The sequence below is a fragment of the Pseudomonas retamae genome (genome assembly GCF_043496865.1).
Taxonomy (GTDB): Bacteria; Pseudomonadota; Gammaproteobacteria; order Pseudomonadales; family Pseudomonadaceae; genus Aquipseudomonas; species Aquipseudomonas retamae.
The window spans coordinates 57339-115009 of sequence record NZ_JBIEIL010000004.1; the positions used below are offsets into that span (position 1 = coordinate 57339).

General features: G+C 61.3%; 47 protein-coding genes (2 of these 47 cut by a window edge). 25 read left to right on the top strand and 22 right to left on the bottom strand.

The genetic code is table 11. The features are described 5' to 3' along the window. The 5 genes from ACGSLL_RS09160 to ACGSLL_RS09180 form a co-directional block, all read right to left on the bottom strand. Positions 1-790: the 5' end (the start) of a pilus assembly protein TadG-related protein gene (locus tag ACGSLL_RS09160; protein ID WP_394505116.1), read on the bottom strand. It extends 1208 nt beyond the left edge of the window; only the first 790 of its 1998 coding nucleotides appear in the window; the start codon lies at positions 788-790; the stop codon falls past the left edge of the window. A gap of 232 nt (positions 791-1022) precedes the next feature. After that, on the bottom strand, positions 1023-1580 hold the full coding sequence (locus ACGSLL_RS09165; RefSeq protein ID WP_394505118.1) for a DUF4136 domain-containing protein: 558 nt from the start codon (positions 1578-1580) through the stop codon (positions 1023-1025). Positions 1581-1633: 53 nt separating this feature from the next. Beyond that, positions 1634-2245: a DUF4136 domain-containing protein gene (locus ACGSLL_RS09170; RefSeq protein ID WP_394505120.1), complete on the bottom strand. Its 612-nt coding sequence runs from the start codon at positions 2243-2245 to the stop codon at positions 1634-1636. 12 nt (positions 2246-2257) lie between these two features. Continuing rightward, positions 2258-3007 carry a methyltransferase gene (locus ACGSLL_RS09175; RefSeq protein WP_394505122.1) on the bottom strand — a complete coding sequence of 250 codons (750 nt, stop codon included), beginning with the start codon at positions 3005-3007 and terminating at the stop codon, positions 2258-2260. Next, positions 3007-3309, bottom strand: a complete 303-nt coding sequence (locus ACGSLL_RS09180) for a MazG-like family protein (RefSeq protein WP_394505124.1) — start codon at positions 3307-3309, stop codon at positions 3007-3009. Before ACGSLL_RS09180 ends, ACGSLL_RS09175 begins: the two co-directional genes overlap by 1 nt. A 241-nt stretch (positions 3310-3550) precedes the next feature. Here ACGSLL_RS09180 and ACGSLL_RS09185 point away from each other — a divergent pair, with 241 nt between their 5' ends. Further along, complete coding sequence (locus ACGSLL_RS09185; protein WP_093105111.1) at positions 3551-3844, top strand: hypothetical protein; 294 nt, start codon at positions 3551-3553, stop codon at positions 3842-3844. A 68-nt stretch (positions 3845-3912) separates the two neighbouring features. Here the strand turns inward: ACGSLL_RS09185 and ACGSLL_RS09190 are convergent, their stop codons facing one another. Further along, complete coding sequence (locus ACGSLL_RS09190; protein WP_394505127.1) at positions 3913-4401, bottom strand: serine protease; 489 nt, start codon at positions 4399-4401, stop codon at positions 3913-3915. Between the two features lie 155 nt (positions 4402-4556). Here ACGSLL_RS09190 and ACGSLL_RS09195 point away from each other — a divergent pair, with 155 nt between their 5' ends. Next, positions 4557-5906: an MATE family efflux transporter gene (locus ACGSLL_RS09195; RefSeq protein ID WP_394505129.1), complete on the top strand. Its 1350-nt coding sequence runs from the start codon at positions 4557-4559 to the stop codon at positions 5904-5906. Here ACGSLL_RS09195 and ACGSLL_RS09200 read toward each other — a convergent pair. The 7 genes from ACGSLL_RS09200 to ACGSLL_RS09230 form a co-directional block, all read right to left on the bottom strand. After that, on the bottom strand, positions 5900-6775 hold the full coding sequence (locus tag ACGSLL_RS09200) for an alpha/beta hydrolase (RefSeq protein ID WP_394505131.1): 876 nt from the start codon (positions 6773-6775) through the stop codon (positions 5900-5902). The genes ACGSLL_RS09195 and ACGSLL_RS09200 overlap by 7 nt on opposite strands. Before the next feature lie 17 nt (positions 6776-6792). Next, positions 6793-7581: a DUF4123 domain-containing protein gene (locus ACGSLL_RS09205; RefSeq protein WP_394505133.1), complete on the bottom strand. Its 789-nt coding sequence runs from the start codon at positions 7579-7581 to the stop codon at positions 6793-6795. After that, entirely contained in the window at positions 7578-8927 is a 1350-nt protein-coding gene (locus ACGSLL_RS09210) for a type VI secretion system Vgr family protein (protein ID WP_394505136.1), read from the bottom strand. Before ACGSLL_RS09210 ends, ACGSLL_RS09205 begins: the two co-directional genes overlap by 4 nt. A 233-nt stretch (positions 8928-9160) precedes the next feature. After that, a complete protein-coding gene (speA, locus tag ACGSLL_RS09215; protein WP_016771856.1) occupies positions 9161-11074 on the bottom strand; it encodes an arginine decarboxylase in 1914 nt (637 codons plus the stop codon). Between the two features lie 219 nt (positions 11075-11293). Then, positions 11294-11665: a translation initiation factor Sui1 gene (locus ACGSLL_RS09220; RefSeq protein WP_007914613.1), complete on the bottom strand. Its 372-nt coding sequence runs from the start codon at positions 11663-11665 to the stop codon at positions 11294-11296. A 187-nt stretch (positions 11666-11852) separates the two neighbouring features. Next, entirely contained in the window at positions 11853-12410 is a 558-nt protein-coding gene (locus ACGSLL_RS09225) for an NUDIX hydrolase (RefSeq protein WP_394505140.1), read from the bottom strand. Between the two features lie 3 nt (positions 12411-12413). After that, positions 12414-13481, bottom strand: coding sequence for a DUF2333 family protein (locus ACGSLL_RS09230; RefSeq protein WP_090281066.1), 1068 nt, complete (start codon positions 13479-13481; stop codon positions 12414-12416). A gap of 424 nt (positions 13482-13905) precedes the next feature. Here ACGSLL_RS09230 and gcbA point away from each other — a divergent pair, with 424 nt between their 5' ends. The 5 genes from gcbA to accC all read left to right on the top strand — a co-directional run bounded on the left by gcbA (position 13906) and on the right by accC (position 20149). Continuing rightward, positions 13906-15576, top strand: coding sequence for a diguanylate cyclase GcbA (gcbA, locus tag ACGSLL_RS09235; protein WP_394505143.1), 1671 nt, complete (start codon positions 13906-13908; stop codon positions 15574-15576). 954 nt (positions 15577-16530) lie between these two features. Further along, on the top strand, positions 16531-17574 hold the full coding sequence (locus ACGSLL_RS09240) for a methyl-accepting chemotaxis protein (protein WP_394505895.1): 1044 nt from the start codon (positions 16531-16533) through the stop codon (positions 17572-17574). A 242-nt stretch (positions 17575-17816) separates the two neighbouring features. Beyond that, positions 17817-18269, top strand: coding sequence for a type II 3-dehydroquinate dehydratase (aroQ, locus tag ACGSLL_RS09245; RefSeq protein ID WP_394505145.1), 453 nt, complete (start codon positions 17817-17819; stop codon positions 18267-18269). A 48-nt stretch (positions 18270-18317) separates the two neighbouring features. Next, positions 18318-18776: an acetyl-CoA carboxylase biotin carboxyl carrier protein gene (accB, locus tag ACGSLL_RS09250; protein ID WP_093105137.1), complete on the top strand. Its 459-nt coding sequence runs from the start codon at positions 18318-18320 to the stop codon at positions 18774-18776. A gap of 17 nt (positions 18777-18793) precedes the next feature. Continuing rightward, positions 18794-20149: an acetyl-CoA carboxylase biotin carboxylase subunit gene (gene accC / locus ACGSLL_RS09255; protein WP_203420579.1), complete on the top strand. Its 1356-nt coding sequence runs from the start codon at positions 18794-18796 to the stop codon at positions 20147-20149. A gap of 63 nt (positions 20150-20212) precedes the next feature. Here accC and ACGSLL_RS09260 read toward each other — a convergent pair whose 3' ends face one another. Then, positions 20213-24169, bottom strand: a complete 3957-nt coding sequence (locus tag ACGSLL_RS09260) for a type III effector 1 (RefSeq protein ID WP_394505149.1) — start codon at positions 24167-24169, stop codon at positions 20213-20215. 192 nt (positions 24170-24361) lie between these two features. Between ACGSLL_RS09260 and prmA the strand changes: the two genes are divergently transcribed. From prmA to ACGSLL_RS09300, 8 genes are all read left to right on the top strand, one after another. Next, on the top strand, positions 24362-25240 hold the full coding sequence (gene prmA, locus ACGSLL_RS09265; RefSeq protein ID WP_394505151.1) for a 50S ribosomal protein L11 methyltransferase: 879 nt from the start codon (positions 24362-24364) through the stop codon (positions 25238-25240). A 30-nt stretch (positions 25241-25270) separates the two neighbouring features. Continuing rightward, positions 25271-26515, top strand: a complete 1245-nt coding sequence (locus tag ACGSLL_RS09270; RefSeq protein WP_394505153.1) for a DUF3426 domain-containing protein — start codon at positions 25271-25273, stop codon at positions 26513-26515. 184 nt (positions 26516-26699) lie between these two features. Then, positions 26700-27710, top strand: coding sequence for a tRNA dihydrouridine synthase DusB (gene dusB / locus ACGSLL_RS09275; RefSeq protein WP_394505155.1), 1011 nt, complete (start codon positions 26700-26702; stop codon positions 27708-27710). After that, complete coding sequence (gene fis, locus ACGSLL_RS09280) at positions 27707-28027, top strand: DNA-binding transcriptional regulator Fis (protein WP_002555375.1); 321 nt, start codon at positions 27707-27709, stop codon at positions 28025-28027. The genes dusB and fis overlap by 4 nt, the downstream gene beginning before the upstream one ends. Before the next feature lie 83 nt (positions 28028-28110). Continuing rightward, positions 28111-29718 carry a bifunctional phosphoribosylaminoimidazolecarboxamide formyltransferase/IMP cyclohydrolase gene (gene purH / locus ACGSLL_RS09285; RefSeq protein WP_208938890.1) on the top strand — a complete coding sequence of 536 codons (1608 nt, stop codon included), beginning with the start codon at positions 28111-28113 and terminating at the stop codon, positions 29716-29718. A 163-nt stretch (positions 29719-29881) separates the two neighbouring features. Next, positions 29882-31177, top strand: coding sequence for a phosphoribosylamine--glycine ligase (gene purD / locus ACGSLL_RS09290; RefSeq protein WP_394505158.1), 1296 nt, complete (start codon positions 29882-29884; stop codon positions 31175-31177). Positions 31178-31276: 99 nt separating this feature from the next. Then, positions 31277-34054, top strand: a complete 2778-nt coding sequence (locus ACGSLL_RS09295; RefSeq protein WP_394505160.1) for a hybrid sensor histidine kinase/response regulator — start codon at positions 31277-31279, stop codon at positions 34052-34054. A gap of 63 nt (positions 34055-34117) precedes the next feature. Further along, entirely contained in the window at positions 34118-34714 is a 597-nt protein-coding gene (locus ACGSLL_RS09300) for a MarC family protein (protein WP_025111770.1), read from the top strand. Positions 34715-34797: 83 nt separating this feature from the next. Here ACGSLL_RS09300 and ACGSLL_RS09305 read toward each other — a convergent pair whose 3' ends face one another. The 8 genes from ACGSLL_RS09305 to ACGSLL_RS09340 form a co-directional block, all read right to left on the bottom strand. Beyond that, on the bottom strand, positions 34798-41961 hold the full coding sequence (locus ACGSLL_RS09305) for a TcdA/TcdB pore-forming domain-containing protein (protein ID WP_394505163.1): 7164 nt from the start codon (positions 41959-41961) through the stop codon (positions 34798-34800). A gap of 292 nt (positions 41962-42253) precedes the next feature. Next, on the bottom strand, positions 42254-43954 hold the full coding sequence (gene cobJ, locus ACGSLL_RS09310) for a precorrin-3B C(17)-methyltransferase (RefSeq protein ID WP_394505166.1): 1701 nt from the start codon (positions 43952-43954) through the stop codon (positions 42254-42256). Next, positions 43954-44688: a precorrin-2 C(20)-methyltransferase gene (locus ACGSLL_RS09315; protein ID WP_394505168.1), complete on the bottom strand. Its 735-nt coding sequence runs from the start codon at positions 44686-44688 to the stop codon at positions 43954-43956. The genes cobJ and ACGSLL_RS09315 overlap by 1 nt, the downstream gene beginning before the upstream one ends. Further along, the gene (locus ACGSLL_RS09320) at positions 44685-45311 is read right to left on the bottom strand and encodes a precorrin-8X methylmutase (RefSeq protein ID WP_332765075.1); all 627 of its coding nucleotides are present in this window, start codon (positions 45309-45311) and stop codon (positions 44685-44687) included. The genes ACGSLL_RS09315 and ACGSLL_RS09320 overlap by 4 nt, the downstream gene beginning before the upstream one ends. After that, a complete protein-coding gene (gene cobG, locus ACGSLL_RS09325) occupies positions 45304-46602 on the bottom strand; it encodes a precorrin-3B synthase (RefSeq protein ID WP_394505897.1) in 1299 nt (432 codons plus the stop codon). The genes ACGSLL_RS09320 and cobG overlap by 8 nt, the downstream gene beginning before the upstream one ends. Before the next feature lie 160 nt (positions 46603-46762). Continuing rightward, positions 46763-47419, bottom strand: a complete 657-nt coding sequence (locus ACGSLL_RS09330) for a hypothetical protein (RefSeq protein ID WP_394505171.1) — start codon at positions 47417-47419, stop codon at positions 46763-46765. Positions 47420-47469: 50 nt separating this feature from the next. Next, positions 47470-48288, bottom strand: coding sequence for a hypothetical protein (locus ACGSLL_RS09335; RefSeq protein WP_394505173.1), 819 nt, complete (start codon positions 48286-48288; stop codon positions 47470-47472). 129 nt (positions 48289-48417) lie between these two features. Then, entirely contained in the window at positions 48418-49074 is a 657-nt protein-coding gene (locus ACGSLL_RS09340; RefSeq protein ID WP_394505175.1) for a hypothetical protein, read from the bottom strand. A gap of 200 nt (positions 49075-49274) precedes the next feature. Between ACGSLL_RS09340 and cbiE the strand changes: the two genes are divergently transcribed. The 10 genes from cbiE to ACGSLL_RS09390 all read left to right on the top strand — a co-directional run. Continuing rightward, positions 49275-50486 carry a precorrin-6y C5,15-methyltransferase (decarboxylating) subunit CbiE gene (gene cbiE, locus ACGSLL_RS09345; protein ID WP_394505177.1) on the top strand — a complete coding sequence of 404 codons (1212 nt, stop codon included), beginning with the start codon at positions 49275-49277 and terminating at the stop codon, positions 50484-50486. Then, a complete protein-coding gene (locus tag ACGSLL_RS09350) occupies positions 50479-51576 on the top strand; it encodes a cobalt-precorrin-5B (C(1))-methyltransferase (protein ID WP_394505179.1) in 1098 nt (365 codons plus the stop codon). Before cbiE ends, ACGSLL_RS09350 begins: the two co-directional genes overlap by 8 nt. Beyond that, positions 51573-52301: a cobalt-precorrin-6A reductase gene (locus ACGSLL_RS09355; RefSeq protein ID WP_394505181.1), complete on the top strand. Its 729-nt coding sequence runs from the start codon at positions 51573-51575 to the stop codon at positions 52299-52301. The genes ACGSLL_RS09350 and ACGSLL_RS09355 overlap by 4 nt, the downstream gene beginning before the upstream one ends. Before the next feature lie 159 nt (positions 52302-52460). After that, complete coding sequence (locus tag ACGSLL_RS09360) at positions 52461-52769, top strand: type II toxin-antitoxin system RelE/ParE family toxin (RefSeq protein WP_332765091.1); 309 nt, start codon at positions 52461-52463, stop codon at positions 52767-52769. Then, positions 52766-53056, top strand: coding sequence for an addiction module antidote protein (locus ACGSLL_RS09365; protein ID WP_077570750.1), 291 nt, complete (start codon positions 52766-52768; stop codon positions 53054-53056). Before ACGSLL_RS09360 ends, ACGSLL_RS09365 begins: the two co-directional genes overlap by 4 nt. 99 nt (positions 53057-53155) lie before the next feature. Then, positions 53156-53554, top strand: a complete 399-nt coding sequence (locus ACGSLL_RS09370) for a DUF2946 domain-containing protein (RefSeq protein WP_394505184.1) — start codon at positions 53156-53158, stop codon at positions 53552-53554. Positions 53555-53601: 47 nt separating this feature from the next. Then, a complete protein-coding gene (locus ACGSLL_RS09375) occupies positions 53602-54081 on the top strand; it encodes a copper chaperone PCu(A)C (protein ID WP_394505186.1) in 480 nt (159 codons plus the stop codon). Positions 54082-54102: 21 nt separating this feature from the next. Then, the gene (locus tag ACGSLL_RS09380) at positions 54103-54549 is read left to right on the top strand and encodes a DUF2946 domain-containing protein (RefSeq protein WP_394505188.1); all 447 of its coding nucleotides are present in this window, start codon (positions 54103-54105) and stop codon (positions 54547-54549) included. A gap of 84 nt (positions 54550-54633) precedes the next feature. Next, positions 54634-56754, top strand: a complete 2121-nt coding sequence (locus tag ACGSLL_RS09385; RefSeq protein WP_394505190.1) for a TonB-dependent copper receptor — start codon at positions 54634-54636, stop codon at positions 56752-56754. Positions 56755-56906: 152 nt separating this feature from the next. Further along, on the top strand, positions 56907-57671 hold the 5' portion of the coding sequence (locus ACGSLL_RS09390; protein WP_394505193.1) for a PepSY-associated TM helix domain-containing protein. Its footprint extends 609 nt past the window's final position; the window shows 765 of its 1374 coding nt (coding positions 1-765); its start codon is at positions 56907-56909; its stop codon lies off the right edge, out of view.

Consider the following 57671-nt stretch of genomic DNA (forward strand, 5'->3'; position numbering starts at 1 on the left):
CAGTGGCCACCTGGGCGGTCGCGCCGCTGGCCTGCACCACCGTCGCCGCCGCCTGAATCAGCTGCGTGACGCTGGTTTGGGTATTGAGTAATTGCGTGTAATTACCAGCGGTGACGTTGAGGTTGATCGCCAATTGATCGAGGTATTTCAGCAGATTGATATCGGTGTTGAGCAAACCCTCCCAACCGAGCGCCGTGAGGTTGACGTTACCGCCCAGCAGGCCGGAAAACAGTGGATTGAGGATGTTCGATTGCGCCGTGTCGATCGTCGCCAGGTTACTGCGGATATTCAACTGGGCCACCGTCGGCTGCGGCTTGGCAGCCACTGCCGAGGCATTCAGCGTGGTGTTGAGGCTGACCGGGTTGGCACTGAACAATGCCTGTACGCCGCCGGCAACACTGCTGGTGACGGTGCGACTGGCGGCGACTTTCACCGCGACCGCTTGGGTGGCATCCACGCTGAAGGTGCGCAGCCCGCCCGCCGTCGTGAGCAGGGTGCCGCAGGTGGTGACAAGGGTGTTGCTGGCGTCGACGAGGTAGCCATTGCGCAGCGCGCTCTGCCGGGCGTAATTGGCGGCGCTCAGGCCCGGCAGGCAAGTGCCGCCACGGCTGACCGCTTCGAGCGCGGCGTTGTCGACCACGCGCTGCAACTTGCGTTGCTCCATGTACAAGCGACCGCTGTCGACCACCAGCAACAGCATGACCACCACCAGACTGAGCGTGGCCGCCGCCATCAACCCGATCGCCCCGCGTTGCCGGGCCGGACCGTTGAATCGCGAACGAGGCGACATGGCGCACTCCTTTGCCGTGACCTCCTGTGGGTGCTGGTGAGTGTAGACGGGGCTGGGGGCTGTGCATCCTCGCAAACAGACAAACAAACCTGTGGGAGCGAGCCTGCTCGCGAAGGGGCCGTGTCAGACATATCAGTGCTGAATGACACACCGCATTCGCCAGCAGGCTCGCTCCCACAGGGAGTGGGTGTGAAGGTAAAAGGGAGCTCGATGGCTCCCTTTTTACAGCAGGTCAACGCGGCGGATAGTTGCTCAGAATCCGCGTCACCGTTTCGCGAATCGCACTGCTGCGGTCTTCCGGGTTCGGCCGGCTGGCGAGCATCTGCTCGTCGCTGCCGCGCCAGACCAGTTTGCCGTCCTTGCCGTCGAGCAGATCGACCTGGATGGTCGCGACCTTGTAGGTGATGTTGCGCGTTTCGTTGTACATCGGCGCGCCCCAATAGCCGTTCCACGGTCCACCCCAACCGCCGCCATAGTTGGTCGTCACTTGTTGCTGGCGATCCTCGACGATCAGGTAGGTCTGTACATTCAAATCAGCCTTGGCGCCCGCAGGCGCCGGGCGCAAACCGCGCTGATCGAGTTGATCGGCCACCGCCTGGCGGATGCGTTGCTCGGTAAGGTCGCTCTTGATCCGCGGATCGTCAGGGCGATATTGCAGGGCGGGGTCTTTCCAGCTCCAGTTGCGATAGGCGGAAAAATCGCGGCTGGCATCAAAATCGTGATTGACCTGGTTAGCCGCGCAAGCACTGAGCAGGGCGGCCATGGCCAGTAAAGCGAGACGGCGGAACATGATATTTCTCCAGTTGAAGACATGAACCTGCAGGAATTGCGAATGCTGCGAAGTCAACCTGGAGGATACGCCGCCAAGGCCTTTTCCACAGCCTCGCGGATCGCATCGCTGCGCTCGATCTGATTGCCGGTGGCAGCGGTTTCGGCGCTGGCACTCCACACCGGCTGACCATTGCCGGCGTCGAACAGATCGACCTGGACCACCACGACCTGCTCTTGATACGTGCGCACGATCGGCACGCTGTTGTACATGCCGTAGCCACGTCCGTAGCGATCGTAGCCGCCGTACCCACCGTAATAACCGTAGTCGTCGCGGACCTGACGCAAGCGGGTTTCCATGCGCAGGCTGGCGCTGACCAGTACATCCGCCGGGCGGTTGTCACGCAACGGGCGCAGACCTCGCTGATCCAGAGCATTGCTGACCGCTTCGGCGACTTGCGCCGAGTCCGCCCACACCGTGCCCGGCGGCAACTGGCCGTTGCGCCAGGCCCAACTGCGGTAGCGCGCGTAATCACGCGGCGCGGCCGGATAGGCGCTGCGGTCGAAGGTGGTGGCGGCTTGTGGCGGTGCCGGCGGCAGCGGCCGCGATTGTGCCACGTAAGGGTTGCTGCCCTGACAGGCGGCCAACCCCAGGCACACCAGTAATAATCCGGATTGAGCTTTCATCACGCGCTCCGATCAGATCGGCCGGCAGATCCAGTGCAGGTAACGCCCAAGCCCGGCGAAGCTTGGGTGACGGCGGTGAGCGAGTTCCATCTCGAGCAAATCCGCAAGGTCGGCGCGGGCCTGAAATTCCACCGGCATGTAATCGTGAAAAACCCGCACGCCACTTTGACTTTCGACCTGCCACAGTCCATCGAGTTGCGTTGCCAATTCCCGCGGATCGAGCGGCTGCTGCGGAGTCAGGCTCTGCTTTTCGCCAGCCATGACGTTATTGCGCATCTTCTTGAAATGGCCTTTGAGCAGGTTGCGGTAAATCAGCGCGTCGCGGTTGTAGAACGCCAGCGACAACCAGCCGCCGGGCCGAGTCAGTTGATGCAGCACCGGCAAGATTGCGTGGGGTTCGGCCAGCCATTCGAGCACGGCGTGGCAGATCACCAGATCATACGGCTCGCTGAGCTGGCCTGGCAGCGCTTGCCACGGCGCCTGAATGAACGTGGCGCTCTGCCCGGCGTCAGCGAAACGCTGGCGGGCGCCTGCGAGCATCGGCTCGGCCGGTTCGGTAAACGTCACGTCGTGCCCACGCTCGGCCAGCCACAACGACATATGCCCAAGCCCGCCACCAATGTCGAGCACACGTAACGGACGCTCCGGCAGCGCTTCGGCCAGATCGGCCTGCAACACCGCGAGACGAATCGCGCCTTTGGCACCGCCATAGATTTTCTCGGCGAAACGCGTCGCCAACTGATCGAAATGCCGGTCGCCCATCAGCTGAACCGCCGTTCGCTGTCGGCGAGCTTGGCGCGCACCACTTCGTTCATGTCCAACCCCAGCTCGCTGCACAGCAACAACAGATACAGGACGATATCGCCGATCTCCTGCCCGGCATGCGCAAGCGTGTCAGCGGGCAACTGGCGTGACTGGTCTTCGGTCAGCCACTGGAAAATTTCCACCAGCTCGGACATCTCGACGCTGGCGGCCATCGCCAGGTTCTTCGGGCTGTGAAATTGCCGCCAGTCATTGCGGTCGCGAATGGCGTGCAGGCGTTCGGTCAGTTCAACAAGGTTCATCGGGCTCTCCTGAAGGCGTATAGCTTCGGGGGGAACCTCGGGGAAGGCAAGGCACAAGTTGAGCCTTTGTGGGAGCGAGCGTGCTCGCGATGACGATATGTCATGCGAAACTCGTTTTACTGACAAGACGCCTTCGCGAGCAGGCTCGCTTCCACCGGGATCGAGTAAACCTTCTATGATGCAGGGAACTCGGCCACCACCGTTGTGGCCCAAGGCTCAGCTCTTTCATCAGGACGCACACATGCAGGTAGAAAGCTTTTTCGAATGGCTCGGGCAGGTGCTCGGTTCGGTAATCCGCTTTATCGTCGATGGGCTCAGCGGCCTGTTCAACCTGCTGAGCAACGCCGGAGGCAACTTCGTCGAGGGGCTCTCCCGCACGCTGGGGATGGATACCTCGATCATCAGCATCATTGCCTTGATCGTCGGTTTGATGCTGTTGTGGTCGGCCATTCGCGCGTTCATGAACGCGTCGATCATTGCCGGGATCATCTGGCTGTTGCTGGGGTTGTGGTTGCTCAGCTGGATAATTCACTGATCGGGTAAAGCCCCCTCGACATCAGGGGGCTGACCGCGATTATCCCGAATGACCAGCGCTCTCGCGACTCAGTCAGCGGTTTCTGCGGGCCTGGCTTCTACCGTGTAATGAATATCGATGTCCTCGTGGGCATGGATAACTATTGCAAGTTTGCTGGAGTAGGCGATCTGGCTATTACGCAATATCAGGTCGTAGCTCTTGGCTACAGGGTCGCATTGGCCTCGTACTTCGATCTGGTGCGGATACGGGAGTCGCTGTGTCTTCAGGTCAAAAGGCATATCGATCTGAAAATAGCCCGCCGCAGATGCCACTAGTTCCTCGATGAATACATTGCCCCCCATTCCGCAGTCCGTAGCAAAACTGCACCCCTGCATAACGGTAATCCTGGCCTGAATGCGCACGACAAGCGCTTGCTCATTGTCGCGTTTCGGCAGCCAGAAAACGTGTTTCCGGCAAGGGGCCATTGCCCGGCTATCTTCCGGACGCTCGTTGTACCCAGCGCCTTGCAAAGCTTCGAGTGTTACGGGTTGGTGAATGATGTCTGGCTCGTTTTGCATTTCGTTTCCTTACAGCCTGGTTATGAGTGGTTATCACTCTGTAAGGCCATTGAACCCGACGGCTGAGAAGGCGGTGCGGTATATAGATATTCGCAGGGCCGCTGCGGCAGATCCGCAACGAGTCGTTACAATGCCGGCTCCCCGAAGGAGCCTGCATGTCCACTCTGATTGCCGACTGGCGCGACCGCGTGACCCACCGCAAGGTCTGGGCGCTCGCTGCGCCGATGATCCTGTCCAATATTTCCGTGCCGCTGGTGGCGCTGGTCGACAGCACCGTCATCGGCCATTTGCCGCACGCCCATCAATTGGGCGCGGTGGCGGTGGGCGCGAGCCTTTACACGTTTCTGGCTTGGGCCATGGGCTTTCTGCGCATGGGCACCACCGGGTTTGCTGCGCAGGCTGCCGGGCGCAGCGATGGTGCGGCGTTGCGGCAGATCCTGCTGCAGGGCTTGCTGCTGGCGATGGGGCTGGCGCTGCTGCTTGGCGCGTTAGGGGTGCCGCTGAGCGGGGTCGCGCTGCACTTCATGCAACCCTCGGCGGAGCTGGATCAGCTCACTCGCGGGTTCTTCCATACACGGCTGTTCGGCCTGCCCGCGGCGCTCGCCAGTTATGCGCTGGTCGGCTGGTTCCTCGGTACCCAGAATGCGCGGGCGCCGCTGGCGATTCTGCTGAGCACCAATTTGATCAACATCGTCCTCAACCTGTGGTTCGTCATGGGCCTGGACTGGGGCGTGGTCGGTTCGGCGCGGGCTTCGGTGATCGCCGAATGGAGCGGCGCCCTGCTCGGCCTGTTGCTGACGCGCAAGGCGCTGCGCGCGTATCCGGGGCACATCATGTGGGCGGCGTTGACGCTATGGCAGAGCTGGCGCCCGCTGCTGGCGGTCAACCGCGACATTTTCATTCGCAGTCTGGCGCTGCAGTCGGTGTTTTTCATGATCACTGTGCAAGGCGCGCGACTGGGCGATGCGACCGTAGCGGCCAATGCGCTGCTGCTCAACGGCTTGCTGCTGACCGCGCATGCGCTCGACGGCCTCGCCCATGCCGTCGAAGCCTTGTGCGGACACGCCATCGGCGCCCGCGACCGGCTCGCCCTGCGGCGTTCGCTGGTGGTCGCCGGGGGCTGGTCGTTGATCGCCAGCCTTGGTTTTGCCGTGCTGTTTCTGCTTGGCGGGCACCTGTTCATCGAGATGCAGACCGACATCCAGAGCGTGCGCGAGACCGCGTTCATCTACCTGCCGTACCTCGCCACGCTGCCGTTGATTGCGGTGTGGAGCTATCTGCTCGACGGCTTGTTCATTGGTGCGACCCGTGCGCGCGAGATGCGCAACGGCATGTTGATCACCGTGGTGTTGCTCGTGCCGTTCGCCTGGGCGTTGCAGGGTCTGGGCAATCACGGGCTGTGGCTGTCTTTTCTGCTGTTCATGGTGCTGCGCAGCCTCACCCTCGGCGCGCAGGGCTGGTGGCTCAAGCGCAACGATGGCTGGTTCAACGGTAGCGCTCACTGAGTCGGCGTGTGCCGGATGAAGCCGACCACCTGATCGAGCACCGGCGCCAGGCGCCGCAACGGCCGTGACAGGCTCGCGACCAACGTGATGTGGCTGGGTCGTGCGTAATACAGATCCTGCACCGGAACGCCGGCGGCGCGCAGCTTGTCGGCGAGACCGGCGGTGTTACGCGTCGGGTTGACGAGGTCATCTTCACTGGCCGCAATCAGCAGTGAAGGCGGCGCACCGTGGCTGACATGGTTGATCGGCTGCGACCGGGGCGGTGAGTCCGGCCAGAAGAACACCGGGCGCACCGCCGGGTTCTCGATCGGCAGAAAATCATACGGCCCGGCCAGTCCGATCCAGCCGCGCAAGTCCTCGGGCGACAGGCCCACCGCCGCCAGCCATTCGCCGTCCAGCGCGAGCATCGCCGCGTTGTAGGCGCCAGAGCTATGGCCCATCAGATAGAGGTTTTGCGGGTTGCCGGAAAATTCACCGATATGCGTGCGGGTCCAAGCTACGGCACGTGCACCGTCTTGCAGAAACGACGGATAACGCACCTGTGGATACAAGCGGTAATCGGCCACCACCGTAACTATTCCTCTGGACGCCAGCGCTTCGCCGACAAAGCCGTAGTCGCGCCGCGAGCCGCTGTTCCAGCTGCCACCGTAGAAAAACACCACCACCGGCGCATCCGGCAACGACGTGTGCGGCACATACACATCGAGCTTCTGCCGCGGATCGTCACCATAAGCGATGTCCGCGGTTTTGCTGTAAGTGCTGTCCGGCGTCAGTGCATTGAGCACTTGCACTGGCGAACACGCGCACAGCGCCAGCAGCCACAGGCTGCCGAGCATCGCGCCGAACCCTTGCCGGAATAAACCTGCCATCTGCGCCGAACCTCGTCTCATGACTGATCGCCGCGCCACTGGCGCCGCACATGGTCAAGCCGTTCTTGCTGGGTCAGCCCCACCGGCGGTGGCACCAGCGCCGCCCGCGGATGCAACAAGCGTAGCCACAACCAGCCATCCAGCACGCTGCGGTCGCTGAATCCCAGCGCCAGGCCTTGCTGGACATGGGAGGCCATCGTGGCGTATTCGGTTCCCAGCGACTGGCACCAGCGCCAGATGTGCTGTTCGAGCAAGCAGGTTTGCAGGCGCTCGCGCTGACGTCGGGTCAGGCTTTCTTCGATGTTCAGCGGCTCGACCGCCAGCCCCGGATTGCGCAGCTGTTGCCAGCCCTGGCTACCGATCGCCCGGTCGGCCCATGTGCCACCGAACCAGCGCAACTGCCGGATCGGCCCAAGCCAACGGCTCAGCTCGGCGGCGTCGCAGGCGTCGAAAAAATAGCTCGCGGTCTGCCGGTTGTAATAGCTGAGCAAGGCGCGATGGCTCAAGCCGAACGACACCGTCAGCATGCGCTGAAGATGGCTGAGCAGTTGTTGTACCGGAGCCTCGCTGACGAGCAACAGCCCGCGCCAGGTATTCGGGTCGTGGTGACACAGCGCGGTCAGGGCCGGGCATTCGCTCAGATCGATCAGCAGCGGCCCATGCGCACTGACCGGTTCGAACTCGGTGCCGTCGAACAGGCTGAACCGGCGTACGTCGCTGAACGCCTGGCGCAACAGCGGCAAGGCCTGCGGTGCATCCAGGCTATCGAGCAACAGCCACTGCGCCTGTGGCTCGGCGCCAGTCATGTTGCGCCGCTCTGTTCAAGCGCGGTGACCAGCCGACAACTGCACACTGCCTGCGCACAATGACTGAAACTGCCGCCGCCGGGCATCAGGCACAGCAACAGCAGTGGCTCAGCGCTCATCAGCAATTGCTGCAGCCCATGACTTTCCAGACTGTCGGGCAATGGCGGCGGATCATCGTCATGCTCCACAGCGGCGAACGAGGGTTGCAGCACCCCGCTGATCATCGGCTGATCCGGGTCGCCCTCGAAGAAGCTCACCACCACTTCGACGCCATCGTCGAGCGCCGCCATGGACGACTGCGCCAGGGAGGGCGCCAGTGGCAGCCAACAATAACTGGGCGCAGCGCCCTCGCCTTGATAGAGCCAGTCGAATTGCACGGCCACCGGTCGCTGATGATCGGGCTGCGGCTCATCGACCGTCACCACCCAGGCGCGTTGCAGGCTGTGCATGCGCAGGCGCGAGGTCGCGCTGGGCGCTGGATTCAACAACTGCACCGCGCCGAACACACGATTGGTGTAGGGCACGTCGAGCGACGGATCGGCGCGATGTTCGATGCGCGTCAGCAACCATTGGCGATTGCATTCGGCAAAGGGGTGACCGGCCAGACGCAGCCAGTGTCCGCAGCGCAACGTTGCCAGGTCACTGCAACCTTCGGCGTGCGGCACGGCTTGCAGGCCTGACGAGCCGGGCTGCAATGTCTTGTGCAAGTGCCATTGGCGCAGCGCCGGTGAATGCGGATGCTCGTCGTCTTTGCACTGGTAGCTCGCCGCACCGGCCAGTGGCATGTGCGCCGGATCGTCGGTGAACACCAGACAATGCCGGTCGCGCTCGTGTTCGAAGTAATAGTGGATTTGCGCCTGCGCACACAACCGCTGCAGCAGTTGCAGATCCGACTCGCGGTATTGCGTGCAGAACATGCGCGCCGGGTAGTCGCCACGCAGTTCGAAGCGGCGCTGGTTGCCGACGATGCCGTGTTCTCTGAGCACTTGTTCGAGGATTTGCGGCACTGAACGGCCACTGAAGATGCGCTGACTCAGGCGCAGCGCCAGACAGGCAAGTTTCGGCCCCAGCCGGACCCGGCTCAAGCGCAAGCCGGGGCCATGCTCATGCTGGACAAGGCTTTGCAGTTGCCCGTGCACGCCCTCCCCTGACGGCCCGAAACAGAGGAAAGCCGAACGGTGCAGCAGGCCGGCGAGGTCCAGGTGCGGATCGTCGATCAATACATCGATCTCGAAGGCAAAGGTTTCGCTGAGGGCTTCGCTACCGGTAAAGGCCAGGACTTCGAAAGGGTCGGACAGGCCCGCTACATCGAGACGAAACGACGACTCGTTGACTGGATCGAACATGGGCGGATCTCTACAGGAGGGGCGGCCGGGGATTCTCGCCGAGAGCCATGGCCGAGTAGAGAGCTGAAGTACAACTTAGGAAATGACCTACGCGAAAAGCAGACCGGATGACTTTGCTGGCCTGGATCGGCAAACATTTCGCGCAGATTTTGAGAGATATCCCACCGGGTCTTCCGAATTTTCCGCAGCTTGCGGAAAAGTTTCGGACAACCCGGCGCGATCGCCACCTGGTCTCAGGAAGACAGGTAGGAGGAGCGGGTCAGGCCCAGACGCAAGGCATCGAGAAATTGTGTGCGTTCGCTGGCGCTGATGCGGGCGCTGGCGCACTTGTCGCGGTAGTGCGTCATCAGCTCTTCCGGCGACAAGTGCACGTATCGCAGCATGTCTTCGATGGTGTCGTGGGTCTCGATGCCGGCGTGGTACACGCTGCCATCGGCGTTCTGGTAGATGTTCACCGAGTCGGTGTCGCCGAACAGGTTGTGCATGTCGCCGAGGATTTCCTGATAGGCGCCGACCAGGAACACGCCCAACAGGTAATCTTCGCCTTCATTCAAGGCGTGCACCGGCAGACTGGTTTCGATGCTCTGCTCGTCGACGTACTGATTGATCTTGCCGTCGGAATCACAGGTCAGGTCCTGCAGTACCGCGCGGCGCAGCGGCTCTTCGTCGAGACGGTGCAGCGGGATGATCGGCAGCACCTGATCGATCGCCCAGGTATCCGGCAGGCTCTGGAATACCGAGAAGTTGCAGATGTACTTGTCGGCCAGTTTGTCATTGAGCTCGTCGAGCACCTGACGGTGCGAACGCTGACGCGCTTTGAGCGAGTTATGCAGGCGACGGCACACGGCGAAGTAGCACTGCTCGGCCAGAGCTTTTTCGGCCAGAGTCAGCTTGCCGTCGGCGTACTGCGCAGCCACGTCGCTCATATAGTGCGTGGCGCGCCAGTAGGTTTCGGTGACCATTTCGATGTCGGTCGGGCCGAGCAGGTCAACCAGCCACTGCACGGTTTCCGGCAGGCTTTCCTTGTTCTCGATCAGCGGGATTTCGTCGTTGTGTTTCTCGACGTCGGTCACCTGCACTACCAGCATCGCGTGGTGCGCGGTCAGCGAGCGGCCGCTTTCGGAGAATATGTGCGGATGCGGCAGGCTCTGCGCGTCGCAGAATTCCTTGAGCATGCCGACCACGACACCGGCGTAATCATCCATGTCGTAGTTGATCGAACTGGCGTTGCGCGAATGAGTACCGTCGTAGTCGACACCCAGACCACCACCGACGTCGATGTGATCGACCGGCAGACCGAGGTTGCGCAATTCGCCGTAGTAACGGATCGCTTCCTTGAAGCCGTGCTGATAATCCGCCAGGTTGGCGATCTGCGAGCCCATGTGGAAGTGCAGCAGGCGAATGCCCTGATCCAGCCCGGCGCCACGGAAACGCTCGACCACCGACAGCAACTGTGCCGCCGACAGGCCGAACTTGGATTTCTCGCCACCGGTGTCCGCCCACTTCGAGGAGGCCAGCGACGACAGACGGACGCGCAAGCCAACCTGCGGCTTGACCTTGAGCGAGGCGGCTTCTTCGATCACCAGGCCGACTTCGGATTCTTTCTCGATGACGATGAAGACGTTGTGGCCGAGCTTCTGGCCCATCAGCGCGAGGCGGATGAACTCACGGTCCTTGTAACCGTTGCAGACGATGGTGCCGCCCTTCGGCGCCAGCGCCAGTACCGCCAGCAGCTCAGGCTTGGAGCCGGCTTCCAGACCGATGGACACATTCTGGGTGGCGATGATGTTCTCGATCACCGCTTCTTGCTGGTTGACCTTGATCGGGTACAGCGCGGTGTACTTGCTCTGGTATTCCAGGCGCTCGATGTTCGAATCGAAAGCGCCGGTCAGCTGACGGACACGGTCTTGCAGGATGTCGGGGAAACGCACCAGCAGCGGCAAGGACAAACCGCTCTTGCGCAGTTGGTCGACTTGCTCGAACAGGTCGATCGGCGAGCTGCTCGGGCCGTTCGGACGTACTTCGACGCGACCGGCTTCATTGATCGCGAAATACCCGGCCCCCCAATGGCGAATCCCGTAAACGCTGCGGCTGTCCGCAACTGTCCATTGGCTGCCATCGTCTTTACGTGTGCGTCGTACGGACATCGAAGTCCCCTATAAAGAAGTCAGAGTGCGTCGCCTGCAGTTCAGGCCGGCGCAGTCTAAAGAATGAAAATGACGGTTCGTCAGTGCGGCGGTAGACCGCACTGACTGCGTGGAGTTTAGAAACCGGTCATGAACAGGCTCTGTGAAAACCATGGCGACGACGCCGGATCTGCAAGCTGCAAAGCCGGATCAAGCCGCCGGAGGGTTTCACAGAGGCTGCTAGCCGCCGGACTTCTTCGCTTTGAAACCGTGCTTGATCAGCTCAGCCAACAGTAGCTCGACATGATCGCCCTGGATTTCGATGATGCCGTCCTTCAACGCCCCGCCGGTGCCACAACGTTTCTTCAACGTTGTCGCCAGCTCCTTGAGCGCGTCTTCGGCCAGCGGCACGCCGGTGATGGTGGTCACCGTCTTGCCGCCACGTCCCTTGCTTTCGCGACGCACGCGAGCAATGCCGTCACCGGCCGGGATCACGGTTTGTTTGCAGATACAGGCGTCCACCGGCTTGCTGCATTCCGGACAGTGACGACCTGCGTCGGTAGAAAATACCAGGCCGCCCAAGGCGGCGAAGGATGCGGCTTTTTTGGCCACCGGCAATCCTCTCGGGAGGACAAAGACTGATCGCGACCTTGGGCAAGGTCAGCGACCGCGAAGCCCCACTCAGGCAGGGGCAGCGCTACTGCACCGAACGTTTATGCAAAAGCGCTCGGCACAGCTTGAAAAGGTCGCGCAGTGTAACGGCAAAAATCGCGATTGCTAAGTGCCAATCGGCGCCAATTCATGTGTTCTTTGCGACGTCGCTTTGTTGCGCCTTGAGATAGCGCTTCAATGCGGCCAGAGAGTCCGGGCAATAAGGCTTCTGCTCGATTTCCTGCATGACCTGTTCGACGGAGATGAAGCGCGCTTCGATGACTTCTTCCGGCTGCAGTTTCAGCGGACCGTCCCAGACAGCGGAAAACGCCGAACACCAGAGCCGGTTGCCGGTGTCTTCGAAGTAGAAGTGGTCGTGAGCGGTGAGTTCGACGCCACTCACACCCAGCTCTTCGGCCAGCTCGCGCGCCGCCGACTCGGCATAGGTCTCGTCCGCCTGAACCATGCCGCCCGCTGCCACATCCCAGTAACCGGGATAGATCGCCTTGCTCAAGGTGCGCCGGTGCACGCACAGCTCACCGGCGGAATTGAACAGCATGATGTAGGTGCCTCGGCCGATCAGCCCGCGCTCGCGCAGGTCGGAGCGCACCAGGGCGCCGAGCAGGTTGTCGTGCTCGTCGACCCAGGCAATCTGTTCAGCATCGGAGGCGGCGCGATGGGCTGCCTCCCTGGCGTTGTGGCTCATTGATCAGCCCTGATTGAGCAGTTGACGCAAATCGATCACCGCGGCGTTGGCGCGGGAAATATAGTTGGCCATGACCAGCGAGTGGTTGGCCAGCACGCCGAAGCCGCTGCCATTGAGAATCATAGGACTCCACACCGGTTCCTGCGAGGCTTCCAGCTCGCGGATGATCTGACGCACGCTGACCGTTGCGTTCTTCTTCGCCAGCACATCGGCAAAATCGACCTCGATGGCGCGCAACAAGTGCGACAGCGCCCAAGCCTGACCGCGTGCTTCGTAGAACACGTTGTCGATCTGCATCCACGGTGTCTCGACGACTTCCTCGTCAACCTGCGGTACTTCGCCGACGGCGGGCACTTCGGTTTTCAACGCGGTATTGAGTTTGACCCGGCCAACGCTGGCCGACAGCCGTTGCGACAGCGAGCCGAGACGGGTACCGACATCGCCCAGCCAGTTATTGAGATTGTCGGCGCGCGCGTAGAACAACGCGTTTTTCTGGTTCGGGTCCGACAGGCGCGACTGGTAACGGCTCAGGGAATTGATGCCTTCCTGATATTCCGACTCGCTGGACGGCAGCACCCAGCTTTTATTGTCGAAGTTGAAACGCGGTTCGGCCTTGGCCAGATCGGCGTCTTCGGCCGACTGCGATTGCGAACGGGCGAAATCCTTGCGCAGCGCTCGGGTCAGGTCACGCACCTGCACCAGCACCCCGTATTCCCAGCTCGGCGTGTTGTCCATCCACAGGCCCGGCGGGAAGCGGTCGTTGGAAATGTAGCCGCCCGGCTTGTCGAGCAAGGTGCCGGCGACGGTCTTCAGGGTTTCCACCGTGGTGTAGCCGACGACCATTTGCTTGCCTTCTTTCTCGGCCGCGACCTGGGCGTTCTGCGCCACCGGAAACAGCGCCGGCTCCTGGCTCCAGTACCAGCCAAGGCCAATGGTCACCAGCAGATAAAGGCCGACCAGCGTGGCCAGCGCGCGGCTGAACAACAGCCCGCTCACGTAGCTGCGGGTGGCCGACTTGGGCTCGGCGGCACGTTCAGGCGCGCTGCCCGCGCGGTTTTTCCAGTCCAGCATGGCGATATCCTTTCAATCACTTGGGTTCAACGGTTCGACCACAACCATACAACAACGTGCCTTGGCCTAGCACTGGCCGGTTGCGATAAGCCGCAAATGATACGGGCGAACGACGCTTCAATCGTGACTAAGGGATTCCCCTAGACCACCACATCCCTGCCGATTGGGGCAGGGTTTTGAACATACTCGCAAACACGCGACACCAGTGCGGGCGAGAATCTGTGAAATCCAGCTTGTTAATCAGCAATGCCCCCGAGGCTCGGGGATTTAAGCCAAGATTGCGGCCGAAACAGAACCGACGGGTCAGAAACTGAATGGTGTCGCACATCAGATTATTGACGTACGACACTCGTCTAAGGGAAAAGAGGTGCTAGCATAGAGCCACCAGTCGACCTCAGCATGCAGCCTAACTAGTAGTCAGGATATGACCGAGCCAGAAGACCCCAGCCGTGAGCGTCTCAAGCACCACTTTGCCCAGCGGGTAATTCATCAGGCGCGGCAGATTCTCGAGATATGGCAGCGCCTGCAGCGCAGCGAATGGTCCACCGTCGACCTCGCTGAACTGAGCGAGGCCAACCTGCGCCTGCTGCGTTTCGCCGAACGTTTCGAACAGCCTGAGCACACACAACTGGCGCGGCATATCAGCCAGTCGCTGGAAGCGGTGGACGCCAATCGCGGGCGCCTCAGCAGCGGGCTGATCACCGACCTCAATCGCTTGATGCAGCGATTGTCACGCACCGGCCTGCGCCATGGCGATCAGTTCGAGCAGACCTTTCTGCCGCCGCTGCGCAAACCGATTTACGTGTTGCTGCAGGATCATGACCGCGCTGAACGACTGGCCAAACAACTGGAATTCTTCGGCCTGAGCGCTCAGGCGCTGGACAGCGTTGCGGCGTTTCGCTCATCGATGATCGAGCGCCTGCCGGCGGCAATCGTCATGGACGTGGACTTCAGCGGTCCCGGCGTCGGCCTGAAGCTTGCCGCTGAGGCCCAGGTCGGTCTCGACGAGCCGTTGCCGCTGCTGTTTTTCAGCCTGCATGAAACCGATACGCCGACCCGCCTCGCCGCCGTGCGCGCCGGCGGCCAGGAATTTCTTACCGGCACCCTCGAAGCGTCGAGCCTGCTGGAAAAAATCGAAGTGCTCACCTGCGTCGCGCAGTACGAGCCTTATAAAGTGCTGATCATCGACGACTCGCGCGCCCAGGCCTTGCATACCGAACGCCTGCTCAACAGCGCCGGGATCGTCACCCGCACCTTGATCGAGCCGATCCAGGCGATGGCCGAACTGGCGGACTTCCAGCCCGACCTGATCATCCTCGACATGTACATGCCGGCCTGCACCGGCACCGAACTGGCCAAGGTGATCCGTCACAATGACCGTTATGTCAGCGTGCCGATCATTTATCTGTCGGCCGAGGACGATCTCGACAAGCAGCTCGACGCCATGAGCGAGGGCGGCGATGACTTCCTGACCAAACCGATCAAGCCACGTCATCTGATTACCACGGTGCGCAACCGTGCCGCGCGCGCGCGCAATCTGAAAGCACGAATGGTGCGCGACAGCCTCACCGGCCTGTACAACCACACGCACATCCTGCAGTTACTTGAGGACTGCTCGTTCCGCGCCCGCCGCGAGAACAAGCCGCTGAGTTTTGCCATGCTCGACATCGACCACTTCAAACGGGTCAACGACAGCCATGGCCACCCGATGGGCGACCGGGTGATCAAGAGCCTGGCGCTGTTTCTCAAGCAGCGCTTGCGCAAGACCGACTTTATCGGCCGTTACGGCGGTGAAGAGTTCGCCATCGTCATGCCCGACACCGACATTGAAGCGGCGCACAACGTGCTTGATGAGATCCGCCAGCGCTTCGCCGAAATCCACTACCCGGCGCAGCCGCAGGATTTGTGGTGCACCTTCAGCGCCGGCGTGGTGGAAATGCACGACGACTGCGACAGCCTGATGATGGCCAGTCAGGCCGATGAAGCGCTTTACCGCGCCAAGGGTGCCGGACGCAATCGGGTGCAGACCGCGCGGCACTCAAAGCAAAGTGCCACTTTTTCATCGGAATCCACTGGTTCGGTCATAACCTTGTAACAGAACCGCAATAAATTCAGGCGCTTACCATTTCTGCCGTTGGTAGCCGTCATGCGCCTGAAGTTGCTCACCAATCTCAATACGCTGCTGCTGGTCGCCGTGTGCCTGGCACTCGGCGCCACGCTGTGGTGGTCGCAAAAAGCCCTGGAGCGCCCCTATCTGCTGATGGAGCGATACCTGGGTCTGTCCCAGCAATTTCAGAACGAGGTCGCGCGCAACGTCGAGGATTACCTCGCCAGCGGCGACGCCTTGCGGTTGAGCAGTGCCAGCCAGGCTATCGACGACTTGCAAACCCAGCTCGCTGAACTACCGCCGACCTTGGCCGAGTCGCTGCGCCCGAGCCTGTCCGGGCTGGCCGAGTTCAGCAAGACTGACCTGCTCGCCGCCGGCAAACTGGCCGGTGATCCGCAGGCCTTGCTGCTACAAGCCGAGCGCGAATTGAGCGCCAGCCTCGAACAATTGAGCACCTACGCCAACGGCAACGCGAGCTACCTGACGCCGCTGCTGGTAGCGTCGCAGCATCTGGGCAAGCTTTCGCTGGCACGGGACAAACTGGTCAGCAGCGGACGCAGCGAACTGGCCGCGGATGTCGAGCGCGAAGTCAGCAACATTCGCGCCCAGGCGCAAGCCATCGACGCCCTGCCCTTGCTCGGCGTGGTCAGTCAGAGCGCCTCCGACAGCGACGACTTCGCCGCCATGATGGGTATCGAGAACAGCGAAAAAACCGTCGCCGAAGACGCTGGCGTCGGCCTCAAACGCGAACTCAACAGCCTGCTCGGTCGTTACCCGGCGGAGCTTGAGCGCACCCGCGAACAAATCCAGAAACGCACCGACTTGAGTGTCGCGACCCGTCAGAAAATCGCTGCGGTGCAACAAGCCATCGCTGCTCTGGAACCGGCGGTGCGCGCCCAGCACGGCCAGATCCAGGGCGAAGTGCGCCTGATGCAAGGGGTGATGATCGGCCTGATTCTACTGATTGCGCTACTGATCGATACCTTGCAGCGGCGCCTGGCGCGCACCCTGACCAACCTCGCACCGGCGCTTTCAATTTGGGCCGAGGGCGATTTCAGCAGCGACATCCGCTTGGGCAAGACCAACCGCGAATTGCATGACATTGAAGCCTCGCTCAACCGCTTGCGTGCCTATCTGGTGGATCTGGTCGGGACCATTCGCGGCAATGCCGAGCAAGTGGCGGGCAGCAGCCGCACCCTGGCCGAGCTGAGCAATGACCTGCACAGCGGTGCCGAACATCAGGCCGGTGATACCGCGCTGATCCGCGATTCGCTGGGCGAACTGGAGGCGACCATCCAGCAGGTTGCCGGCGATGCGCAGCAGGCAGCGGACGCCAGCCGTCACGCCGGGCTGGCCGTCGAGCATGGCCAGACGGTGATCGGCCAGAGCCTCACCGGTCTGCATGCGTTGGTCGGCGAGGTACAGGGCAACGCGCAGATGATCGAGCATCTGGCCGAAGAGTCAGCCACCATCGGCGGTGTGCTGACGGTGATTCGCTCGATCGCCGACCAGACCAACCTGCTCGCCTTGAACGCGGCAATTGAAGCGGCGCGCGCCGGGGAAATGGGTCGCGGGTTTGCCGTGGTGGCCGAAGAAGTGCGCTCACTGGCGCAACGCACCGCCGGCGCCACAGCCGAAATCCAGACGCTGATCGCCGGCCTGCAAACCGCCGCCCGGCAATCGGTCGAAGGCATGCGTGCGCAGGTCGAACATGCCGAGGCCACGGCCAATCAGGCGCAAGCGGCGGACGGTGCGCTGGACAAGATCGTCGGGGCGATCCAGACCATCTCCGACACGGCGATCCGCATCGCCGACGTGACTGCGCAGCAGAGCGGCGCCGTCAGCGAAATCCGCGATCACAGCGAGCGGATTCATCAGTTGGGCGGGGATAATCTGCTGCGTATTGGTCGCGGACGCGAGCAAGGCGAGAACTTGCTGGTATTGGGCGGACAACTGCATACCGCCGTCCAGGCCTTCCGCGTCTGATAAACCGCTTTCGCGAGCAGGCTCGCTCCCACAATGGAAACACAACCCCCTGTGGGAGCGAGCCTGCTCGCGAAGACGTCAGCCCAGGCGCCACAAATGACCGGATCAGAGCACTTGGTCACATACTTCGCGCAAACATCGGCCATCGTGCTGGCTATTGCATAGAACTGGACAGTCACAAAGCCTTTGCGGCATAGTCGCCGGGTTCTGACGATTGCTCATTCATGACAAGGACTCCGCAGATGGCGACCCTACTGGTGCTGCACGGCCCCAACCTGAACCTGCTCGGCACCCGCGAACCCGGCACCTACGGTTCGACGACACTGGCGCAGATCAACCAGGATCTGGAGCGTCGCGCCCGCGAAGCCGGCCATCATCTGCTGCATCTGCAAAGCAACGCCGAGTACGAATTGATCGAGCGTATCCACGCCGCCCGCGGCGAAGGTGTCGACTTCATCCTGATCAATCCAGCGGCTTTTACGCACACAAGTGTCGCATTACGTGACGCGCTGCTGGGAGTGAGCATCCCATTCATCGAAGTGCATTTGTCCAACGTGCACAAACGCGAACCTTTCCGCCATCACTCCTACTTCTCCGACGTAGCGGTGGGAGTGATCTGCGGCCTTGGCGCCAGCGGTTACCGACTGGCCCTGGAGGCCGCGCTAGAACAGCTTGAAACACAGGCAACGACTTGAACAACAAGCGTTAAACGCCCCTGACCGACCCTTGGGAGTTGATGATTCATGGATATCCGTAAAGTTAAGAAACTGATCGAATTGCTGGAAGAGTCCGGCATCGACGAGCTCGAGATCAAGGAAGGCGAAGAGTCCGTACGCATCAGCCGTCACAGCAAGACCCCGGCTCAGCAGTACTACGCGCCGGCCCCGATGCAGGCTCCGGCTGCCGCACCTGCCGCCGCTCCAGTCGCTGCTGCCGCCCCGGTTGCCGCTGCTGCCCCGGCGTTGAATGGCACCGTTGCCCGTTCGCCGATGGTCGGCACCTTCTATCGCAAATCTTCGCCAGCCTCGCCAGCCTTCGTTGAAGTCGGCCAGACCGTGAAGAAAGGCGACACCCTGTGCATCGTCGAAGCCATGAAGATGATGAACCACATCGAAGCTGAAACCAGCGGTGTGATCGAGTCCATCCTCGTCGAAGACGGCCAGCCGGTTGAGTACGACCAACCGCTGTTCACCATCGTTTGAACTGCGGAGAGCCTTTGATGACTGCGAAGTTGGAAAAAGTTCTGATCGCGAACCGCGGTGAGATCGCCCTGCGGATTCTGCGTGCCTGCAAAGAGATGGGCATCAAGACCGTCGCCGTTTACTCCAAGGCCGACAAAGAGCTGATGCACCTGGGTCTGGCAGACGAATCCGTCTGCATCGGCCCGGCGTCTGCCTCTCAGTCTTACCTGCACATCCCGGCCATCATCGCCGCCGCTGAAGTGACTGGCGCTACCGCCATTCACCCAGGCTACGGTTTCCTCGCGGAAAACGCCGATTTTGCCGAGCAGGTCGAGAACTCCGGCTTCGCCTTCATCGGCCCGAAAGCCGAAACCATTCGCCTGATGGGTGACAAGGTCTCGGCCAAGCACGCGATGATCGAAGCAGGCGTTCCTACCGTTCCAGGTTCCGACGGCCCACTGCCGGAAGACGAAGAAACGGCGCTGCGCATCGGTCGCGAAGTCGGCTACCCGGTGATCATCAAGGCCGCTGGCGGCGGCGGTGGTCGCGGCATGCGTGTCGTGCACAAGGAAGAAGACCTGATCGCCTTCGCCAAACTGACCCGCACCGAAGCAGGCGCGGCGTTCGGCAACCCGATGGTCTATCTGGAAAAATTCCTCACTAACCCGCGCCACGTCGAAGTACAGGTACTGTCCGACGGCCAGGGCCACGCCATCCACCTGGGCGACCGCGACTGCTCGCTGCAGCGTCGTCATCAGAAGGTTCTCGAAGAAGCGCCGGCACCGGGCATCGACGAGAAAGCGCGTCAGGAAGTACTGGCTCGCTGCGTCAAGGCGTGCATCGACATCGGTTACCGTGGCGCCGGCACTTTCGAGTTCCTCTACGAAAACGGTCGTTTCTACTTCATCGAAATGAACACCCGTGTTCAGGTGGAGCACCCGGTTTCGGAGATGGTCACCGGTATCGACATCGTCAAGGAGATGCTCAGCATCGCCGCTGGCAACAAGTTGTCGTTCACTCAGGATGACGTGGTGATCCGCGGTCACTCGCTGGAGTGCCGGATCAACGCCGAAGACCCGAAAACCTTCATGCCGAGCCCGGGTACGGTCAAGCATTTCCACGCACCAGGTGGCAACGGCGTACGCGTCGATTCGCATCTGTACAGCGGTTATGCCGTTCCGCCGAACTACGACTCGCTAATCGGCAAGCTGATCACTTACGGCGCGACCCGCGACGAAGCCATGGCGCGCATGCGCAATGCCCTGGACGAAATCGTGGTCGACGGGATCAAGACCAACATCCCGCTGCACCGTGATCTGGTCCGCGACGAAGGCTTCTGCAAAGGCGGTGTGAACATTCACTACCTTGAGCACAAGCTGGCCAAACAGTCGTAAGACTGCACCGGCGTGAAAAACCCGATCCTTGCGATCGGGTTTTTTATGCCTGCAACAAACACATCAGTTCATCAATACCGTCGAGAAAGCCTGCTCCTCGATCATCGCCGCGGTGGCGCGACGGCCGGCCTGATCGACGACGTTGCCCGAGCCATTCTCATACAACGGCTTGCTGCGCACCCGCTGCATAAAGCTCGTCGCGCGCGTCGAGACCGCGTCATTGGCATACCGCGCCCGCTGCAAAACCGGCGTATACAACCGCTCAACCTGACTGGCGGAAGTCTTGAACACGGTGGACACACCATTACGCAAATTCAACGACACGGCATAGTTGTTACCGAGGCAAGAAGAATACGACCAATAATCCCAGGTCGGCCGCAGCCCTTGCTGGCGTAATACGCTCCTGACCGATCCACCGATGTCCGCGCCAGTCAGCCAGTCTCCGCCCACCAGCGTGGCGCGAACATTCTTGGCGGAGCCTCCCAGGCGCGTCATCACATCCCGGACGGCGCGTTCGATCAGCGAGCGAATGTTGTGATCGAAATGGATAACCGCGCCAACCTTCGTCAGCGGGTTGTACAGCGAGGCGATCACACAGGTCTGCGCGTTCAACGAAAACAGATAATTGTCCCCGGACCCGGCAATGAACTTTGCCACCACAGCCTCCCCCTGCATCGCCCCGCGGTTGAGCACCGGTTCGACACGCCCGGGAAACGCGCTGCGCAGATTGCTCACATGGCCAAGGTTGCGCACCTGATCATTGCCGCCCCGCAGCCCGACCCGGTCATGTGTCCACTTGCCGCTCGCGGTCAATCGGATGGGCCGCTGATAGAAGGCAGTGGGACGCCGGGCATCAATCAGGCTGAGCCCGCCGAAATGCGGGTTTTCCCTGACCTGGAAATACCGGCCTCTGGTGCGGATGTAATAGGTCGGCTGAGGCTGTCCAGCACTTGGCGGACTGCGCCAGGTGCCGAAAAAGACGCCTTCTTCAATGACCTGCTGCAAATGTTCGGGCGCCTTGCTGACTGCCTGCCCGGCGCGAAAACGCACTTGCCGAACCGTCGGCAGCGCTTCCTTGCGAATTGGCGTCAGGGCTTGAAAGCGTTCGGCCAACAAGGAGACCGGCCGCGTCGTGTGCTTCAAATTTCTGGCCGTGCCGGCGAGCAACTTGACTGAACTGCCGGCGCCAACCATGGCAAACAGCGCTCCCCAGGATGCCTCTAGCCAATGACCGAGCGCGCGATCGACATCCCCCTCCAGGTGCGCCGCGACTGCCTGGCTGGCGCTGACCGCGATGAACACGATATCCAGCAGCAAGGCAAACGGCGGAAACACCATGCAAAACGGTGCAGCGCCGAACATCAGCCCCTTGACCACTTGCCTCTCGATCATTTCCGCGCGGCTGGTGGTGATGTCCTCCACGTCGGTGACCGTGCGTTCGATGTAAGCGTTGAACTCGCCGCGTGCATCCCTCAGTCGCTGCGCTTCGTACAGTGTGTCGACGCGCTGTTTCTTTGCCGCGATGGCATGCAATGAGCGCGACACAGTATTGCGCGCAGCGACGGGGCTGCGCGCCATCAGATAGTCATGCAATGTAGCGGCAACGTCGCCCTCCAGTGACAGATACGGACGCACCGTCAGGCCGTCGGGCGCGTCCGGCGTGTACAGCCACCGGGACGGTTCGGGGTGGGAGCAGATAAAAACGTACACCCCGAGCACGACGTTATGGCGCACCGTAAACCTGAACACGCCGTCACTCATGGCAATGTCGGCGCCCGGCAAACGTGCTCCCGGCGCAGGCAGTTGACTCAACAGCGAAACCTGACGAACCAGAGCTGAATACACCGCGTCGCTTAATCGCGCCTGACTCCTGGCAATACGTAAATCACGATCCATCTTCGAGAGCAGCACATTGCGGTAGCCGAACCGACGCGATTCGTAGACTTCATCGCGAGCGTCCAGATATTGGCCGCGGATCTCTTGTGCGTACCTTTCACCCAGCCAGGCTCCACGCATGTACCGCGCCAGATCGGCGCTGCGGACCTGGCTCAGATCCTGGCCGACTGACGAGCGCACACCTCTTTTCGGATGTTCGATGCCAGCGTTGTCATCGTAGCCGTAGATCGCCAGATCGAGCAGGCTGGCTGATGTCTGCTTCCTGCGGTCGGCAACGCCGGGGCTGTAATCGATCAATACGGTCGCCGGGTCTACCGGCTCGAGCACATTCTTGCTGCGCATGTACGGCGCAATCGCCGCGGCAACCGTGCGCCTGGCGAAGTCGACGAAAACCTCGAAACCGCCCAGCAATTCATTGAAAGCCTGCTGATGCACCACCAGCTCCTGATTCAGACTGCTGATACGTCGGCGAGCTTCAAGGCCAAGCGTCGCATACCGGCGCAGCGAATTGTCTTCTTCAACACGCTGCAGATTTTTCGCCAGCCCCATCTTGACCGCTGCCTCGACGCATTCGGCGAACGAGGTTGGGGCACGGCGGATGTCGCTGGTCATTCCCCAGAGAGCCGGGCTCGCCGACGCGGCCAACAGGTAATCCCGCGCTGCGCGATGTGCAGTCGGCGAAAGTTGCTGCAACAGGTATTCGCGCCCGGATTCGTTCTGCGTCCAGCTCCAGACTTCGCCGCTCAATGCCGCCAGCGAACGCAGCCGCACCCACTCCTGGCCATCTGGCTTGTTCGGCGCGTACAGCAAGAGATCCTCCACCGATTGCGCAGTCTGCTCGCGATAACACACCAGCAGGTCAGCGCAGTGCATGCCGTTGGGCAGCGTCAGCGCGGCGAATTGCAAAGTTGCTTTCGTGACGCCCGCCGCCCACGCCTGCTCGAGACGCTCATGGTCGGCCACCGTCAAATGCCCCGCGCAACGCGCAATGAAAGCGCTTTGCTTGAGCCGCGCGGCAAACCAGTCGAGCGAGGCTGCCTGTACGTCATCGCGCTCATACTGTTCGGCGAGGACTTGCAGGTAATCCGCCGGATAGTCCTGCTCTGCCAGCATGTCGGCAACAAACGTCGGCTCCAGAGGCTGATTACGTTTGGCCGGACCACTGGTAACGTCCAGCACCGCAGCAAAATCCTTACCGATCGGCCCCGCTGCGAGCAATTCGCTCAGGCTGCGGTTCTGCGTCGGCTCGCCAACGGCCGAACGCCATTTCAAGCGCACCTCGATCCGGTCTGGCTCCACTTCCATGTCGAGCTTGAGCAGGACGTAATCGATCGTTTGTTGACGGGCATAGGCGCGCAACGATCCGTAGCCTTCCAGCAGACCATCGAGCGCCGTCTGCGCCAGCGCCGTCTGTTGCTGATACATGCGCAACCTGGTGCGATCCGGTTCGTTCAGCACTCGCAGCCAATGCGGTAACTGCGCGAATGACTGCGCCTGAAGCATCTTCTTTTCCGCACCGGTGGCCAGCGAGGTCAATCGATACCGGCGAGTGCTTCGTTGCTCGAGTTTTTCGATGTGCCTGTACAATTGATCCAGTGTCAGCGCCGCGAGCCGGTCTGCCTTGAACAGCGCGTCGATGTCGTCGATAAAACGCTGCAGCTTGCGCAAGACCAAACGATCGAACGCAGCCTCAAGCCCCTTGGTTTGCCAGTGTTCTCGCAGATAGCTTTTGTACTGACCAAGGAAATGTCCGGCAACGCGTTTCACTGTCTGGGTGACCGCTTCACGATGGCTGGCTGGCAGTGCCCGGTCGGTAGCACCCGGCCAGCGGTACGGCGAATCGCGGATCGCCAGGTACATCAGCGGTTTGCCATCGATGATTTTTTGCAGAATCGCATCGAGCAGGGCCTGCACAAATCCCGGATCGATATTGCCATCAGGGTAATGACTGCGCAGTTCGGTCAATGCGAAATCTTCCATGGCCTCCAGCAAGCTCATCTGGCTGCTCAGACGCTTGTCGAGCAGCACCTGCCAGCGCGTGATGCGCAGCAGAACCTCCTGCACCGTCCCGGTGGACGCAGCGGCGCTTGCCGTTTCTTCTACAATCCCTTGTTGACTCGCCATATCCCAGCCCGTCGTTGCGTAGAAATGAGCCTTTACTGTATTTGCCGGCAAACGCGTCAAGGCGATACACGGGTATATCGCGCCGGCCAATGTGTAACAGCAAAGCGGCTTGTCCACTTTGCCGGCGACCTGGCGTAAACTGCGCGCTTTTGCAGCTTCGGGCTGCTCCACAGATTTTCGAAGGTAACCGCCATGCCCTGGCTGCAAGTCCGTCTCGCCATCACCCCGGAACAAGCCGAAACCTACGAGGATGCATTCCTTGAAGTGGGCGCCGTGTCGGTGACTTTCATGGACGCCGAAGACCAGCCGATCTTCGAGCCGGAGCTCAACACCACCCCGCTGTGGTCGCACACCCATCTGCTGGCGCTGTTCGAAGGTGGCACTGAACCGGCGCCGGTTCTGGCTCATCTGGAGTTGCTGACGGGCAGCCCGTTGCCCGAGCATCACAGTGAAGTGATCGAAGATCAGGACTGGGAACGCAGCTGGATGGACGGTTTTCAGCCGATGCGTTTCGGCCAGCGCCTGTGGATCGTGCCGAGCTGGCACGCCGCGCCCGAGCCTGATGCGGTCAACCTGCTGCTGGACCCGGGCCTGGCTTTCGGCACCGGCACGCACCCGACCACCGCGCTGTGCCTGGAATGGCTCGACGGCCAGGACTTGAAAGACTGCAACGTGCTCGACTTCGGCTGCGGCTCGGGGATTCTGGCGATCGCGGCGTTACTGCTGGGCGCGAAACAAGCGGTCGGTACCGACATCGACGTGCAGGCGCTGGAAGCGTCGCGCGACAATGCCGGGCGTAACCATATCGCCGACGAACTGTTCCCGCTGTATCTGCCGCAAGATCTGCCGCAGGTCAAAGCCGATGTGCTGGTCGCCAACATTCTCGCCGGCCCGCTGGTTTCGCTGGCGCCGCAACTGTCAGGGCTGGTCAAGACCGGTGGGCGTCTGGCGCTCTCGGGCATCCTCGCCGAACAAGGTGACGAAGTCGCCGCCGCTTATGCACAGGACTTCGACCTCGACCCGATTGCCAATCGCGACGGTTGGGTGCGCATCACTGGCCGTCGGCGCTAATATGAGCGCCTGCATACACCGGATCGCCGCATGACCGACAGCTTCGTCACTCAGTGCCCGCATTGCCAAACCAGCTTCCGCGTCAGCCATGCCCAATTGAGCGTGGCCCGCGGGGTGGTTCGCTGCGGCTCCTGCCTGCAAGTGTTCAACGCCGCCAAACAGCTGCTTGAACAACACGCCGGCAAGGATGCGCTGACGCCCGTTGCGCCGCCGCTGGCTGAAGCGCCATCGCCTTCTATCGATAAAACACCAGCACCGCGCGCGATCAGCCAGAAACAATGGAACGCCTCGGAACTGGATCTCGACAATCTCGACCTGGATCAGGAACTGGCCCGCCTCGAGCAACGCGAAATCCAGCCAACTACCGAACTGGGGCGTTCGCGCGAGGACGCCCTGAGTGCGCGCCGCGACAGCCCCGAACCGGATGACGCGGCATGGCCCGGCAGCCTGTTCAGCGAACCTGCCGATGAGCGCACACCGCTGTCGGAGGTCGAGCCGGACATCGAAGACATCGAAACCCTCGAACCCGAGCGCACCGAACCCTCGCTGTCGCTGGAACCGGTGGATCTCGATGACGAGCCGCGCATTCCGCAGTTGCGCCTGCACGACCCGATCGACCCGAATGCCCGCCGTGAACGGCTGTCGACCAGCGACGACAGCGATGATGACGATTTGCCGTCGATCGCGCCGCTGCGCAAAAAGCGCGAGCGCGCAGAACCCGGTGTACGCGCCGAAGTTCTGCAAGACCTGACCGACGACCCGCTGCAACTCGACTGGCAAAAACGCCGTTCGCCCTGGGGCCGGCGCCTGCTCTGGCTGCTGCTGGTGCTGATCGCGGCGGGCGGTCTGGCGGCGCAATACATCGCCTACCATTTCGACGAACTGGCACGGCAGGATCAATACCGCCCGTGGTTCCAGCAGATCTGCCCGCAGCTCGGCTGCACGGTGCCGTCCAAGGTCGACATTGCCAGAATCAAGAGCAGCAATCTGGTGGTGCGCAGCCATCCGGAGTTCAACGGTGCGCTGGTGGTCGATGCGATTATCTACAACCGGGCTACCTTTTCCCAACCGTTCCCCTTGCTGGAGCTGCGCTTTGCCGACCTCAACGGCCATCTGATCGCCAGTCGTCGCTTCAAACCCGGCGAATACCTCAAGGGCGATCTTGAAGGCCTGCCGGAGATGCCGCCGCAGACGCCGATCCACATCGCACTGGACATCCTTGATCCAGGCCCGAAAGCGGTGAATTACAGCCTGAGCTTCCACTCTCCAGAGTGAAGTCCGCGCAGCTTGTGCGTTGACGGCGGTTTTCTGACTTCGCCGCGCTCGACCAAACCACTGGCGATAACAAAATTACTGTTCAGATTTTGTTCAATTCAGCCTTTAACCAGTCATCGAGAGCGGGTATCATGCCAACCCTTTTTCGAACTCTCATGATCCGGCCCCACCTCAGGGAAGTCCTATGTCGGCGGTACGCATCGGCCCATACACATTGCAGAACGGCTTGATTCTCGCCCCGATGGCGGGCGTCACCGACCAGCCCTTTCGTCAGCTGTGCAAGCGTCTGGGCGCAGGGCTTGTAGTCTCGGAAATGGTCACCAGTGACATGAGCCTGTGGAACACCCGCAAGTCGCGCATGCGCATGATCCACGAAGGTGATCCCGAGCCACGCTCGGTGCAGATCGCCGGTGGCGATGCGCAGATGCTGGCGGATGCGGCCCGGGCCAACGTCGAGCTGGGTGCGCAGATTATCGATATCAACATGGGCTGTCCGGCGAAGAAAGTCTGCAACAAGGCCGCCGGCTCCGCGTTGCTGAAAGACGAAGCACTGGTGACCGAGATCCTGCAGGCCGTGGTGGCTGCAGTGGATGTGCCGGTTACGCTGAAGATTCGCACCGGCTGGGATCGCGAGAACAGGAACGGCCTGACCGTGGCGAAAATCGCCGAACAGGCCGGAATCACCGCGCTGGCCGTGCATGGCCGCACGCGCGCCGATCTGTACACCGGGGAAGCCGAATACGACACGATTGCCGCGATCAAGCAGGCAGTGTCGATTCCGGTTTTCGCCAATGGCGATATCGATTCGCCAGAGAAGGCCCGATACGTGCTTGATGCCACCGGTGCCGATGGCCTGTTGGTGGGTCGCGCCGCTCAAGGGCGGCCATGGATTTTTCGCGAGATCGATCATTTCCTGCGGACCGGCGAGAAATTGCCGGCGCCGGAGCTGATCGAGGTGGAACGCATTCTGCTGGAACATCTGGCCGCCCTTCACGCTTTCTATGGGGATGTGATGGGCGTGCGCATAGCGCGCAAGCATGTGGGCTGGTATCTCGCAACCTTGCCGGGCGCCAGGGAGTTTCGCGCCCGTTTCAATCGTTTGGATGGTACGGAAACACAATGCGCCAACGTTCGGGAGTTCTTCGCCGAGCGTTACAAGAGCCTGACAGGGGACGAAGAAGGGGTGGCCGCATGACGATGATGACCGAGACTTTAGTGAGTGGAACAACACCCGTGAGCGACAACGTGAATTTGAAACAGCACCTCAACACGCCGAGCGAAGAAGGCCAGACCCTTCGCGGCAGTGTCGAGAAGGCGCTGCACAATTATTTCGCCCACCTTGAGGGCGCGTCCGTCACGGATGTGTACAACCTGGTGCTCTCCGAAGTCGAGGCTCCCCTGCTCGAAAGCGTGATGAACTACGTCAAGGGCAACCAGACCAAGGCCAGTGAGCTGCTGGGACTCAACCGCGGCACGCTGCGCAAGAAACTCAAGCAGTACGATCTGCTGTAAGCATTCAATCAAACCAGAAAGGCGCCCGCGTAAAAAACGGTCGCCTTTTTTGCTGACTTCCTTTGCTTTTGATGGAAATTGAGATGACCGACCAGACTACCCGCCTGCCGATCCGCCGCGCCTTGATCAGCGTTTCCGACAAGACCGGGATCCTCGAATTCGCCAAGGAGCTGGAAGCGCTCGGCGTCGAGATCCTCTCCACCGGCGGAACGTTCAAGCTGCTGCGCGACAACGGCGTTGCCGCAGTGGAAGTCGCGGATTACACCGGTTTCGCCGAGATGATGGACGGCCGGGTGAAAACCCTGCACCCGAAAATCCACGGCGGCATCCTCGGTCGTCGCGGGATCGACGACGCAATCATGAGCGAGCACGGCATCCAGCCGATCGATCTGGTCGCGGTCAACCTGTACCCGTTCGAAGCCACCATCAACAAGCCAGGCTGTGACCTGCCGACCGCGATCGAAAATATCGACATCGGCGGCCCGACCATGGTCCGTTCGGCGGCGAAAAACCATAAAGACGTGGCGATCGTGGTAAATGCCAGCGACTACGCCAGCGTGCTCGAAAGCCTGAAAGCCGGCGGCCTGACCTACGCCCAGCGTTTCGACCTGATGCTCAAGGCCTTCGAACACACAGCGGCCTACGACGGCATGATCGCCAACTACATGGGCACCGTGAATCAGGCGGCTGAAACCCTGAGCACCGAAGGCCGCAGCGAATTCCCGCGCACCTTCAACAGCCAGTTCATCAAGGCGCAGGAAATGCGCTACGGCGAGAACCCGCACCAGAGCGCGGCGTTTTACGTTGAAGCCAAGCCTGCCGAAGTCGGCATCGCCACCGCGACCCAACTGCAGGGCAAAGAGCTGTCCTACAACAACGTGGCCGACACTGACGCCGCACTGGAATGCGTGAAGAGCTTCGTCAAGCCGGCCTGCGTGATCGTCAAGCACGCCAACCCGTGTGGCGTTGCCGTGAGCCCGGACGCTGAAGGCGGTATCCGTCAGGCCTACGAACTGGCCTATGCCACCGACACCGAATCGGCCTTCGGCGGGATCATCGCCTTCAACCGTGAACTGGATGCCGAGACCGCTAAAGCGATCGTCGAGCGTCAGTTCGTTGAAGTGATCATCGCCCCGAGCGTGAGCGCAGAAGCCCGCGCCATCGTCGCCGCCAAAGCCAACGTGCGCCTGCTGGCCTGCGGCGAATGGTCGGCAGACCGCGCCGCCGCGTGGGACTACAAGCGCGTCAACGGTGGCCTGCTGGTGCAGAGCCGCGATATCGGCATGATCAGCGCCGATGACCTGAAAGTCGTGACCAAACGTGCCCCGACCGAACAGGAAATCCACGACCTGATCTTCGCCTGGAAAGTCGCCAAGTACGTTAAATCCAACGCCATCGTCTACGCCAAGAACCGTCAGACCATCGGTGTCGGCGCCGGCCAGATGAGCCGCGTAAACTCGGCGCGTATCGCCGCGATCAAGGCTGAGCACGCAGGTTTGCAGGTGGCCGGTTCGGTCATGGCCTCGGACGCGTTCTTCCCGTTCCGCGACGGTCTCGATAACGCGGCCAAGGTTGGCATCACCGCGGTAATCCAGCCGGGTGGTTCGATGCGTGATGCTGAAGTGATTGCCGCAGCCGACGAGGCCGGTATCGCGATGGTCTTTACGGGCATGCGCCACTTCCGTCACTGATTATTTTGCTTGATCGTGCCCACGCTCTGCGTGGGCACGCAGCCCGGGACGCTCCGCGTCCCTCGGACGCAGAGCGTCCGTAGAGGCATTCCCACGCAGAGCGTGGGAACGATCAGCGTCCCTGCGGCGCTCAACAGAATTAGCGTCATCCGAGGTTTTTGAAATGAATGTTTTGATCATTGGCAGCGGTGGCCGTGAACACGCTCTGGCCTGGAAAGTGGCTCAGGATCCGCGTGTGCAGAAGGTTTTCGTCGCGCCGGGCAACGCCGGTACGGCAATTGAAGCCAAGTGTGAGAACGTCGCCATCGACGTGCTGGCCCTTGAGCAACTGGCCGACTTCGCCGAGAAAAACGTCTCCCTGACCATCGTCGGCCCGGAAGTGCCGCTGGTCGCGGGCGTCGTCGATCTGTTCCGCTCCCGTGGCCTGGACTGCTTCGGCCCGACCGCCGGTGCTGCGCAGCTCGAAGGCTCGAAAGCGTTCACCAAGGATTTCCTCGCCCGCCACAAGATCCCGACCGCCGACTACCAGAACTTCACCGAGATCGAGCCAGCGCTGGCCTATCTGCGTGAAAAAGGCGCGCCGATCGTGATCAAGGCCGATGGCCTGGCGGCCGGTAAAGGTGTAATCGTCGCCATGACCCTGGCTGAAGCCGAAGAGGCCGTGCGCGACATGCTCGCCGGCAATGCGTTTGGCGATGCCGGTTCGCGCGTAGTCATCGAGGAATTCCTCGACGGCGAAGAGGCCTCGTTCATCGTCATGGTCGACGGCAAGAATGTCCTGCCGATGGCCACCAGTCAGGACCACAAACGCGTCGGCGACGGCGACAGCGGCCCGAACACCGGCGGCATGGGTGCTTACTCCCCGGCCCCGGTGGTCACCGCCGACGTGCACCAGCGCGTGATGGACCAGGTGATCTGGCCGACCGTGCGTGGTATGGCCGATGAAGGCAACGTCTACACCGGTTTCCTCTATGCCGGCCTGATGATCGACAAGGCCGGTCATCCGAAAGTCATCGAGTTCAACTGCCGCTTCGGCGATCCGGAAACCCAACCGGTGATGCTGCGCCTGCAATCGAGCCTGGTGCTGCTGGTCGAAGCCGCACTGGCGCAAGCGCTGGACAAGGTTGAAGCGCAGTGGGATCCACGTCCGAGCGTCGGCATCGTGTTGGCAGCCGGTGGCTACCCGGGCGACTACGCCAAGGGCGCGGCGATCAATGGTCTGGACGCGGCAGCGAAGCTGGAAGGTAAAGTCTTCCACGCCGGTACCGCGCTGCAAGACGGCGCCGTCGTCACAGCCGGCGGTCGCGTGCTCTGCGCCACTGCCATGGGGGCGACCGTGGGTGAAGCGCAGCAGCAGGCGTACAAGCTGGCAGCGGCCATCGACTGGGAAGGCTGCTTCTACCGCAAGGACATTGGCTATCGCGCCATTGCCCGTGAACGTGGCGAAACCCAGCAATAAGCTAAGGCCCACGCCCGGCGAGGGATGCCGTTCCTCGCCGGGCTGTTCCGCCGCCGCGCATCGTTATATTCTGGCATCAACCTACGAAGGGATTTCGCCGTGCGCTGGCTCAGGATTGCCATAAGCTTCACCGTCACGTTGCTGACCTTGCTCTGCATGCTCCCGGCCCTGGCCGGACAAGGCAGTGGCTGGTCGGTATTGCTTGACGATCAGGGCAGTCTGCAACTGAGCGATATCCGCTCCGCTCGCTACACCAATCAATTTAGCCCTATCGATCTCGAGCGCCTCACCGCGTCCGCGCCCGATGGCGCCTTGTGGCTGCGTTTCAGGTTGGCGCCGGGCAAGCACGAGCAAGTGCTGCGCATCTTTGCCCCCGACCTTTCACAGCTCAATCTGTATGTGCTCGACGGCGACAAGTTGATCGAGCAACGCAACACCGGCACCGACCAGCCTCAAGCCGAGCGACCGCTGCCGAGCAGCGACTTCATGCTGCCGCTGCCGCAGAGCGATAAACCGCTCGATGTCTATCTGCGCATGGTCTCCGATCATCAATTGCGCCCGCACGTCACCCTGCAATCGGCGGTGATGAGCGCGGCCGATCACAATCAGACGCTGCTGTTCGGCCTGCTGTTCGGCTGTCTGGCCATGCTGCTGTTGCACAATCTGGTGCGCTACGCCTATTCGCGTTCGCGCAGCAGTCTGTGGCTGGCAGTCTGCGAGGGCTTGCTGGGCCTGAGCCTGTTGCTGCTGCTCAACCTCGCCGGGCCGTGGCTGCCGAACTGGCATGCGGTGCAGACCCCTGGCGCTTACCTGGCGCTGCTGCTGACCGCGCCGGCCGGGTTGATGTTCGCCTACCGTTACTTCGCCCCGCTCGGCCCGCACCCGCTGAACAAACTGTTGCTCGGCGACATTTTGCTCATCGTCACGTGCAGCCTGCTGCTGTTGTTCGTCAACACCTTGCCGCTGAACATCATCACCTACGCTTTGGTGGCACTGGCCGGCCTGAGCATGTTGTTCGTCGGCTTCTACCACTGGCAGAAAGGCTACCGCCCGGCGCGGCTGTTCGTCGCGGCAATGGTGGTGTTCAACATCGGCACACTGATCATTCTGCCGGCGCTGCTGGGGCTGACGCTGGTGTCGCCGCAAGGCTTGATCATGACCCTGATGGTGTTCATCTGCATCAGCGGTCTGCTGATGAGCATCGCCTTGGGTGAGCGTCAGCGCAGCATCACCGAAAGCCGATTCAGCGTCAGTCGCGATCTGGCCGCGAGCAATGCCGAGATCAACGCCAAAGCCGAGTTCCTCGCCAAGATCAGCCATGAAATCCGTACGCCGATGAACGGTGTACTGGGCATGACCGAACTGCTGCTGGGCACCCCGCTGTCGGTCAAGCAGCGCGACTATGTGCAGACCATCCACAGCGCCGGCAATGAACTGCTGACGCTGATCAACGAAATTCTCGACATCTCCAAGCTCGAGTCCGGGCAGATCGAACTGGACGATGTGCAATTCGACCTCAATGCCTTGATCGACGACTGCCTGAGCATCTACCGCGCCAAGGCCGAGCAGCAGAACGTCGAGCTGATCAGCTTTATCCAGCCGCAAGTGCCACGAGTCATCAGCGGTGACCCGACGCGTCTGCGCCAGACCCTGCTGAGCCTGCTTGAGAACGCGCTGAAGAAAACCGACGAAGGCGAAGTACTGATCGTTGTCGCCCTTGACGAGCGCAGCACCAAGCCGCGTCTGCGCATAGCCGTGCAGGACAGCGGTCAGCCGATGGAGCAGGAAGAACGCGACGCGCTGATGCACGCCGAACTGCACAGCAAGCACTTCCTGTCGGCCAACCGCCTGGGCGGCAATCTGGGTCTGGTCATCGCGCGGCAACTGATCCGCTTGATGCACGGCGAATTCGGCATCAAGAGCGGCGCGACGCAGGGCAGTACCTTGTGGCTGACGCTGCCGCTGGATCCCGATCGCCTCGAACACCCGACCTCGGACCTCGACAGCCCGCTGCAGGGCGCGCGGGTGCTGGTGGTCGATGACAACGATACCTGCCGCAAAGTGCTGGTCCAGCAGTGTAGTGCCTGGGGCTTGAATGTCAGCGCTGTGCCGTCAGGCAAGGAAGCGCTGGCCCTGCTACGCACCAAGGCGCACCTGCGCGATTATTTCGATGTGGTGCTGCTCGACCAGAACATGCCGGGCATGACTGGCATGCAGCTCGCCGCCAAAATCAAGGAAGACCCGAGCCTCAATCACGACATCCTGCTGATCATGCTCACCGGCATCAGCAACGCACCGAGCAAGATCATTGCGCGCAACTCTGGGATCAAACGCATCCTCGCCAAACCGGTGGCAGGCTATACCCTGAAAACCACCTTGGCCGACGAACTCAACCAGCGCAACAAAGGCCAGACCGTGTTCCAGCCACAAGTGCTCACGGCGGCCACGGCGGCGAAAGTACCCAGCGATTTCCGCATCCTCGTGGCCGAGGACAACACCATTTCGACCAAAGTGATTCGCGGCATGCTCGGCAAGCTCAACCTGCAACCGGACACCGCCGCCAACGGCGAAGAAGCGCTGCAAGCGATGAAAGCCCAGCGCTACGACCTGGTGCTGATGGATTGCGAAATGCCGATCCTCGACGGTTTTTCGGCGACTCAACAATTGCGCGCCTGGGAAGTCAGCAACCAGCGTGTTCGCACGCCGATCGTCGCGCTGACCGCGCACATTCTCGCTGAGCACAAGGAGCGCGCGCGCCAGGCCGGCATGGACGGGCACATGTCGAAACCGGTCGAGTTGTCGCAGTTACGCGAATTGATCGAACATTGGGTGGCCCAGCGCGACCAGCAGAACCGCACCTCGACGCAACCTTCGTAAGCCGACAGGCTTTGCGGTGCCTGATAGACTCCTTACGATTCCCCCGCCAGTGAGCCTGCACCCATGCTCCATGTGTTGTTCAGTGTTTACCTGAAGATGCTTGTGCTTTACAGCCCGTTCTTCGTGTTGTCCTGCTTTATCAGCCTGACCCGCGGTTATTCGCGCAAGGAGCAACGGCGTCTTGCCTGGAAAGTTGCAGTGGCGACGCTGGTCTCCAGCGTCCTGCTGTATCTGTTCGGGCGGGTGATCTTCGATGTGTTCGGCATCACGGTTGATGCGTTCCGCATCGGTGCCGGCAGCGTATTGTTTATCTCGGCACTGGGCATGGCGCAGGGCAAACCGGCGGTGCAGGCCGACAACGTGCAGCAGGACGTCACCATCGTACCGCTGACCATTCCGCTGACGGTCGGTCCCGGCACCATCGGCGCGTTGCTGGTCATGGGCGTCAGCCAACCGCACTGGGACGACAAGCTCACGGCAATCATGAGTATTGCGCTGGCCAGTTTCACGGTCGGCGTCGTGCTTTATCTATCGAACCGCATTGAGCGAATTCTCGGCGATCAGGGCTTGCAGATCGTCAGCCGCTTGATGGGCCTGTTTGTTTGCGCGCTGGCGGCGCAGATCATTTTTACAGGAGTCAAAGGCTATCTGGTGCCTTGAGCGCCGACAGCTGTAATTACAGGGTTCGATAAAACGCCGCGAACGGCTACGCTCGCGGCGGTTTATTGTGCAGGCTCAGCCAGTCAAGGCAGCTGTTCAGTCACAGACGCCAGCGTGGCGATGGCGTCGCTGTCCTGAACGGCTTCAAACGCCAGCAGCCATTGCTCCAGCGCGACCAGGTATTGACGACCCGACACACTGAGGGCCAGCTCGCAGGCGCTCTGTTCCTGGGCGTTGCGCACGATCAGACTGCGGCCACTGTCCGGATCGGCGAGCAGCAACTCGTCAGCGACCCGCGACATCAACCAATGCCCACACTCCCCAACGTCGAGCACCAGCAAACCTGGCTCCGCCGTGTCGCTGCCTGACGGACGCCGCACATCGACGACAATGCAATCCAGACGCTGCCAGCCATCAGCCGAAATCCGATAGCCCTCCGTGTGCGAACCAAAGCTCAGGATCAGCTTGTCCACGCCGTCCACCAGCAATGGCGAGACCTCGGTGAGGTCGTCGCTCACCTGCAGCGCCATGATCTGTGCTTCACGCTGAGCATGGCTGCCTGGCAACCAGACGCCATCGAGCGTCCCGGCACTGAAAAGCAATACGTCAATCGGGTCGAGCAGTAGCGGATTGTCTGTATCGCGCGTACCGAGGAACGTCGCCCATTGGCCATCGTCCCGCGCGGACACATCGAACAGCCGATTCAGCGTCGGCACGTAATATTGGTAACGATTACCGGTATTTTCGATGGGCAGGAAGGCGGCATGGGCTTGCCCGTCCAGCAACTGCTTCAAGCGCTCGCACAATTGCGCAGGCGTTTCGCCGAGACGACAGGACCAGCGGTTTTCCGTGCCGACGATCCGCGCCGGTTGCTGATCCTGCAGTTGCAGCGTCACGCCTTCGCGGGTGCGCCCGAGCAAGCCATCGCCCCGCGGCAGAACTTCGCCGAATGTCCACGATGACCAGACCGGTTCGGCCTGTGGCAAGGCCTGGCGATGCTGCACGATGCTGCTATTGCCGAACGCCGCGCGAGCTTCGTCGATGGACACCAGCGTCTGCCGCCAGAGTGTTCCGGCTTCGGTATCCAGCAGCCAGACGGCCTGCCGGTCCGGCGTCAGGCCCAGTAATGTCAGCTCGCGTTTGCCAGGCGTTTGCGCCAGTATCAGCTTTTCGTCCACGCACCACGCAGCCAGAAAGGGCTGGTTTGCCTGGGCGCGTAAACCGATGATGGCAAATGCTGCGCTGTTGTACTTCCTGGCCAGCGCCGGCAGTGCGGCCAGCCAGTCGGGATGTTGTTGCAGCCAGCGCTGGCCGAGGCCGACGAACTGCAACACATCCCTGTCTAGTTCCGATAACCAGTTATCGTTCTTGCCGTCCAGATCGATCTCGAACAGTCGCCCATCACTCAACGTGGCGAGGTAGCTATCGCCGACACGTCGTACATCAACCACATCCCTTGCCAGCGCTTGCTGCACGAACACACTGTCGCGCAGTTCGATGCCATGGCTGAGCATCTGACGTTGCTTGCTGAAGAACAGCAGTGCTGTGGCCGGATCAGCGGATCGTGGCATGAGCAACACTCGGTCCGCGTCACTGTCAGGGTCTGCGCGGAAATAGCGCCCGTTTTCCGCTGCGATCCAGGCTCGCTCGAGCAGTTGATCGAAAGAATAAGCCTGCGCATGAATATACGGTGCGTAGCGCCAGGTGCTGATGGCAGGAGCCATGCCGGGGGTTCCGTCGGTATAGGCGCGAGGCGGTTTCTGGCGATGTCGAAAAAACGCGATCCGGCTGCCCTCTTCAGGTTTGAGGAGGGAATTTTCCAATCCGGGCGACCATAGAGTGATGTCGGTCAGCGTCACGCTCTTGTCAGCCAGATGAAACTCCAGCGTGGTCCGCACGTTAAGGTTTTCCGGTTCAACCAACTGCTGCGAGACACGCAGAGTGCCGTCTGCGAGTTGCCCGAAAGCAGTGATTTTTGTGCCAGATTCCAGACTCGGCAAACGATAGCGCTGCACGACTTGCCCGCTGAGCACAGCGACGCGCCAGACGGTGGCGTGATCGGGATGATAAAACCACGCTTCATCGGCAGTGGCGGCGCCCAGCAGCAAGCCATCGTTCACCGCGCCGGGCAGATTGCGCGCGTACAACAGGCGTCTGCGCGGGCCATCGTAAAAAGCCGTGGTCCTCAGCGTCTGGCTGGCCGGAGTGAACGGCACGTTGAATCGCTCAAGCCGCAGATAGCCGGCCGCCAGACGATCCTCGTCACCCAGTTTGCGCAGTCGCGCAAGGACATCGCGCGGATGGTTGATCTCGACAAGCGTAACGGATACCAGGCGCAATGCATTCTGTTGCCAGTCCAGTTCGTACAGTTCCCCCCCGGCGAGTTCGATCAGCCCCTCGAAAGCCGACAGCACGATGCCGTCAACCGTCAATTGGCGCCCCGCCAGATGTAACCGTGGGCCGTCGTCATCAGCAATCACAGCATCAGCAAAGTTGACCTGCTCGAGATTGGCCCAGGGCGCATGCACCAGCCATTTGCCGAAGCCGTTGAATGTCACTTCGCGCAAACCGGGAGTCAGGCGTAACTGACAGTGCCCGGGCGTGGCGGTGATTTCATAGGAAAGTTTTTGCTGCCACTCCACCGGCAGCGTCGGGACCGCCAACTGACGAACCTGATCGTTGATCTGCACGCGGATCGTGGTCGGTTTATAGACCGGATGCAGCTTGTAGAGAATGTGTTTGAGCGACGGCGTGCTGTGCAGATAGAAACGCCGGTTGCCGTGTTCATCGTATTCGAGCTTGTCCGCCGCACTGTTGCGCAATTGCGGGTAGCGGGTGTGGATACGCTCGTCCCGTTGCGTCGCTAGCATATCGCCAAGGTCGGCGAACGGATGAAACGCTGCGTACCAGTGCGGCTCGGCATGTTCACTGGAGCTGCGCGGTTCAACCCGCTCGCCCGCCGATGGCTCATAGACATAGCCGGCGCCCCCCAGTTGATATTCGTAACCGTAATAGCAAAGCGGCGTGCAGGGCAGCACCACGGTATGCAGCGCAGCATCGTCGCGGATATCCAGTGTTGCGCTCTCGGCCAGACCGAAGGCCTGGCGAATGTTCAGCGAGCGGTGAATCTGCTTCGGGTCATCGTTGTACTGCGGCAACTCCAGCGGGCCACCGCCCCACGGATAAAACCGCTGGCTGTCGAAACGGATCTGTCGGTTTTGCAGGTCAAGTTGGGTAATGACGGCTTCGGGCGGAAACTGCAGCGTCCCGTCTGCAAAGGTAAAAGCGCCTGGCTGGTAAGCGTTGTAAATGGCACGCAAATGCTTGCCGACCGCAGTGGCCTTGTCGGCGATTTGCCCGAGATTGCTGGCTATCGCGGTAGCACCGATGCCGATACCGAGCAACGGCACGGACAGAATGGCCGCCGCCGCACCGACCGTTCCTCCGACCGCCAGCGCGGCAATGTCCAGCCCCAACGCCGCCACGTTGAACGCCAGCGAAGTGGAAAAACGAGAGCGCTGCTCGTGGTTCTGCGCCAGCGAAAGGTTGTAGATGTCGAAGCCGATGTTGACCAGCGAGAACGCAAAGCCGACACCGGTAGCTGCCGGCCCGAGCACGCGGCCAGCCAGTGACGACTGACGCAGCAGCGCTTGCTCACTGGCGGCCACCTGCCGCACCAGGTTGATCACCTGAGCGGTATCGCTGACCACACCGAACCCCAGTTGGGCATAACTGACGTAGACCTGCACTTGCAAAGCGATCGACAGAGCTGGCAACTGATCGCCAGCCTGGTAATCGCGCTGGCGCATTTCGGTGATCAGGGTCTGGATCGCAAAGGCAAAACTCAAGCGACTGCCGCCGTCAGACTCGGCCGAAGCCAGCGGTTTTGCCGCTTTGACCAACTGCTGCAGATGCGCTTTGAGCTTGTTGAAGCGCGGGTCAATGGTGCTGACCGTTCGCGCCTGATGCGGATGTTGCGCATCGGCCAGCGTCAGCGAAAAAGCGCCATCCGCCTGCGGCTTGAGGGTGTCGAGCAACGGCAGATATCCGCGCCCTAGCGAGTGTTCACTGCGCAACTGCTGCGTCGCTTCGCCAAATGCCTGCGCCCAATACCGCGCGTCCACCTGCGCCAGGCTTGTGCCCATGCGCGCGTTTTCGCTGAGCGAGCGCTGGCGCGCCAGCGCTTGTCTGGCCCAGACCGAGGCACGTCGCGAATCGCTCGAAGGCGAGTGTAAAAAGCTGTCTACGCGCAACCCCGCCGACAGCTTGCGCGCGGCGATTACCTCGGTGTTCAGCTCGATCACATTGAATTGCGCACCCGCCATGTCACCCAGCCCGTAGAGCCTGGCCAGCGCGCTATCGCCTGCACTCAGATAACGCTCCATGCCGAGCCTGGCCTGGGCACCTGTGGCGAACCCGTAAATGGCGAAGTTCGGATCGTAGAAGCGGTAGACGAACCGGCCGTCTACTTGCACCTTGGCCATCAACAACGCGTGATCGCCGGTGTCGAGCAACAGGACGGTAGAAGCCGTTTTCGCCTCCAGCTGCTGCATCAGCGAGTCCAGATTCTGCACGCCAAGAGGCCTGCCAATGGTGTTGGTCGGGACAGTCCGCAATTCGTTCAGCGCACTGAGCAACGCCCGGGAACTGGTGTGTTCAGGATCGATGTTGGCCGTAGCGACATGCCCGACCAGCGTGCGCTCGGCCGACTCGCCGGCGACCACTGCGGCGCCCATCAACAGCGCCAGCGGATAACACCGTCGCCCTGGGTCGCTGGTCGTCTGCATCAGCAAATCCTGCGACAGTTGCCGGGCCGAGGTTGCGCCGGCACTGATGAATATTTCTCGAACTTGCGCACTGTGCTGAATGATCCGGGTGCGGTATTCACGCTGCGCGGTGCGCTTGATCTGCCCGATACGTTCGCCCCACTGCCGCACCGTCAGCGCTTCGAAGAGCGCCTGGACCTTGAGTTCGCGCGCCGTCAGCCGAGGATGCGCCTCACCCCGCGCCAGCGCCGTCTCGAATTCCGGGCGCTGATGAATGGCTTTCTCGATGGCGTCGAAACGCGCGAAAGTGCCGTCGCCATCGGTTGCCACGGCAAGCTCACGCACGCTTTTCCAGACATCCGCAAAGCCCGCATCGTCCAGACTGCCTGCTCCGAAAATCCCACCGAGCGTGACCCGCTGAAGCGGACTGAGTTGTTGCAGCGGCAGGGCGTCATGGGCAATCCGACTGAACAGTTCGTTGAGGTTGCTGGACGTTTCGGCACCATGGGAAACCGGCAGCTCGTTCTGCGATTGCGCAGCAATCAACTGCCGCGTGTCGAAGCCGATGGCGAAAGCATCGGTGAAGCTGATTTCACCGCTGAGTTTTTCGCGCATGGCTCGGATAAAGGGCTCGCCCAGGTCATCGACCCATCGCTGCAGGACCGACGTCAGTAAAACCGCCTTACCACCCACCACCGGCCAGCCCTGCTTGAACGTCAGCGTCTGTTGCGGTTTGAGCAGATCCGCCAGTCGCCCGGTATAACGCGACTTGAGTTTGCCGCTGCGCCATTTTTCCTGCTCCTTGGCCAGCCATTGCGCCTCGTCGTCATTGACGGTCCAGCCGGAGATCATTTCCTCCTCGGTATGGACGTTGTAGCCCTCTACCAGTTTCAGATGATTGCGAATCTGATCAATCTGGTCGGGCAGCAAGTGCTCTTCGATGTATTTGGTCAGCCCGGCTGCCGCTGCACCTGGCCCGGTAAGCGTGATCGTGCTGCGCGCCCCAACCCGGATCCCGTCCTGATAATAGGAATGGATAGCTTCGATGAGCTTGCCTGCGGCGAAATGGATCGGTGAGGCTGGAAACCGCTGTTGCGCGAGCATTTCATTAACGACGTTCTGGATAATCGCGACCACCCGCCCCTCATCTTGGGTATCGACGCCGGCGGCTATCACACGACGCTCCACCTCCAGCAGGCAGTCATAGTTCAAGCGGATCATTTGCATGTACGCCAGGGTCATGCCACTTCTCGCGTGGGCAAGGATGTGCGCGTTCATTTCGCCCGTCACGGCAACACCGTGAGCTGTCCCCAGACGCATCGCATCCCGCGGTACGGAGCGCTCCCTGGGGGTGACAAAGATTTCCCCGACTCGATGATTGTCGCGAGCAAACGTCTGCAAGGCTTGCAGATCCGCAGCAGGAATAGTCCCGACTCTGTCGAGATAGCGATGGCGGTCGCGACCTGGCATCAGTGACTTGTCGTTATTGAGCAACACCTGCAATACGCCAATACGTTGTTCTTCGCTGTACCCACTTATATCGACGCCGCCCAACTTTTCAGCCAACGGCGGTAAGTAATCCATGTCGCTGTAACGACCGCCCTCCAGGTATTGCGCCTGCAAGCGCACGACATCACTGGCGGCGGCGAAGTTGCCACGCATCGCCACTTCACGCTGATAAACATCGGCCAGAAAATGCCCGTGAAACTCTTGACGAACGTCGCGCAACTGCAAGTCGCCGCCGGCCATTTGTTCATGGGTCTGCAAACATTGCTGGCGAAAGTTCTCCAGTGTCACCCGGTCTTTACCGTAAGCGCGCACCATCAAATCGATCCGGGCCTGATCGGCTTTGCCTTGCCATTGTGGTTGTTGCAGAAACTCGAACATCTCGCGTTTCAGGACTCGCGCACGATCTTCGATCATCTTTGCCAGCGCACCGGGGCGGCTCACGGTGTCGCCGCCCGACTCCATTGCATCCACTCGCGCGCTTTCGGAAATGACCCGATTCATTTCGAAAGCCAGCAAGGCATCGCTGTCGTACCAAAGATTGAACTGGTAGCCCTCCGTGGCCAGAACCTGGCGCCAGACATTCATGTAATCACGCTGGATAGCGCCGACCTGACTGCCGCCGACCCAGACAAAGTGCATTGTCTTCGGCACTGGCGTGGGCAGGTCACTGAGCATGCTTACCGTTGCTGCCAGGCGTGCCGCGTAATCGCGCAGCCTGGTTTCGATCCGATCAATGGCCGCCGGCATGGGCGTTGTCTTGCGCTTGGCCAGACGTTCGAAGTTGTCGAGGAAAAGCGTTACGACTTGCAGTTTTTCAGTGAACTCCGAGGCCCTGCTGACCCTCTCGTAAAGCGCTGCCAACTCGGCATATTCGCCAGTAGTGGAAAACTCCTTCAAGGCGCGTTGCAGCGCTGAGTAATCGTCGGCAGAAATAAAATCCGCCTCGCCGACATACTGTTCCATGACACCCATTAGCCTTCATCCCTGATTCATTAAAGTGAACCTGGACGAAGTTATGCCGCCGACGCAACGACTTCAAAAAACACAAAACTCAAATGATTACTGGAGAAACATCGAATAACAGTCACGTGGCTGACGCGCACCATCCGGCAACATATAAGTTGCCCACCAGTCATTACCCGGACAGCCAAAGTGGCGTTCTTGACGCATGCATCGTCCGGTTTCAAAAGGAAATATTCAGACAGGCACTTTGACCGGATGTCACGCCGAGACAAGTTGCTTACAACTTGCCTCGGCGCGCAAGTCAGGAAAGCGGCTTTTCGCCGTACCAACGCGGCGTATAAACCCATTCACCACCGCTGGCGCGGGGGAAAGTGCAGGTGGTGGAGGAGCCGATCAGCACCATCGTGCGCATGTCGACCTGATCCGCCGTCAGCGCGCCGAGGGTGGTGGTGCGCAAGGTCTGGCCCGGACGTCCGATGTCGCGGCCCAGCACGACCGGTGTTTCAGGGGTGCGGTGCTGCGCAACGATCTCCAGCGCCCTGCCCAATTGCCACGGTCGAGCACGGGAAATCGGGTTATAGAACGCCAGGGCCAGATCCGCTTGCGCAGCGAGATCCAGACGTTTCTCGATGATCGACCACGGCTTGAGGTTGTCCGACAGCGACATCACGCAGAAATCGTGGCCCAGTGGCGCACCCGCCTGCGCGGCGGTGGCCAGCGACGCGGAGACGCCGGGCAGGATTTGCAGGTCGACGCTGTGCCAGGCCGGGTCGCTCGATTCGTGCAACGCTTCAAGCACCGCGGCGGCCATGGCGAACACACCGGGATCACCCGAGGACACGACGATTACCGAACGCCCCTCGGCGGCGAGGCGGAAGGCGTGACGGGCGCGCTGCATTTCTTCGCGGTTGTCGGTGCAATGCTGCACCTGATCGTCGCGGAAAGGGCCGGCCATGCGCACGTAGGTTTCGTAGCCGAGCACGTCGGTGGCGCGCGCCAGTTCGGCCTTCACCGCCGGCACCATCAATTCGGCAGCGCCGGGGCCGAGGCCGATCACGGCGAGACGACCGCGAGGACGGCCGACTTGCTCGATGTCCAGCGGCTCGGCGGCCACTGCAATGGCCAGATTCTGCACGAGGTAGATGTGCGCTTGCGGTACGGCAGCCAGCGCGACGGCCTGCAGATCACTTTGCGCCGCGACAAAGCGCAGCGGCACGTCCAACTCCTGCGCCGCTTCGCGCAATTTTGCCGAAGCCATTTCGCTGTCAGCCGCCAGCAGGCAGGCCAACGATTGCACGGCGATTTTCGTCTGCTGCAACGCGCTGCGCACGGCATTCGCCAGGTCGGCTGTTTCTGCACTCACCGCCACCGCGACGCTGCGCGGGTAAATCAGTAATTCATCGGCGCTCGCTTGACGCTCGGCACTGCCGACATGAATCGCGCGTTGCGCCTGTGGGTCCTGCGGCAACTGCGCCTGATCCAGCCACGGCGCCGCGCCTTCGATGCGCACGCTGTGGCCGGCGAGCAGGTCGGAGACAAAGCGCTTGCCCGATTCCAGATCGCCCAGCGCATAACCGCTCGGTGGATTGAGCAGGCAGGTACCAAAGCGCAACTCGCCGCTGGTGGTGATCGCCGCTGCGACCTGCAATCCGGCAGCGATGTCCCGCGCCATGACGTTGACCCCGCCGAGGCCGCCCAGCAACGGCACTACCGCGCTGCCATCCTCGGCGACTGCGAGTACGGGTGGCTCGGCGCCCTTTTCCAGCAACAGCGGCGCCAGCGTACGAATGACAATCCCCGCCGCACACAGGGCAATGATCGGCGTGGCCTGCTGATACAGCGCGCGCAGGGTCGCGCCGAATTCCTGATAGGTGCAATCGGCACCTTCTACGCGCCCGGCGAGGCCGTGAATCTGCGCCGCCGGATACACCTGCTGGATGCGCCGTGCGGTAGCCAGGCTGCCCTGACCGAGAATGACAATGGCGGGAGTGATCGGCGTCATCAGCCTTGCCACCGTTCGCCGGGCACGATGATCAGCGAGAAGTATGGCGAGGACATCGGCTCGACCTGATCCATCGGCACGATCTTCTGGTTGGCCATTGTCGCGCGCTCGACATACAGCGCACGCTCAGCGAGGCCGAGTTCTGCGAGTACCTGACGCACTTTGGGAAAGTTGCGCCCAAGCTTCATGATCACCGCCGCGTCGGCATCAGCCAGGCGGCGTTTCAGCTCTTCGTGCGGCAACACACCGGACAGGACCGACAGGCTTTGGTTGCGATACACCAGCGGCGCACCGAGCACCGAAGCGCCGCCGAGCATCGAGCACACACCCGGCACCACTTCGGCCTCGTAACGGCTGGCGAGGCGATCATGCAGGTACATGTAAGAGCCGTAGAAGAACGGATCTCCTTCGCAGATCACCGCGACGTCGCGCCCGGCGTCCAGATGTTCGGCGACCGCCACGGCAGCTTCGTCGTAGAAATCGCTGATCACCTGCTCGTAGGACAGCGGTGCCGGCAACGCTTCGGTGGTCACCGGGTACACCAGCGGCAGCAGGTTCTGCGCCTCGACCAGATGCGCTTCGATGATGCCGAACGCGTTGCCCTTTTTGCCTTTGGCGACGAAGTACGCCACCACCGGCGATTCGCGCAGCAGGCGCAGGGCTTTGACGGTAATCAGTTCCGGATCACCGGGGCCGACACCGAGGCCGATCAGACGTCCTTGGGCCTGCATCATTCCACCTCCGTGGCGAGCGCGTTGACCGCGGCGGCAGCCATGGCGCTGCCGCCGAGGCGGCCCTGCATGATCACGAACGGCACGCCACGGCTGTCGGCGGCGAGCGCGGCTTTCGATTCGGCGGCGCCGACGAAGCCCACCGGAAAGCCGAGAATCAGCGCCGGTTTCGGTGCGCCGGCATCGAGCATTTCCAGCAGATAGAACAGTGCAGTCGGCGCGTTGCCGATCACCACTACGCTGCCCTCAAGGTGCGGACGCCACAGCTCCAGCGCCGCGGCAGAACGGGTGTTGCCCAGCTCGCGAGCCAGATCCGCCACGCTGTCATCACGCAAGGTGCAGATCACCTCGTTGTTGGCCGGCAGGCGCGCACGGGTCACGCCTTCGGAGACCATCCGCGCATCACACAGGATCGGCGCGCCAGCCGCCAGCGCATCGCGCCCGGCCTTGCCAGCACCCTCGGAAAATTGCAGGCCATCGACGGCTTCGACCATGCCGCAGGCGTGGATCACCCGCACCGCGAGTTTTTCCAGGTCGGCCGGAATGCGCGCCAGATTGGCCTCGCGGCGAATGATCGCGAAGGAGTTGCGATAAATCTCCTGACCGTCGCGGATGTAATCAAGCATCAAGGGGGCTCCGGGCGCGGGCGGCGAGCAAGGTCGCGGCCGCTTCAATAGTAAGGTTGCAGGCGTGCAGCGCGCCGAAACCCGGCAACGCTGCATCGCGAAAATAGAGATCGTAATGACCGGGACTGACGGCCAGCAGCGTCGCCGCGGCACAGTGCGCCGCCGCGCAGGAACGCGCGCAGCCGCTCAGATGCACCTCGACCGCTGCGGGCAACAGCGTCGCCAGTTGTCGGGCGTCGCCCTTGGTGTCGGCCAGACCTTTGCCGCAACCGCTGGCACCGGTGCAGGCGATCAGCCGCGCCAGCGGTTCAGTGGCCTCGGTCAGCAGACCCAATGCCTGTAATCGACGCAGCACCTCTGTAGCGTCCGCCGCCGTGACATTCGGCAGCAGTAGGCTTTGCCAAGGCGTCATGCGCAGGCTGCCATCGCCGAACTGACGGGCCAGTTGCGCGGCACCGCGCAGCATCATCGGATCGAGGCGGCCCAGCGGCGGCACCGCGCCGACATACACTCGCCCGGCCATGCTTTGTGGATGCTCGCCGATGTGCAGATCGTCCTGCACAGTCTGGCGCTGCCAGCCACTGATGGCTTTGACCGGCACGCGGCTTCTCAACTGCTCAAGAAATGCCAGCACGGGAAGTTCTTCAAGCACATGGCGCATGCGGGTCTGCTCGGGACGCGCCAGGTCGAGAAACAGTTCCAGCACCGCCACCACCAGCGCGTGGCCGTTTTCCACCGCCACTGCACCCAGCGCACGATCGGTCGGGCAGCCGGCCAGGCCGAAGGCCAGCCAGGTTTCGCCGTCACGCTCGAACGCCGACAACCATAAGTCGTGGGCATGCTCGAGCATCGCCAGCGCCTCGCCGCCGTCCAGTTGCACAGCGAATTTGGCGCTCAACTCATGGAACCGCGGATGGCTTTGCAGGGTGTCGAGGATTTGTTCGGCGAGGGCGCGGGTATCGAAGCGCATCTGCCGATCGATCCCGGCGGTGGGACTGAGCATCAGATTGCGCACGTCGTCGCCGGCAGCGGTACGTGGGCCAAGGCTGGCAGCGAGCAGGCTGTCGATCAATGCCGCCGACTGCGCGCCGATTCCGCGAATCTGCAGATTGGCGCGGTTGGTTGCCTCGATCGCGCCGCTGGCAAAGCGTTCTGCGGCGTCTGCCACGGCGTCGGCCTGATCGGCGCTGATCGAACCGCCGTTGAGTTTGATCCGGCAGATCCCGCCATCCAGCGCCTGGACGATACGCAGCAACCCCGGACAGGCCGAGGGGCGTAAAGCGGTGGAAATCGGGCGTTCGTTCAAGGGGCTGACCGGTTGCGTGGCAAAGGCGCTTCGCAAGCGAAGGCGCGGTATTATGCCTGCTTTGTCCGCCGGCATGAAAAGTCTGCCCGTCGGAACGCAACATGGACGGGCAGACACACTGGCTGAGCGCTCGAGCTACAGCGGCTCAGGTCAAGCCAATGATTTGCTCCAGACACCGCTCTCCCAATAACGAAAGTACCGCTGCCCGGGAAAAATCATAATCTTCCGGCTCCAGCAGCGCCTTGCTTGCGCTGACAGACATGTTGCCGGCTATGGCTCCTCCACTGAAACGACGCTCAATAGCCGACGCGTCCATGAGGCCGACTGCCTGAAAGCAGATGACCACCGTAGTGATACTGGCTTGCGCAGAGACGAGCGTGAGCAGGAAACGGACCCACTTGTCCTGTTTCACGACATGCTTTTCAAGCACTTCGAGCGCAGCAGGTGTTTGCTCCAGTTGCAAACCTTGAAGCCAGTCATCGGCGATAACAGCCATATCCGGATTCGCACGGTGCATGGCCTGCTGCGCCAGTTCCAGCACGTTGAAACTGGACGGCATTGGCACGGGAAAATGTATCTCCGGTTCCCCCAGCAACAGTGCTCCGGTCACACTCATCGCCCTGTTTCTGGCCTGCGTCCATAAACTGGTCGCCGAAAGATCCGCTACGTTGCGGTCGGCCACTGTTTGTGCGTAAAGCAGCGCATTCAGTACGTCAGTCTTCTGCGCATCAGGCAACTCGCTTGCCACCAGAACCAACGTTCCAGCGCAAACGAATGCATTACAACCCAGTCCGGTACTCATTTGGCTTCTCCTGAAAAGCCAGAGGTTCGCACCTCTGGCCTTAAGCGAAATCAGGCCTCGGTGCCAAATTCGATGCTCAACGCTTTCTCGCGCATGGCGGTAAGCGCCTTGACGATCAGCGGCTCGGCGATCAGATAGTCTTCTTCATCCATTTCCATAGTGGCCGCGCCGTTGTAAACCTCGACGCTGGTAGGCGCCCACTCGATGAACAGCACTTTGGTCTGCTGAGCCTTGGCAAAATACTGTACCGCCGCGACCGCCATGGTGATCCCGCCCTCGGCATCCTGCAGGGCGCTGGTCATGCAGAAATTGCCGCCTTCGGCTTTCTTCGAGTTTTTTTCGAAGAGTGCCAGCGCTTCTGGCTCATTCTTGAGCGCCTCCATGGTCGAGTCCGCCACGGTCGACAACACTTTCAGGGCTGCCTGTCCCTGGCCGACAGCAGCACCCACCGCGCCGTGAATAATCGATAGCGCAATATTGTCCATTGTCACTCTCTGGGATTCGGCCTGATAGCGGTTATAGGGCTGGCTGAACGCGAACCAGCCCGCCAGTTTCATCAGACGCATGAATTCATTGTAACGCTGCTCTTTTTGCGTAGCCGCCGGATACTTCAACAACGCTGCGAGATCGGCGTACATGTAAGTGTTCTTGACGATCCGCTTACTGCGTTTGGACATGCTTGCATCAAAACCGGCAATACCCGAGCCCATAATGGCCGCATTAAGTTCGTCCTTATCGATTGGCAGGGCAACACCCACGCTGGCCGCTCGCGCACTCCGCACAGGTTGTGCGGCAATAAATGCATTGCACTCTTCAATTAAAGCGATGCGCTCCGCAGCGCACATTAATTGTTCAGATTCCATATTCATTACTTAGTCCTTTTAAATATCAATTGCGCCCCTATGGCGCAAAACAAAATTACCTGCCAAGTACAGAACAATCAAACTACACTTCATTCAACTTGTTTCCACACCCACAGACACCCCCCAACTAACGCATTAACCTGCCAATTCAATCTCCTTCACCCGCAGTTCGGCTACAGCAGCATTAAGACGTTCTCGGTACTTGTCGATCTGCGCTGGCTTGATAACGAAGCGCCTGGACTGGATGTCCAGTTGCGAGCCGTTGTGCTGCAGATTCCAGAACAGATAGGTCGAGGCCCACTCAGAACTCAGCAAACGCACGTTACTAATGACTATCTCCAGTTCCGTGTAACGGTTGTACTGCGCCGGTGAAAACCGGAAATCACCAAACTTGCGTGTACTGCTGGTAAACACCTCGATGGCCGCTGGATCGAATTCCAGCAACTGAAATGATGCCTTCATGGCTCTTACTTTCTCTCGACTCAGGAGCGTAGAGAGTGACTTCGCCCAGATTTCGACAACATCGCCGGTGATGCTTTTTTCAGAAACAATGACGGGCTCATGCTCAAGCCCCCAACCCACCGACCAGAGCTGGCCCGAATAAAATTCAAACCAGTTAGCGGACTCCAGCTTTCTATTGAAGCGCAGGTCTGCATTATGTTCCGCCCAGCGCATGCTGTTCTTTATGAAGCGTTTATCTTCTCTGCTCACTTCAGAAAAAAAAGACAGAAGATTGCCACCCTGCACCGCACTATTACGTTCATCAGACAAGACCTCATTAATTTCACTCACCGAAAACCTCATTGATTAGTTCATTTTATCTGCCTGACGTTATTCGCAGGCGCCTGAGCAAACTAACAACAAGAAAACGAACTTTCTAAATACAACCGATACATTTGATTTCTACCGAATGACAAACAGAAAGCAGTCAGTGCACTGCCATCGCGTTATCATGTCGCCCGGTAAAGACCTGCAGATATTTGAGGATCGGAATGAGCCCTTGGCTGACAGTGGTGGGAATCGGTGAAGACGGCTTCAAGGGTTTGGGCAAGCAGGCCCGGCGTGCCCTGATGGGCGCCTCGCGGATCGTCGGCGGTCAGCGCCAGCTGGATCTGTTGCCGCCGTGCATTGGGGGCGCGCGGCAAGTGTGGCCGAGTCCGTTTTCCCTGGCGCCCGTGCTGGAACGTCGTGGTGAGGCGGTGTGCGTGCTGGCCAGCGGTGATCCGATGTTCTACGGCGTCGGCGCCAGTCTGGCGCGGCAGGTGGCGAGCGACGAGATGCTGATTCTGCCCGCACCGTCGTCCTGTTCGCTGGCGGCCGCGCGCCTCGGCTGGCCGTTGCAGGACGTAGTGACGCTGTCGCTGGTGGCCCGGCCGCTGGCGGCGCTGAATGCGCATCTGGCCAGCGGCGTGCGTTTGTTGCTGCTGAGCAATGACGGTCAGAGCCCGGCGGCGGTCGCACAGCTGTTGCGCGAACGTGGTTTTGGCGCCAGTCGCATGAGCGTGCTTGAGCATCTGGGCGGCGACGCCGAGCGACGCGTCGACGCGATGGCCAGCGGCTGGCCTGATGCGCCGGTAGCCGACCTCAATGTCATCGCCCTCGAATGCCTGGCGGATGCCGAGACGCGCGGCTTGTCGCGTCTGGCCGGGCTGCCCGATTCAGCATTCGAACATGACGGTCAACTGACCAAACGCGACGTGCGCGCCGTCACCCTCGCCCGCCTCGCCCCGACGCCCGGTGAATTACTCTGGGACGTCGGCGCCGGCAGCGGCTCGATCGGCATCGAATGGATGCGCGCGCACCCGAGCTGTCGCGCACTGGCCATCGAAGCCGATGATGGTCGCCAGCAACTGATCGAACGCAACCGCGATGTGCTGGGCGTACCCGGTTTGCAACTGATTCGCGGCAAGGCACCGCAGGCGCTGGCCGGGCTTGAGCGCCCGGACGCGGTGTTCATCGGCGGCGGCGTGACCCGCGAAGGCGTGTTCGAAACCTGCTGGCAACAGCTCAAACCCGGTGGCCGTCTGGTCGCCAATGCGGTGACGCTGCAAAGCGAACTGACGCTGATGAACTGGCGCGAGCGCTACGGCGGCGAGCTGACGCGCATTCACGTCGCCCAGGCCCAGCCGCTCGGCGACTTCGACACTTGGCGTCAGGCCTTGCCGATCACTCTGCTCGACTTGGTCAAACCCTTCGATGCGTGACGAAACCGCCGAACAACCCGCGCCCCTGCGCAGCGGCCTGACCACCGGCAGCTGCGCCACCGCCACCAGCCTCGCCGCCGCGCGCCTGCTGCTCAGCGGCACGGCGGCCGATGCGGTGCAGATCGTCTTGCCCAAAGGCAAACAGGTGCAGATGCGTCTGGAGTTCTGCCGACTGAGCGCGGACGGCGCCGAAGCCGGCACGATCAAGGACGCCGGCGACGATCCCGACGTAACCCACGGCGCACTGCTTTATTCGCAGGTGCGGCTGCTGACCGAGCCGGGCGTGCGCTTCATCGCCGGTGCCGGCGTTGGCACCGTGACCCGCCCGGGTCTGGTGCTGGCAGTGGGCGAACCGGCGATCAACCCGGTGCCGCGTAAAATGATCAGCGACCATTTGAGCCTGCTCGCGGCGGAGACCGGCTACGGCGGCGGGTTCGAAGTCACGGTGAATGTCGAAGGTGGCGCAGAACTGGCGCTGAAAACCATGAATCCGCGCCTGGGCATTCTCGGCGGGCTGTCGATCCTCGGCACCAGCGGCATCGTCCGGCCGTTTTCCTGCGCGGCCTACATCGCCTCGATTCATCAAGGCATCGATGTGGCGAAGACCAACGGCTACCTGCACATCGCCGCCTGCACCGGCAACGCCAGCGAAGACACCATGCGCCGGGTCTACAACCTGCCGGAAATTGCCCTGATCGAAATGGGCGATTTCGTCGGTGCGGTGCTCAAGCACCTGCGCAAAGTGCCCGTGGAAAAACTCAGCCTGTGCGGCGGTTTCGGCAAGATCAGCAAGCTGGCAGCCGGGCACATGGACCTGCATTCGCGGCACTCGAGCATCGACTTGCCGCAACTGGCTGACTGGGCGGCGGCGATCGGCGCAGACGACGCTTTGCAGCAAGGCATTCGCGCGGCCAACACCAGTCAACAGGCGCTGGCCATGGCGGCTGCGGCGGGGATCGCGCTCGGCGATGAGGTGTGCCGGCATGCGCTGAACTTTGCGCGCAGCGTGGTCCCGGCGCAGGTGCAGGTCGAGGTGTTTGCGATCGATCGTCAGGGCGGCATTGTCGGACATGCCGGAGGTTTTGCATGAAGCGGATTTTGCTGCTGGGCGGCGTGACTGAAGCGCTGGCGATTGCCCGAACGCTTGGGCCGGAACACATTTACAGCCTCGCCGGGGTTGGCCGGGTGCCGAGCGATCTGACTTGTCGGGTGCGCGTCGGCGGCTATGGCGGCGCCGAAGGTCTGGCGCGATTCATTACTGATGAAGGCGTCGATCTGCTGCTCGACGCCACGCATCCCTATGCCGCACAGATCAGCCAGAACGCTGCGACTGCCGCGCAACTGAGCGGTATCCCCTGCTGGGCATTACGACGTCCGGCGTGGCAGCCGCAGGCCGGCGATGACTGGCGCGAAGTCAGCGACTGGGCCGAGTTGATCAGCGCGCTCAAACCGTTTCGCCGGCCGCTGTTCACCCTTGGCCGTGAACCACTGCAGCACCTCGATGAAATCCCCGCCGACCAGTTCTGGACCCTGCGCGCCCTCGACGTTTACCCCGGCAACGAACGCTGCGAAGTCATCGGCGCCCGTGGGCCGTTTCTGCTGGAGGATGAGCGAGCGCTGTTCGAACGCCGGCAGATCGATGTACTGATCAGCAAGAACAGCGGCAGCAGTGCTACCGAGCCGAAGCTGCAAGTGGCGCGCGAATGCGGGGTGCCGGTGCTGGTGTTGCAGCGGCCGGGGTTGCCAGAAGTTGATCGGGAATTTCGATCAGCGTCTGAAGTCCTTGAAGCCCTGACGACGTCAGACTTTTCCTGACTTCGAATTTATTTGCGAATTTACCTGCAATTTTTGAGGACGCAGCCGACTGTTTTTCACTACATCCTCACCCCAATACTTCGGTTCCTTCAATCCCGACAAGCAGACAGCCAAGAAAAGCGGCTTGCCAGCTTGTATCCCAAGGAATACGATCCCAACATGATCGCTTTTGAACGATCCCGCATATTTTCCGAATGGCTCGACGCCTTGAAAGACATCAATGGGAAAGGCCGAATCATCTCCAGAATCAAAAAAGCCGAAAATGGCAACTTCGGTGATTGCGGGTTCGTCGGTGACACTGTTTATGAAATGCGTGTTCATTATGGCCCTGGTTACAGGATGTACTTCACACGCAAAGGTGAAGTGATTTATCTGCTGCTGATCGGGGGCGACAAATCGACACAAAAAAGAGATATCAAACGCGCCGTGCAGATGGCTCACACATCGGAAATGAGGAGTAGATCATGAGCGAAGAATTCGCCCGTTTTGATGCCGCCGAGTACCTCAAAACTCCCGAGGACATGGCGGCGTATCTGGATGCCTGTTTTGACGACGATGAAGGTGACGGCGTCCTTATCCGTGCAGCGCTCAATGACATCGCCCGGGCTCAAGGCATGACGCAAGTGGCACGGGATGCAGGTTTGGGCCGCGAAAGTCTTTATAAAGCGCTGAGCAGCACTGGCAATCCCGAATTCGCAACTATCATGAAAGTCATGAAGGCTCTTGGCTTGAGATTGCATGCCGTAACACTTTAAAAGCACTGCGACACCAAACCGCACGACGCTTTTTTACTTATCGGCCCTGATCAGGCTAAATAGCCCGCGCCTGATCGCCCACTCCAACGGATCTGTCCCATGAACCGACACCGGCTAGCATTTGCCTGGATCGCCTGCTTTGCAGTGCTGTTCAACATGCTCGCCATGCCGATGAGCGGGGCGATGGCGCAAGCGGCCAGTTCACCGGCCGAACAATTGCTCTGGAGCACTTTCTGCACCGGCAGCGGTACGAAGATGGTCGCTATCGATATCGGCGCCAGCGATCAGCAAGCGCCGCTCAACGACACTCATTCGAACATGCAGCATTGCTGGTGTTGCTCGGGCTCGGCGCCGTTGGTGGCGCTGCCGGGACATTCGCCACAGCTGTATTTCGCCCGCTTTGACAGCAATCGCAGCGTCGCGCCCGCCTCGTTGCAAACACCGACACCGCGCCAGCAATGGCCGAGTCTCAATCCCCGAGCTTCCCCTCTGGTCTGATTTGTTCGCGCAATAACCCGCGTTTCAAATCGTTCTGGAGAACTGCCATGTTGAACAAACTCATCATCGTCGCTGCGCTGTTGTTGCCGGCGTGTTTTGCCCATGCCCACGAATACAAGGCCGGCGCGCTGGAAATCGCGCATCCGTGGTCGCAGGAACTGCCGCCGAATGCGCCAACGGTCGCTGCCTATTTCATCATTCACAACGCAGGGAAGACCGACGACCGCCTGTTAAGCGTCGATTCGCCAATCGCCCCCGAAGCGCAACTGCACGAACACATCATGCAGGGCGATCTGATGAAAATGCAGCAGGTGCCGAGCGTGGCGATTCCGGCGGGTGGCAATGTGACCTTCGCACCGATGGCCTACCACGTCATGCTGCTCAACCCGAGCGATCGCAGCCTGCTCACCGATGGCAAGCGCTTCCCGTTGACCCTGCATTTCGAAAAGGCCGGTGACGTCACCGTTGAAGTCGCCGTGCAGAAAAAACCGCCGGAAACCACCCAGACGCACGCGCACGCTCAGTAAGCCATCCGGCAGACCTCGCCCATGCGCTCGCCAGGCAGCAGGCCCACCCCGCAACGCCGTCAGACTGAACACCTGACCCGCGGCAGCTGGATTGCCCTGTTCGCCATGTTGATGATCTTCATCGGCCCACTGATTTCTCAGTCGATGCCGATGGAGCAACACGCCTCGACTTCGATGCCGATGAGCATGGACATGTCGAGCGACATGCCCGGCATGGACCACAGTAGCCATGACGCGCAACCGGCGGCCGAACACTGCCCGCCGCAATCCTCGCACCATGTACTGTGGGAAAAATGCGGCTACTGCAGCCTGCTGTTCAATTGCCCGGCGCTGACCGGCGCAGGCGACTTCGTCGCGTTGAACGTCCCGCCGCAGAATACCTTTATCCCGCCCTCGCCACGCCTGGGTCACGCCCGGCAATCCTTCTTCCCCGGCGCCCGTACCCGCGCCCCGCCCATCGCCGCATAAACAAGCACCGCTGATTGCACACGGTTGAGAAGACAGCTTCAGGCTGCCGGCCGTGTCGTTTACGACTGTTCGATGGAAATTGTCATGTCCAGGTTTGTTGCTGTTTCACGCTTGGGGGCTGCCCCGGCGTCTTTCGCTTTGCACGAATCATCGATTCGTTTCAGGCATGCTACCGCCGTGCTTTGCGGCGTCCTGCTGTCCCCGCTGGTACTGGCCGATGAACACGCCAGCCACAATCAGGAACTGAGCCCGACGGTGATCACCGCGATCGCACCGAGCTCGCCGCTGACCATCGTTACCAACCCCAAAGACCCGCGCCAGCCGGTGCCGGCCAGCGACGGTGGCGATTATCTGAAGACCATTCCCGGTTTTGCCCTGGTGCGCAATGGCGGTACCAACGGCGATCCGGTGCTGCGCGGCATGTTCGGCTCGCGCCTGAACATCCTCACCAACGGCAGCATGATGCTCGGCGCCTGCCCCGGGCGGATGGATGCCCCGACCTCGTACATTTCCCCGGAAACCTACGATCAGCTCACAGTGATCAAAGGCCCGCAAACCGTACTTTGGGGGCCGGGTGCATCGGCCGGTACGGTGCTGTTCGAGCGTGAACCGGAAAACTTCGGCGAACTCGGCACACGGGTCAACGCGAGCATTCTCGCCGGCTCCCACGGGCGCTTCGACAAGGTCATCGACGCCGCGGCCGGCGGCCCGTTGGGTTACGTGCGGGTGATCGGCAATACCGCGCATTCCGACGACTATCGCGACGGCAACAACGACATCGTCGCCTCGCGCTATGACAAGTGGAACGGCGATATCGCACTCGGCTGGACCCCGGACGCCGACACCTTGGTCGAGCTCACCGCCGGCAAGGGCGATGGCGAAGCGCGCTACGCCGGACGCGGCATGGACGGTGCGCAATTCCTGCGTGAGAGCCTCGGCCTGCGCTTCGAGAAATCAAGCATTACTGACGTGCTGGAGAAATTCGAAGCGCAGGTCTACTACAACTACGCTGACCATGTGATGGACAACTACACCCTGCGCACACCAACCGGCACCGGCATGATGGCCGGCCCGATGGCGTCGAATGTTGACCGCCGCACCCTCGGCGCGCGGATCAAGGCGACCTGGCGCTGGGCCGATATTCAGCTGATCACCGGCCTCGACGCGCAGACCAACGAACACCGTCAGCGCAGCGCGATGGGTATCGATACTTACAAGGGGTTGCCGTACAGCAAGGACGCCGACTTCCATAACTATGGCGTGTTCAGCGAAATGACCTGGTACGCCGCCGACCGCGATCGACTGATCAGCGGTGCCCGGCTCGACCGCGCCTCGGCCAGGGATTACCGGCAAACCATCGGTTCCGCAATGATGTCACGGCCCAACCCGACCGCCGACGATACGCGCGCCGACACCCTGCCCAGCGGTTTCGTGCGCTACGAGCATGACCTCGCCGACAGCCCGACCACGCTTTACGCCGGTTTGGGCCATGCCCAGCGCTTCCCGGATTACTGGGAACTGTTTTCCGCAAGCAATGGACCGGTGGGTTCGGTCAATGCCTTCGATGCGATCAAACCGGAAAAGACCACCCAGCTCGACTTCGGCCTGAACTACAAGCGCGCCGACCTCGAAGCCTGGGCGTCCGCTTACATCGGCGTGGTGCGCGATTACATTCTCTTCGATTACTCCCCGGCGATGACGGGCATGAGCACCTCGCGTGCCGAGAACATCGACGCGCGGATCATGGGCGGCGAAGTCGGCGCCGCCTACCGGCTCACTGACAACTGGAAAGCCGATGCGACCCTCGCCTACGCCTGGGGCAAAAACAGCAGTGACGGCACGGCGCTGCCGCAAATGCCGCCGCTGGATGCGCGTTTCGGCCTGACCTACAGCGAGGACGACTGGAGCGCCGGAGCCCTGTGGCGGGTTGTGAGCGCGCAACACCGTATCGATGAAAACAAGGGCAACGTGGTCGGCAAGGACTACGACCAGAGCGCAGGTTTTGGCGTGTTTTCGCTCAACGGTGCCTACCGGATCAACAAGCACTGGAAGGTCAGCAGCGGCGTAGACAACCTGTTCGGCAAGGCGTACGCGGAGCATCTGAACCTGGCCGGCAACGCCGGATTCGGCTACCCGGCCAACGACCCGCAAGCCATTAATGAACCGGGGCGCACGCTCTGGACCAAAGTCGATATGAGTTTCTAACGGTCAACACCACCCTATGTGGGAGCGAGCCTGCTCGCGAAAACGGCGGCACAGTCAGCATCAATAGCGACTGACCAACCGCTTCGCGAGCAGGCTCGCTCCCACAGGTAAAACAGACAACCAGAAGAACCAAGCCAAGCGGAGCAAACCTGATGAAACAGCCCCAACCGAATTTCTACAACCTGGCCTGGCGTTGGCATTTTTACGCCGGTCTGTTCGTCGCCCCGTTCATGGTCATGCTGGCACTGACCGGGATCATTTACCTGTTTAAACCACAACTCGATTCGCTGATGTACAGCAGTCTGCTCAATGTCCCCGCCGGCCATCACACGGTGCCGGCCGATGACCTGCTGCAGCGGGTCAAAAACGCTTACCCGCAAGGCCAGGTCACTCAGTACCTGCCGCCGCTGAACGCCGAGCGCAGCGCGCAGTTCGTGGTCAACAACGCCGGCCACGAACTCAACGTGTTCGTCGATCCGTACCACGGCGACATTCTCGGCGAGCAGGATGCCAAGCAAAACCTGCAAGCTATCGCCCGCGCCATTCACGGCGAATTGATGATCGGCACCGTCGGCGACCGGCTGATCGAAATGGCCGCCGGCTGGGGCGTGGTGCTGGTGGTGTCGGGGCTGTTCCTGTGGTGGCCGCGCGGTCAGGCGGCGGGCATTTTGTGGCCGCGTTTGAACACGCGCGGCCGCGTACTGTGGCGTGACCTGCACGCCGTCACCGGGTTCTGGGGCGCAACATTGCTGCTGGTGATGCTGCTCAGCGGCATGACCTGGACCGGCTTCTGGGGCAAACAATATGCGGCGGTGTGGAACGTATTCCCGGCAGCGATGTGGAACAACGTGCCGACCTCCGACGTTGAAGCACGCAGCCTCAACAGCGCCACGCGCCAGACCGTGCCATGGGCGATG

Bases quoted from the DNA above. Each gene is read 5' to 3' on its own strand.
- ACGSLL_RS09200 (WP_394505131.1), bottom strand. From the start codon at position 6,775: ATGGCAGGTTTATTCCGGCAAGGGTTCGGCGCGATGCTCGGCAGCCTG.
- ACGSLL_RS09370 (WP_394505184.1), top strand. From the start codon at position 53,156: ATGAACCGACACCGGCTAGCATTTGCCTGGATCGCCTGCTTTGCAGTG.
- ACGSLL_RS09305 (WP_394505163.1), bottom strand. From the start codon at position 41,961: ATGGGTGTCATGGAACAGTATGTCGGCGAGGCGGATTTTATTTCTGCC.
- fis (WP_002555375.1), top strand. From the start codon at position 27,707: ATGACGATGATGACCGAGACTTTAGTGAGTGGAACAACACCCGTGAGC.
- accC (WP_203420579.1), top strand. From the start codon at position 18,794: ATGACTGCGAAGTTGGAAAAAGTTCTGATCGCGAACCGCGGTGAGATC.
- prmA (WP_394505151.1), top strand. From the start codon at position 24,362: ATGCCCTGGCTGCAAGTCCGTCTCGCCATCACCCCGGAACAAGCCGAA.
- ACGSLL_RS09350 (WP_394505179.1), top strand. From the start codon at position 50,479: ATGCGTGACGAAACCGCCGAACAACCCGCGCCCCTGCGCAGCGGCCTG.
- ACGSLL_RS09355 (WP_394505181.1), top strand. From the start codon at position 51,573: ATGAAGCGGATTTTGCTGCTGGGCGGCGTGACTGAAGCGCTGGCGATT.
- ACGSLL_RS09165 (WP_394505118.1), bottom strand. From the start codon at position 1,580: ATGTTCCGCCGTCTCGCTTTACTGGCCATGGCCGCCCTGCTCAGTGCT.
- ACGSLL_RS09230 (WP_090281066.1), bottom strand. From the start codon at position 13,481: ATGCTGGACTGGAAAAACCGCGCGGGCAGCGCGCCTGAACGTGCCGCC.
- dusB (WP_394505155.1), top strand. From the start codon at position 26,700: ATGTCGGCGGTACGCATCGGCCCATACACATTGCAGAACGGCTTGATT.
- ACGSLL_RS09205 (WP_394505133.1), bottom strand. From the start codon at position 7,581: ATGACTGGCGCCGAGCCACAGGCGCAGTGGCTGTTGCTCGATAGCCTG.
- purH (WP_208938890.1), top strand. From the start codon at position 28,111: ATGACCGACCAGACTACCCGCCTGCCGATCCGCCGCGCCTTGATCAGC.
- ACGSLL_RS09365 (WP_077570750.1), top strand. From the start codon at position 52,766: ATGAGCGAAGAATTCGCCCGTTTTGATGCCGCCGAGTACCTCAAAACT.
- ACGSLL_RS09225 (WP_394505140.1), bottom strand. From the start codon at position 12,410: ATGAGCCACAACGCCAGGGAGGCAGCCCATCGCGCCGCCTCCGATGCT.
- ACGSLL_RS09170 (WP_394505120.1), bottom strand. From the start codon at position 2,245: ATGAAAGCTCAATCCGGATTATTACTGGTGTGCCTGGGGTTGGCCGCC.
- cbiE (WP_394505177.1), top strand. From the start codon at position 49,275: ATGAGCCCTTGGCTGACAGTGGTGGGAATCGGTGAAGACGGCTTCAAG.
- ACGSLL_RS09190 (WP_394505127.1), bottom strand. From the start codon at position 4,401: ATGCAAAACGAGCCAGACATCATTCACCAACCCGTAACACTCGAAGCT.
- ACGSLL_RS09300 (WP_025111770.1), top strand. From the start codon at position 34,118: ATGCTCCATGTGTTGTTCAGTGTTTACCTGAAGATGCTTGTGCTTTAC.
- ACGSLL_RS09320 (WP_332765075.1), bottom strand. From the start codon at position 45,311: ATGCTTGATTACATCCGCGACGGTCAGGAGATTTATCGCAACTCCTTC.
- ACGSLL_RS09270 (WP_394505153.1), top strand. From the start codon at position 25,271: ATGACCGACAGCTTCGTCACTCAGTGCCCGCATTGCCAAACCAGCTTC.
- ACGSLL_RS09260 (WP_394505149.1), bottom strand. From the start codon at position 24,169: ATGGCGAGTCAACAAGGGATTGTAGAAGAAACGGCAAGCGCCGCTGCG.
- ACGSLL_RS09330 (WP_394505171.1), bottom strand. From the start codon at position 47,419: ATGAGTACCGGACTGGGTTGTAATGCATTCGTTTGCGCTGGAACGTTG.
- speA (WP_016771856.1), bottom strand. From the start codon at position 11,074: ATGTCCGTACGACGCACACGTAAAGACGATGGCAGCCAATGGACAGTT.
- ACGSLL_RS09180 (WP_394505124.1), bottom strand. From the start codon at position 3,309: ATGAACCTTGTTGAACTGACCGAACGCCTGCACGCCATTCGCGACCGC.
- ACGSLL_RS09175 (WP_394505122.1), bottom strand. From the start codon at position 3,007: ATGGGCGACCGGCATTTCGATCAGTTGGCGACGCGTTTCGCCGAGAAA.
- ACGSLL_RS09185 (WP_093105111.1), top strand. From the start codon at position 3,551: ATGCAGGTAGAAAGCTTTTTCGAATGGCTCGGGCAGGTGCTCGGTTCG.
- gcbA (WP_394505143.1), top strand. From the start codon at position 13,906: ATGACCGAGCCAGAAGACCCCAGCCGTGAGCGTCTCAAGCACCACTTT.
- purD (WP_394505158.1), top strand. From the start codon at position 29,882: ATGAATGTTTTGATCATTGGCAGCGGTGGCCGTGAACACGCTCTGGCC.
- accB (WP_093105137.1), top strand. From the start codon at position 18,318: ATGGATATCCGTAAAGTTAAGAAACTGATCGAATTGCTGGAAGAGTCC.
- ACGSLL_RS09210 (WP_394505136.1), bottom strand. From the start codon at position 8,927: ATGTTCGATCCAGTCAACGAGTCGTCGTTTCGTCTCGATGTAGCGGGC.
- ACGSLL_RS09195 (WP_394505129.1), top strand. From the start codon at position 4,557: ATGTCCACTCTGATTGCCGACTGGCGCGACCGCGTGACCCACCGCAAG.
- ACGSLL_RS09360 (WP_332765091.1), top strand. From the start codon at position 52,461: ATGATCGCTTTTGAACGATCCCGCATATTTTCCGAATGGCTCGACGCC.
- ACGSLL_RS09315 (WP_394505168.1), bottom strand. From the start codon at position 44,688: ATGATGCAGGCCCAAGGACGTCTGATCGGCCTCGGTGTCGGCCCCGGT.
- ACGSLL_RS09375 (WP_394505186.1), top strand. From the start codon at position 53,602: ATGTTGAACAAACTCATCATCGTCGCTGCGCTGTTGTTGCCGGCGTGT.
- cobJ (WP_394505166.1), bottom strand. From the start codon at position 43,954: ATGACGCCGATCACTCCCGCCATTGTCATTCTCGGTCAGGGCAGCCTG.
- aroQ (WP_394505145.1), top strand. From the start codon at position 17,817: ATGGCGACCCTACTGGTGCTGCACGGCCCCAACCTGAACCTGCTCGGC.
- ACGSLL_RS09385 (WP_394505190.1), top strand. From the start codon at position 54,634: ATGTCCAGGTTTGTTGCTGTTTCACGCTTGGGGGCTGCCCCGGCGTCT.
- ACGSLL_RS09335 (WP_394505173.1), bottom strand. From the start codon at position 48,288: ATGAATATGGAATCTGAACAATTAATGTGCGCTGCGGAGCGCATCGCT.
- ACGSLL_RS09240 (WP_394505895.1), top strand. From the start codon at position 16,531: ATGATCGGCCTGATTCTACTGATTGCGCTACTGATCGATACCTTGCAG.
- ACGSLL_RS09380 (WP_394505188.1), top strand. From the start codon at position 54,103: ATGCGCTCGCCAGGCAGCAGGCCCACCCCGCAACGCCGTCAGACTGAA.